49 protein-coding genes and 2 pseudogenes (2 of these 51 only partly in view) are annotated in these 57,671 nt (G+C 60.4%); 15 read left to right on the top strand and 36 right to left on the bottom strand.

Annotated features, from left to right (window positions below; genetic code table 11):
* The 9 genes from hutH to hutC all read right to left on the bottom strand — a co-directional run.
* Window positions 1-728: the 5' end (the start) of a histidine ammonia-lyase gene (hutH, locus tag LT42_RS18525; RefSeq protein ID WP_081955416.1), read on the bottom strand. 925 nt of this gene lie to the left of the window's left edge; the window shows 728 of its 1,653 coding nt (coding positions 1-728); its start codon is at window positions 726-728; its stop codon lies beyond the left edge, outside the window.
* A 13-nt stretch (window positions 729-741) separates the two neighbouring features.
* Window positions 742-1,584, bottom strand: a complete 843-nt coding sequence (locus LT42_RS18520; RefSeq protein ID WP_081955433.1) for a quaternary amine ABC transporter ATP-binding protein — start codon at window positions 1,582-1,584, stop codon at window positions 742-744.
* An 11-nt stretch (window positions 1,585-1,595) separates the two neighbouring features.
* Complete coding sequence (locus LT42_RS18515) at window positions 1,596-2,447, bottom strand: ABC transporter permease (RefSeq protein WP_037016142.1); 852 nt, start codon at window positions 2,445-2,447, stop codon at window positions 1,596-1,598.
* A 208-nt stretch (window positions 2,448-2,655) separates the two neighbouring features.
* Window positions 2,656-3,621 (bottom strand): ABC transporter substrate-binding protein, encoded by a 966-nt coding sequence (locus tag LT42_RS18510; protein WP_037016139.1) that lies wholly within the window; start codon window positions 3,619-3,621, stop codon window positions 2,656-2,658.
* A 138-nt stretch (window positions 3,622-3,759) separates the two neighbouring features.
* Window positions 3,760-5,229, bottom strand: a complete 1,470-nt coding sequence (locus tag LT42_RS18505) for a purine-cytosine permease family protein (RefSeq protein WP_037016136.1) — start codon at window positions 5,227-5,229, stop codon at window positions 3,760-3,762.
* Between the two features lie 190 nt (window positions 5,230-5,419).
* A complete protein-coding gene (gene hutU, locus LT42_RS18500) occupies window positions 5,420-7,114 on the bottom strand; it encodes a urocanate hydratase (protein WP_037016133.1) in 1,695 nt (564 codons plus the stop codon).
* Between the two features lie 640 nt (window positions 7,115-7,754).
* A complete protein-coding gene (gene nhaA, locus LT42_RS18495) occupies window positions 7,755-8,933 on the bottom strand; it encodes a Na+/H+ antiporter NhaA (protein ID WP_037016129.1) in 1,179 nt (392 codons plus the stop codon).
* Between the two features lie 66 nt (window positions 8,934-8,999).
* Entirely contained in the window at window positions 9,000-9,593 is a 594-nt protein-coding gene (locus tag LT42_RS18490) for a HutD/Ves family protein (RefSeq protein ID WP_037016126.1), read from the bottom strand.
* Window positions 9,590-10,300: a histidine utilization repressor gene (hutC, locus tag LT42_RS18485; RefSeq protein WP_191943077.1), complete on the bottom strand. Its 711-nt coding sequence runs from the start codon at window positions 10,298-10,300 to the stop codon at window positions 9,590-9,592. The genes LT42_RS18490 and hutC overlap by 4 nt, the downstream gene beginning before the upstream one ends.
* Window positions 10,301-10,501: 201 nt before the next feature.
* Between hutC and LT42_RS18480 the strand changes: the two genes are divergently transcribed.
* Window positions 10,502-11,866, top strand: a complete 1,365-nt coding sequence (locus LT42_RS18480) for a formimidoylglutamate deiminase (protein ID WP_037016120.1) — start codon at window positions 10,502-10,504, stop codon at window positions 11,864-11,866.
* Between the two features lie 160 nt (window positions 11,867-12,026).
* Here LT42_RS18480 and LT42_RS18475 read toward each other — a convergent pair whose 3' ends face one another.
* Both LT42_RS18475 and bamE read right to left on the bottom strand, forming a co-directional pair.
* Complete coding sequence (locus tag LT42_RS18475; protein WP_244653553.1) at window positions 12,027-12,521, bottom strand: lipocalin family protein; 495 nt, start codon at window positions 12,519-12,521, stop codon at window positions 12,027-12,029.
* Between the two features lie 86 nt (window positions 12,522-12,607).
* Window positions 12,608-12,862: an outer membrane protein assembly factor BamE domain-containing protein gene (gene bamE / locus LT42_RS18470; protein ID WP_037016115.1), complete on the bottom strand. Its 255-nt coding sequence runs from the start codon at window positions 12,860-12,862 to the stop codon at window positions 12,608-12,610.
* 220 nt (window positions 12,863-13,082) lie between these two features.
* Between bamE and LT42_RS18465 the strand changes: the two genes are divergently transcribed.
* Entirely contained in the window at window positions 13,083-13,355 is a 273-nt protein-coding gene (locus tag LT42_RS18465) for a type II toxin-antitoxin system Phd/YefM family antitoxin (RefSeq protein WP_037016112.1), read from the top strand.
* Window positions 13,352-13,684, top strand: a complete 333-nt coding sequence (locus tag LT42_RS18460) for a type II toxin-antitoxin system RelE/ParE family toxin (RefSeq protein WP_037016110.1) — start codon at window positions 13,352-13,354, stop codon at window positions 13,682-13,684. The genes LT42_RS18465 and LT42_RS18460 overlap by 4 nt, the downstream gene beginning before the upstream one ends.
* A gap of 111 nt (window positions 13,685-13,795) precedes the next feature.
* Here the strand turns inward: LT42_RS18460 and LT42_RS18455 are convergent, their stop codons facing one another.
* The 4 genes from LT42_RS18455 to LT42_RS18440 all read right to left on the bottom strand — a co-directional run bounded on the left by LT42_RS18455 (window position 13,796) and on the right by LT42_RS18440 (window position 22,397).
* Entirely contained in the window at window positions 13,796-14,806 is a 1,011-nt protein-coding gene (locus tag LT42_RS18455; RefSeq protein WP_037016107.1) for a class 1 fructose-bisphosphatase, read from the bottom strand.
* 236 nt (window positions 14,807-15,042) lie between these two features.
* Complete coding sequence (locus LT42_RS18450; protein WP_037017534.1) at window positions 15,043-16,389, bottom strand: DUF3999 domain-containing protein; 1,347 nt, start codon at window positions 16,387-16,389, stop codon at window positions 15,043-15,045.
* A 50-nt stretch (window positions 16,390-16,439) separates the two neighbouring features.
* Window positions 16,440-19,310 (bottom strand): DUF2339 domain-containing protein, encoded by a 2,871-nt coding sequence (locus tag LT42_RS18445; protein ID WP_037016105.1) that lies wholly within the window; start codon window positions 19,308-19,310, stop codon window positions 16,440-16,442.
* 603 nt (window positions 19,311-19,913) lie between these two features.
* Window positions 19,914-22,397 carry a glycogen/starch/alpha-glucan phosphorylase gene (locus LT42_RS18440; protein WP_037016103.1) on the bottom strand — a complete coding sequence of 828 codons (2,484 nt, stop codon included), beginning with the start codon at window positions 22,395-22,397 and terminating at the stop codon, window positions 19,914-19,916.
* A 378-nt stretch (window positions 22,398-22,775) separates the two neighbouring features.
* Between LT42_RS18440 and pip the strand changes: the two genes are divergently transcribed.
* The 4 genes from pip (at window position 22,776) to mdoH (ending at window position 29,007) form a co-directional block, all read left to right on the top strand.
* Window positions 22,776-23,747: a prolyl aminopeptidase gene (gene pip / locus LT42_RS18435; RefSeq protein ID WP_037016101.1), complete on the top strand. Its 972-nt coding sequence runs from the start codon at window positions 22,776-22,778 to the stop codon at window positions 23,745-23,747.
* Window positions 23,748-24,185, top strand: coding sequence for a D-aminoacyl-tRNA deacylase (gene dtd, locus LT42_RS18430; protein ID WP_037016098.1), 438 nt, complete (start codon window positions 23,748-23,750; stop codon window positions 24,183-24,185).
* Between the two features lie 258 nt (window positions 24,186-24,443).
* Entirely contained in the window at window positions 24,444-26,417 is a 1,974-nt protein-coding gene (locus LT42_RS18425; RefSeq protein ID WP_081955415.1) for a glucan biosynthesis protein G, read from the top strand.
* Window positions 26,410-29,007, top strand: a complete 2,598-nt coding sequence (mdoH, locus tag LT42_RS18420) for a glucans biosynthesis glucosyltransferase MdoH (RefSeq protein ID WP_037016094.1) — start codon at window positions 26,410-26,412, stop codon at window positions 29,005-29,007. Before LT42_RS18425 ends, mdoH begins: the two co-directional genes overlap by 8 nt.
* Before the next feature lie 783 nt (window positions 29,008-29,790).
* Here the strand turns inward: mdoH and LT42_RS26590 are convergent.
* The 13 genes and pseudogenes from LT42_RS26590 to ubiE all read right to left on the bottom strand — a co-directional run bounded on the left by LT42_RS26590 (window position 29,791) and on the right by ubiE (window position 40,468).
* Window positions 29,791-30,657 carry a methyl-accepting chemotaxis protein gene (locus tag LT42_RS26590; RefSeq protein ID WP_420806912.1) on the bottom strand — a complete coding sequence of 289 codons (867 nt, stop codon included), beginning with the start codon at window positions 30,655-30,657 and terminating at the stop codon, window positions 29,791-29,793.
* A pseudogene (locus LT42_RS26585) lies at window positions 30,649-31,608 on the bottom strand (methyl-accepting chemotaxis protein); the annotation flags it as partial. The gene LT42_RS26590 and the pseudogene LT42_RS26585, both read right to left, overlap by 9 nt.
* Window positions 31,609-32,072: 464 nt before the next feature.
* Window positions 32,073-32,786: a methyl-accepting chemotaxis protein gene (locus LT42_RS26650; protein WP_476705380.1), complete on the bottom strand. Its 714-nt coding sequence runs from the start codon at window positions 32,784-32,786 to the stop codon at window positions 32,073-32,075.
* A gap of 144 nt (window positions 32,787-32,930) precedes the next feature.
* Window positions 32,931-33,956, bottom strand: a pseudogene (locus LT42_RS26645) (methyl-accepting chemotaxis protein); the annotation flags it as partial.
* Window positions 33,957-34,253: 297 nt separating this feature from the next.
* Complete coding sequence (locus LT42_RS18405) at window positions 34,254-34,961, bottom strand: 16S rRNA (uracil(1498)-N(3))-methyltransferase (RefSeq protein WP_037016087.1); 708 nt, start codon at window positions 34,959-34,961, stop codon at window positions 34,254-34,256.
* Entirely contained in the window at window positions 34,958-35,752 is a 795-nt protein-coding gene (gene tatC, locus LT42_RS18400; protein WP_037016084.1) for a twin-arginine translocase subunit TatC, read from the bottom strand. Before tatC ends, LT42_RS18405 begins: the two co-directional genes overlap by 4 nt.
* Window positions 35,749-36,300, bottom strand: a complete 552-nt coding sequence (gene tatB, locus LT42_RS18395; RefSeq protein ID WP_037016081.1) for a Sec-independent protein translocase protein TatB — start codon at window positions 36,298-36,300, stop codon at window positions 35,749-35,751. Before tatB ends, tatC begins: the two co-directional genes overlap by 4 nt.
* A 10-nt stretch (window positions 36,301-36,310) precedes the next feature.
* Window positions 36,311-36,610: a twin-arginine translocase TatA/TatE family subunit gene (locus LT42_RS18390; RefSeq protein ID WP_037016078.1), complete on the bottom strand. Its 300-nt coding sequence runs from the start codon at window positions 36,608-36,610 to the stop codon at window positions 36,311-36,313.
* A 67-nt stretch (window positions 36,611-36,677) separates the two neighbouring features.
* On the bottom strand, window positions 36,678-37,007 hold the full coding sequence (locus LT42_RS18385; RefSeq protein ID WP_037016075.1) for a phosphoribosyl-ATP diphosphatase: 330 nt from the start codon (window positions 37,005-37,007) through the stop codon (window positions 36,678-36,680).
* A 2-nt stretch (window positions 37,008-37,009) separates the two neighbouring features.
* Entirely contained in the window at window positions 37,010-37,402 is a 393-nt protein-coding gene (gene hisI / locus LT42_RS18380) for a phosphoribosyl-AMP cyclohydrolase (protein WP_037016072.1), read from the bottom strand.
* 56 nt (window positions 37,403-37,458) lie between these two features.
* On the bottom strand, window positions 37,459-39,078 hold the full coding sequence (gene ubiB, locus LT42_RS18375) for a ubiquinone biosynthesis regulatory protein kinase UbiB (RefSeq protein ID WP_037016069.1): 1,620 nt from the start codon (window positions 39,076-39,078) through the stop codon (window positions 37,459-37,461).
* Window positions 39,075-39,698, bottom strand: a complete 624-nt coding sequence (locus LT42_RS18370) for a ubiquinone biosynthesis accessory factor UbiJ (RefSeq protein ID WP_037016066.1) — start codon at window positions 39,696-39,698, stop codon at window positions 39,075-39,077. The genes ubiB and LT42_RS18370 overlap by 4 nt, the downstream gene beginning before the upstream one ends.
* Window positions 39,698-40,468: a bifunctional demethylmenaquinone methyltransferase/2-methoxy-6-polyprenyl-1,4-benzoquinol methylase UbiE gene (ubiE, locus tag LT42_RS18365; RefSeq protein ID WP_037017530.1), complete on the bottom strand. Its 771-nt coding sequence runs from the start codon at window positions 40,466-40,468 to the stop codon at window positions 39,698-39,700. Before ubiE ends, LT42_RS18370 begins: the two co-directional genes overlap by 1 nt.
* Window positions 40,469-40,609: 141 nt before the next feature.
* On the opposite strand from ubiE, the gene LT42_RS18360 reads away from it, so the two are divergent.
* A complete protein-coding gene (locus LT42_RS18360) occupies window positions 40,610-40,888 on the top strand; it encodes a polyhydroxyalkanoic acid system family protein (RefSeq protein WP_037016061.1) in 279 nt (92 codons plus the stop codon).
* Window positions 40,889-40,930: 42 nt separating this feature from the next.
* Here LT42_RS18360 and LT42_RS18355 read toward each other — a convergent pair whose 3' ends face one another.
* The 7 genes from LT42_RS18355 to LT42_RS18325 all read right to left on the bottom strand — a co-directional run bounded on the left by LT42_RS18355 (window position 40,931) and on the right by LT42_RS18325 (window position 48,805).
* Window positions 40,931-41,233, bottom strand: coding sequence for a hypothetical protein (locus LT42_RS18355; protein ID WP_037016058.1), 303 nt, complete (start codon window positions 41,231-41,233; stop codon window positions 40,931-40,933).
* Window positions 41,234-41,304: 71 nt separating this feature from the next.
* Window positions 41,305-41,682 carry a gamma-butyrobetaine hydroxylase family protein gene (locus LT42_RS18350; RefSeq protein ID WP_037016055.1) on the bottom strand — a complete coding sequence of 126 codons (378 nt, stop codon included), beginning with the start codon at window positions 41,680-41,682 and terminating at the stop codon, window positions 41,305-41,307.
* 231 nt (window positions 41,683-41,913) lie between these two features.
* Window positions 41,914-43,251 (bottom strand): HslU--HslV peptidase ATPase subunit, encoded by a 1,338-nt coding sequence (gene hslU, locus LT42_RS18345; RefSeq protein ID WP_037016053.1) that lies wholly within the window; start codon window positions 43,249-43,251, stop codon window positions 41,914-41,916.
* 69 nt (window positions 43,252-43,320) lie between these two features.
* Entirely contained in the window at window positions 43,321-43,851 is a 531-nt protein-coding gene (gene hslV / locus LT42_RS18340) for an ATP-dependent protease subunit HslV (RefSeq protein WP_037016051.1), read from the bottom strand.
* Window positions 43,852-44,028: 177 nt separating this feature from the next.
* Window positions 44,029-44,718, bottom strand: a complete 690-nt coding sequence (locus LT42_RS18335; RefSeq protein WP_037016048.1) for an SPOR domain-containing protein — start codon at window positions 44,716-44,718, stop codon at window positions 44,029-44,031.
* 1 nt (window position 44,719) lies between these two features.
* Complete coding sequence (gene argS / locus LT42_RS18330) at window positions 44,720-46,465, bottom strand: arginine--tRNA ligase (RefSeq protein ID WP_037016046.1); 1,746 nt, start codon at window positions 46,463-46,465, stop codon at window positions 44,720-44,722.
* A 120-nt stretch (window positions 46,466-46,585) separates the two neighbouring features.
* Entirely contained in the window at window positions 46,586-48,805 is a 2,220-nt protein-coding gene (locus LT42_RS18325; RefSeq protein WP_037016044.1) for a primosomal protein N', read from the bottom strand.
* A gap of 168 nt (window positions 48,806-48,973) precedes the next feature.
* On the opposite strand from LT42_RS18325, the gene rpmE reads away from it, so the two are divergent.
* From rpmE to LT42_RS18310, 3 genes are all read left to right on the top strand, one after another.
* Window positions 48,974-49,207 carry a 50S ribosomal protein L31 gene (gene rpmE / locus LT42_RS18320; RefSeq protein ID WP_037016040.1) on the top strand — a complete coding sequence of 78 codons (234 nt, stop codon included), beginning with the start codon at window positions 48,974-48,976 and terminating at the stop codon, window positions 49,205-49,207.
* A gap of 23 nt (window positions 49,208-49,230) precedes the next feature.
* Window positions 49,231-50,034, top strand: a complete 804-nt coding sequence (locus LT42_RS18315; protein ID WP_037016037.1) for a thermonuclease family protein — start codon at window positions 49,231-49,233, stop codon at window positions 50,032-50,034.
* 177 nt (window positions 50,035-50,211) lie between these two features.
* Window positions 50,212-51,480, top strand: a complete 1,269-nt coding sequence (locus tag LT42_RS18310; protein ID WP_037016034.1) for a malic enzyme-like NAD(P)-binding protein — start codon at window positions 50,212-50,214, stop codon at window positions 51,478-51,480.
* A gap of 1,172 nt (window positions 51,481-52,652) precedes the next feature.
* Here LT42_RS18310 and LT42_RS18305 read toward each other — a convergent pair.
* The gene (locus LT42_RS18305; RefSeq protein WP_420806911.1) at window positions 52,653-55,127 is read right to left on the bottom strand and encodes a penicillin-binding protein 1A; all 2,475 of its coding nucleotides are present in this window, start codon (window positions 55,125-55,127) and stop codon (window positions 52,653-52,655) included.
* Window positions 55,128-55,336: 209 nt separating this feature from the next.
* Here LT42_RS18305 and LT42_RS18300 point away from each other — a divergent pair, with 209 nt between their 5' ends.
* The 4 genes in view from LT42_RS18300 to pilP are tightly spaced (each overlapping or abutting the next) and all read left to right on the top strand, a layout consistent with a single transcriptional unit that may run on beyond the window.
* A complete protein-coding gene (locus tag LT42_RS18300) occupies window positions 55,337-56,401 on the top strand; it encodes a pilus assembly protein PilM (RefSeq protein WP_037016028.1) in 1,065 nt (354 codons plus the stop codon).
* Window positions 56,401-56,967 carry a PilN domain-containing protein gene (locus LT42_RS18295; protein ID WP_037016026.1) on the top strand — a complete coding sequence of 189 codons (567 nt, stop codon included), beginning with the start codon at window positions 56,401-56,403 and terminating at the stop codon, window positions 56,965-56,967. Before LT42_RS18300 ends, LT42_RS18295 begins: the two co-directional genes overlap by 1 nt.
* The gene (gene pilO / locus LT42_RS18290) at window positions 56,964-57,611 is read left to right on the top strand and encodes a type 4a pilus biogenesis protein PilO (protein ID WP_037016024.1); all 648 of its coding nucleotides are present in this window, start codon (window positions 56,964-56,966) and stop codon (window positions 57,609-57,611) included. Before LT42_RS18295 ends, pilO begins: the two co-directional genes overlap by 4 nt.
* Window positions 57,608-57,671: the 5' end (the start) of a type 4a pilus biogenesis lipoprotein PilP gene (gene pilP / locus LT42_RS18285; protein WP_037016021.1), read on the top strand. It continues 464 nt past the right edge of the window; the window shows 64 of its 528 coding nt (coding positions 1-64); its start codon is at window positions 57,608-57,610; the stop codon falls past the right edge of the window. Before pilO ends, pilP begins: the two co-directional genes overlap by 4 nt.

The raw sequence follows: 57,671 nt of genomic DNA, 5'->3' as shown, positions 1-57,671 counted from the left end.
GCAATAATGGTTTCGTCGAAGGCATCCAGCTGACCGCGCAAGCCCTCGAAAGTCATGGCGGCGATCACATCAGCCCACTGCATCAGGCGATTGACGTCGCCGATGGCCAGGCAGCTGAGGCCGGTCATGCACGGCGTGCCGTTGACCAGGCACAAACCGTCTTTCGCGCCGAGTTCGACTGGCGACAGGCCTTCTTCGCTGAGCGCCTGCAACGCCGACATCGTCTGCCCGCGATAACTGACCTGGCCCACGCCGAGAAGCGCCACGCCGATGTGCGCCATGTGCGTCAGATACCCCACCGAGCCCTGCGAGGGCACTTGCGGCGTGATGCGTCGATTGAGCAATGCGAGCAACGCGTCGACCACCTGGCGATGAATCCCGGATTTGCCCTGGCTGTAGTTGATGATCGCGGCGCACGTGATGGCGCGAGTCTGTTCATCCGGTAACGCCGGGCCGACGCCGCAGGCATGGCTGAGCAACGTATTTCGCGACAGCCGGCTCAGCTGTTCACCGGCGAGGGACACGTTGCACAACGCGCCCAGCCCCGTGTTCACGCCGTAGGCGCGCTCGCCGTTGGCAACAATGCTTTGCACGATCGCCTGCGCATTATCGATGCGCGCCCAGGCGGTGTCCGACAACGAAAGTATGGCGCCATGGCGGGCAACGGCCACCACATCCTGCCAACTGACCGGGCCATCGCCGATGATGATCTGCTCTGCTCGCGACATCGCCACTGCGTCCTTAAAGAGTCGCCACGCGCCGCTGCACGAAACGATCAACGTAATCATCGGCAGGCGAGTAGAGGATTTCCTTTGGCGTCCCGACCTGAATCAGCCGGCCGTCCTTGAGGATGGCAATGCGGTTCCCGATGCGAACGGCTTCGTCCAGGTCATGAGTGATGAAGACGATGGTTTTCTTCAGGTTCGATTGCAGCTCCAGCAACTGGTCCTGCATCTCGGCGCGAATAAGGGGGTCGAGTGCGCTGAACGCCTCGTCCATCAGGATGATGTCGGTATCGGCTGCCAGTGCGCGCGCCAGGCCAACGCGTTGGCGCATGCCGCCGGAGAGCTGGTGCGGATACTTCTTTTCGTAGCCCTGCAAACCGACCGTGGTGATCCAGTGCTGCGCGCGCTCGGCGCACTGCGCTTTGCTTTCGCCGCGAATCGTCAGGCCGTATGCCACGTTGTCGATCACGGTCTTGTGGGGCAGCAGGCCAAAGCTCTGGAAGACCATGCTGATCTTGTGCCGCCGGAAGTTGCGTAGCGCTTCCATGTCGTAGGTCAGAATGTTCTCGCCATCGACCAGAATCTCACCGCTGGTGGGATCGATCAGGCGATTGAAGTGACGCACCAGTGTCGACTTGCCTGAGCCGGACAAGCCCATGATCACGAAGATCTCGCCGCTGGAGATCGACAGCGACAGGTCGTTTACGCCGACCACGCAGCCCGTCTGCGCCAGGACCTGATCCTTGCTCTGGTTGTTCTGGACCATCGTCAGCGCGTCTTTGGCGCGGTTGCCGAAGATTTTGTACACGTTCTTGACGACGATCTTGCCGTCCGTGGTTAGCGGATTCCCGGAATTCATGGTCTCTACGCTCATTTGTTCGCCTCATGCCGTGGGCGGCCGTAGGCCTGCGTAATGCGATCAATCACGACCGCCAGAATAACGATGGCCAGCCCCGCTTCCAGACCGCGTCCGACGTTGAGGGTCTGAATGCCGACCAGAACGTCTTCGCCCAGTCCACGGGCGCCGATCATCGAGGCGATCACCACCATCGACAGCGCCATCATGGTTGTCTGGTTAATGCCCGCCATGATGCTGGGCAGGGCCAGCGGTAGCTGCACGCCGAACAATTGCTGCCAGCGGTTGGCGCCGAACGCGTTGATCGCTTCCATGACCTCGCCGTCCACCTGACGAATGCCCAGATCGGTGAGGCGGATCAGCGGCGGTGCGGCATAAATGACGGTAGCGAAAATGGCCGGCACCTTGCCGAGGCCGAACAGCATCAGCACCGGGATCAGGTACACGAAACTGGGCATGGTCTGCATGATGTCCAGCAAGGGCATCAGCACCGAGCGCAGGCGATTGCTGCGCGCCGAGAGTATGCCCAGCGGAATGCCGATGATCACCGAGATCAGCGTGGCGACGAGCATCAACGCCAGCGTCTGCATGAGCTTGTCCCACAGCCCGACGGCACCGACCAGAAACAGCAGGCCGACGATGACCACCGTGGTGGTGATCTTGCGCGTGGCGTGCCAGGCGATCAGCCCGACGATTGCCAGCAACAGCCACCAGGGTGCGATGCGCAGCAGGCCTTCGAGCTTGACGATGGCCCACAGCAACGTGTCGGAGATGTGCCGAAACACATCGCCGTAGTTGGTGACCAGCTTGTCGACCCAGTCATTGACCCAGTCGGCGATGGAAAACGTGAAGCTTTCGGGGAACATAGGGTTATCTCATTCAAATACTGGGCGCGGGTTCGCTGCTCTGGTTGATGCCGAGGTCAGTGGCTTGCGGCAAATGTGTAGGAGCGAGCTTGCTCGCGAAATGCTTGCATCCACCCCCGTTTTCGCCGCCTGACCCTCCGCATTCGCGAGCAATCGAAGGCCCACAGGTTCGAGTGCCGTCGTGTCGCATGGCACCCGGATCAAGGTCTTACAACGAAGCATCCACCTTCTTCGCCGCATCCTCGCTCACCCACTGATGCCACACTTCCGGGTGTTCCTTGAGGAAGATCTTCGCCAGCTTCGGCGACTCGATGCGCTCCTTTGTCATGCGCGCCAGATTCTGGTTGAGCAGATCGATCGGGATATTGACCTTCTCCATCACCGATACCAGTTCAGGGGCCTGCTCGTGAAAGGCTTTGGAGAGCCCTACCTTGATCTCGATGGTTTTGTTCACGCCGGCTTTTTCTTCCAGACGCACCATGTCCACCTGGCCCATCAGCGGCGTTGGCGACCAGTAATAAGCCAGGATCGGCTCGCCACGTTTGTAGCTGGAGAGAATTGCGGCATCCAGCGCCGGACCGGTGCCAGGGCGGAAGTTGGTGTACTTGTTTTCCAGACCGTAGCTTTTCAGCATTTCGCTGTTTTCCAGCTCACAGGTCCACCCGGCGGGGCAGTTGTAAAAACGGCCCTTTTCCGGCTCTTCAGCGTCTTTGAACAGTGCAGCGTACTTGCCCAGGTCAGCGATCGATTTCAGGTCCGGCGCCTTGGCTTCCAGCTTGCGTTTGGCGTCGCCTTCAATCACATAACGCGGCACGTACCAACCTTCCACGGCGCCCTTGACCGGCGAACCGACGCCGACCACTTTGCCGGCCGCCTGCGCCTTGTTCCACACTTCGCTGCGGCCCACCCATTCTTCGGCGAACACCTGAATGTCGTTGGTGCTCAGGGCGTTTTCCATGGTGATGGAGTTGCCCGGCAGACTGTCAACTTCGCAGCCATAGCCCTTGTTCAGCACGACTTGCAGCACATCGGTCAGCAGCATCGCGCTTTCCCAGTTCAAGCCGGCGAATTTCACCGGTTTGCCGGACTCGCACCATCCCGCAGCCTGACTGGCGCCACTGGCGAGCACGCCAGCGGTGAGCAACGTGGATAGCAGGGCTTTTTTCGTGTTCATTGAGTGACGCTCCGGTCTTGTAGTGGATGGCGGCAGTAGCGAAAACAGATGGCGTCCAGCCCTGGGGAGAGGCACTTGTCGGCCTCGTCCCGCTTCTCTCTCCAACATGCCCCTTCAACAGACGTGCATGACGAACGGTCAGTTCACCGCCGTATGCTCCGGGGCACCGGTGCGGCCGGCGTGAGTCGTGTTCGGCTCCGGCGGCAAAATCAAGCGATTGGCCACGTTGCCCGGCCACCGCTTCGCCGCCACGTAGTACAGCACAGCAGGCACAACCAGGCCGATGATCCACGAGATATCCGTATCGTCGAGGCTTGCCACGAGTGGGCCGGTATAAAAATGCGTTGAGATGAACGGCATCTGGATCAGCACGCCCAGCACATAGATGCTGATGCCCATGGCGTTCCAGCGGCCATAACGACCGTTGGGGTCAGACAATGCCGGAATGTCGTAGCGTTCTTTGGTGATGCAGTAAAAATCCACCAGATTGATTGCGCTCCATGGCGTGAAAAACGCCAGCAGGAACAGGATGAAGGCCGAGAAATCCTTCAGGAACGAATCTTTGCCCAGTAACGCAAGCGCCGTTGCAATTCCGACCATCGCGAAAATGTATGTCAGGCGTAGCGCGCTGGAGATGTGCCGATTGCCCCGGAAGCCGCTCACGATGGTGGCAATGGACATGAAGCTGCCGTAGGCATTGAGCGTGGTGATGGTCACCTTGCCGAACGCGATGCTGAAGTACAACGCGGCTGCGACGGCGCCAGTCCCGCCAAGCCCGACGATGAACGAAACCTCATGATGCGCGAAGTTCTTGCCCGCCAGTGCGGCGGCAAATACTCCGAACACCATGGACGCTTGCGCGCCAATCACGGAGCCCAGGCCCACTGCCCAGAAGGTCTTGCCGGCTGGCGTGGTGCGCGGCAGATAGCGTGAGTAGTCCGCGACATATGGGCCGAAGGCGATTTGCCAGGAGGCTGACAAAGAGATGGCCAGCAGGAAACTGCTCAGGGAGAAGTGCCGGTTGTCCAGCAACGCGCCTACATCGTTGCCCGTCAACAGCGCGGCGAACAGGTAGACGAAAGCGATGACCCCGATGATGCTGGCGACCCGGCCAATCATGTGAATCACGCGGTAGCCGAACACCGTCAGCACCACGATGGCTGCGGCGAAGATCAGCACGCCTTGCCAGTCCGGTACGTTGATCAGCTGTGCCACTGCCTGGCCTGCGAGCAGCGAACCGCTGGCGGAAAAACCGATGTACATCAGGCACACCAGCACCAGCGGAATAACGGCGCCGTAGACGCCGAACTGCACTCGACTGGAAATCATCTGCGGAAGCCCCAGCTTCGGGCCTTGCGCCGCGTGCAGCGCCATGACACCGCCGCCGATGAGCTGACCGATAAGCAGGCCGATCAGCGACCAGAACACATCGCCGCCCAGCACCACGGCGAGTGCGCCCGTGACGATGGCGGTAATCTGCAGGTTGGCGCCAAGCCACAGGGTGAACTGGCTGAACAGACGCCCGTGTCGTTCGGCATCAGGGATGTAATCGATCGAGCGCCGCTCGATCACGGAAGCAGGTGCAGCGCGGTCATCTGTGACAGCCATGGCGAATATCCCCGTAGAGCGAATGTTGGCACGCGTACGTGCGCTGCCGAACCCCTGTAGGAGCGCGCTTGCCCGCGATAAGGGCCGAAGGACCTTCACGCGGTGTGTCGCCTGCCACTTTTGGGACGGCTGACGTGATTTAGCGGGCAAGGTGGAGCGCCACCCGGTCACTCCGACAGTGGCCTGCGTATCAGCGGATCATCGGCAGGTTCAAACCCTGCTCTTTGGCGCAGTCGATCGCGATCTGATAACCGGCATCGGCATGACGCATCACCCCGGTGGCCGGGTCGTTGTGCAGCACGCGGGCAATCCGTTCGGCCGCTTCATCGGTGCCGTCGCAGACGATCACCATGCCCGAATGCTGCGAGAAGCCCATGCCGACGCCACCACCGTGATGCAGCGACACCCAGGTCGCGCCGCTCGCGGTGTTGAGCAAGGCATTGAGCAGCGGCCAGTCGGACACGGCGTCAGAGCCGTCCTGCATCGATTCGGTCTCACGGTTCGGGCTGGCGACCGAGCCGGAATCCAGGTGATCGCGACCGATGACCACTGGCGCTGACAGCTCGCCGCTGCGGACCATTTCATTGAACGCCAGGCCCAACTTGGCACGCTGACCCAGGCCGACCCAGCAGATACGCGCTGGCAGGCCCTGAAAGCTGATGCGCTCACGGGCCATGTCCAGCCAGTTGTGCAGATGTGCGTCGTCCGCGATCAGCTCTTTGACTTTGGCGTCGGTCTTGTAGATGTCTTCAGGGTTGCCTGACAACGCTGCCCAGCGGAACGGGCCTACGCCACGGCAGAACAACGGACGGATGTAGGCGGGTACGAAGCCCGGGAAGTCGAAGGCATTGGTCACGCCTTCTTCCTTGGCCATTTGACGGATGTTGTTGCCGTAGTCGAATGTCGGCACGCCCATTTTCTGGAACGCGAGCATGGCTTCGACGTGCTCGGCCATCGACTGCTTCGCGGCCTTGACCACGGCGGCAGGCTCGGAGGCGGCACGCTCGCGGTACTGCTCCCAGGTCCAGCCCTTTGGCAAATAACCATTGAGCGGGTCGTGGGCGCTGGTCTGGTCGGTGACCATGTCCGGACGCACGCCCCGACGGACCATTTCCGGGAGGATTTCGGCAGCGTTTCCGCACAAGGCGATGGAGATCGCCTTGCCTTCGGCGGTGTATTTGGCAATGCGGGCAAGCGCGTCGTCGAGGTCGGTGGCTTGCTCGTCGACGTAGCGGGTTTTGAGGCGGAAATCGATGCGGCTCTGCTGGCATTCAATGTTCAGCGAGCAGGCGCCGGCCATCCCGGCAGCCAGCGGCTGCGCGCCACCCATGCCGCCCAGGCCTGCGGTCAGCACCCAACGGCCGTTGAGGTTACCGTCGTAGTGCTGGCGACCGGCTTCGACGAAGGTTTCGTAAGTGCCCTGAACAATGCCCTGGCTACCGATGTAGATCCAGCTGCCGGCGGTCATCTGGCCATACATCGCAAGGCCCTTGGCGTCCAGTTCGTTGAAGTGTTCCCAGCTCGCCCAATGCGGCACCAGATTGGAGTTGGCGATCAGCACGCGGGGCGCATTGCTGTGAGTTTTGAACACACCAACCGGTTTGCCGGACTGCACCAGCAAGGTTTCGTCATCGTTCAGGTGGGTCAGGCTTTCGACGATTTTGTCGTAGCACTCCCAATTACGCGCCGCGCGACCGATCCCGCCGTAGACCACCAGTTCGTTCGGGTTCTCGGCGACTTCCGGGTCGAGGTTGTTCATCAACATGCGCAGCGGCGCCTCGGTCAACCAGCTTTTGGCGGTCAGCTGAGTGCCACGGGCAGCGCGGATTTCCACATCGCGGCGTTTGGTCCATTGCTGAGCAGGGGTCTTGTTGTCAGTAGTCACTTAACGATCCTCGATGGTCAATCCGCCCCGGACGCAAGGGCCGTGACGAAAGCGGTAACAGGGTTCTGCAATGAGCCTTTCCGAGCGGAGCGGTAGGGCAGGGATGATCGCCCCAAGAGAACTCATGCTTACTTGTACATACAAGCATATGCAACCAAGGGGCCAATGTTGATCGAGCGCGCGTAGAAAACCCGTCGGCCTGCTCTGCGGCGGGCCTGACGAAGTTTGAAGGGGCACGAGGTAGAGCCTGCGATAGAGGCGACAGGAAGGAAATTGTTACTTTTCGGTGCGCATGCCCCAGCGCAGTGCGTGGCTGGGGTAACAAAAAAGTTGCGAACGCCTCAGTCCTCTGTAGGAGCCGGCTTGCTGGCGAACGCAGTGGATCTGGCATGAAGATGTTGAATGACACATCGCTTTCGCCAGCAAGCCGGCTCCTACAGACCGCCTAAGGCTTCGATCCATCATTTATCGCGAAACCGGTGTAGGAGCGCGCTTGCCCGCGATTTGGTGTGTCAGCCGACGCAGCAGTCGCTGACCTGGCGCGTTCGCGTGCAAGGCGTCGCCACCCGGTCGCTCCTACAGACCGAGGTGACTTTGCTCCCATCATCCGCCGCGGGGCGTTGGTGATCGACGAATGGGTTCAGTGCTTGGCCAGTTTGCTGCGCAGCAACAGTACGCCGGCAATGGCCGAGGCGATTGAGCCCAGCAAAACGCCCACTTTCACCTCGTCAATCAGATGCGCGGCGCCCGGGAAGGCGAGGTTGCCGATGAACAGGCTCATCGTGAAACCAATCCCGCAGAGCAGGGCGACGCCATAAAGCTGCGTCCAGTTACTGCCTTCCGGCAACGTCGCAAGCCCTGCTCGAATCGCCAGCAGCGCAGCGAGAAATACCCCGACCTGCTTGCCGATAAACAGACCCAGCGCCACACCCAGCGGGACCGGGTCGAGCAGATTGCCGAGGCTGATGCCTGACAGCGACACGCCCGCGTTGGCGAAGCCGAAAATCGGCACCACCGCGAACGCCACCCAGTAGTGCATCTTTTCTTCCAGAAACAGCAGCGGCGAGCGCGCCTCTTCCTTGCGTGTGCCCAGCGGAATGCACAGCGCCAGCGCGACGCCCGCCAATGTTGCGTGGACCCCGGATTGCAGAACGAAAAACCACAGCAGCAGACCGAGTAGCAGATACGGCAGCAAGCGCTGCACCCCCGTGCGGTTCATGATCACCAGCACGGCCAGCGTCGCAAAGGAGGCGCCAAGCATCGTCATGTTCAGGCCGCTGCTGTAGAACAGCGCGATGATGGTCACCGCGCCCAGGTCATCCAGAATCGCCAGCGCGGCGAGAAACACCTTCAACGACGTCGGTACCCGCTTGCCCAGCAGCGAGAGCACGCCCAGCGCGAAGGCGATGTCTGTGGCCGCCGGAATGGCCCAACCGCTTAGCGTTTCGGCATTACCCATGTTGACGCCGATGTAGATCAGCGCTGGCACCAGCATGCCACCCACTGCTGCAAAACCAGGCAGAGCGCGCTGGCCCCACGTGGCGAGACCACCGGCGAGCACTTCGCGTTTGATTTCCAGACCGACCATCAGGAAGAAGATCGCCATCAACCCGTCGTTGATCCACAACTCGACGGACAGCCCGCCCCACACGCTGTGCAGTGCGGCGAAGTACGTGGAGGCAAGAGGGGAGTTTGCGACGATGATCGCAGCGAGGGCGGCGCCCATCAGAATCAGGCCGCCGGCCGACTCCGATGCGAGAAAGCTGGCAAGAATGGCGAGGGCTCGTGGGCTTTCTTTATCGGTGTTGAGCGTCGTCATGGTCGTCCCTGTGCTGGCGAAAAAAACGCAACTTAACACAGGGCATGGCGTATCAGGCGGCGAGGCTCAGCGGCGGGTCAATTCGATCACGCACACCCGGCTTGCGCGTGGCGCGTAAAGCACCACTTCAAGGAGTTCACCTTCGGCGTTGTCCAGCTGCAGACAATCATGTTTACCCAGTAATTGCGGGGGATGCTCGCCGATATTGGCAGCCATTTGCTCAGCAGTGCTGAACACCAGAAACGCGTCTGCCGAGCTGAAAAACCGCTGCGGCTGAAGTACGTCAATCCATTGCAAACGGGCACGATAGCGCGCGGGCGAATAGATCAGGTTGAAGTCGCGTATCGGACCGTCAAGCAGCGTGCACGCCACTTTGCTGTCGCCGCTGAATGCAAAAGGGTCGGACGGCAACAGTGGTTCGCTGTCCAGGCCGTCGATGTTCAGCGTCATGCCCGCCCCTTGGAGCACCGTGATGATGCGCTGGTACCCCGCGAACACTGAAAACCCACCCGACTCGGCAATGTCGGCGATCGACAGCCGCCAGCCGAAGCCGTCGAGACCCTCGCCCGCATCCCGCGTGATTTCCTCAGTGCTGCCGCCCCCGTTCTTCCAGGGCATACGGGGATAGTCGGCGGCGCGCAGAACAGTCAGTCGGGTCATTTGCTGAAGCGTCCTTCCAGGCGGTGGCGTGAGCCGGGATGAATCAGGCGGGCGGCGGTCACCGGCTGGCGCCCCGACCACGTGCGGCGCCGAACCAGCAGGCACGGCTCGCCCTTTTCGATCTGCAGCAATTTGCATTCATCAGGCTCGGCGAGAATGGCCTCGACCACGTGCTCGCCCTCGGTCAGCGGCGCGACCTGGGAAAGGTAGGCGTACGGTGTCTGCTGAGTGAAATCTTGTTGCAGGTAGTCCGGAGCGACCAGAGCATTGACGAACCGGTCTTCGATTTGCACGGGAATGTCGTTTTCGAAATGCACGATCAGCGAGTGAAACACGCGCTGGCCTTCACGCATGTCCAGCGCCAGCGCACGCTCGGAACCTGCGGCTTCTTCGGTCAGGATAATCACCTGACAGGTGTGGATGTGACCGCGGGCGGCGATTTCATCGGCGATGTTATGCACTTCAAACAGCGCGGATTGAGTCTTGGGCTCGGCAACAAACGTACCGACGCCCTGCATGCGCACCAGCAGGCCTTCGGCAGTCATCTCACGCAGTGCGCGGTTGATGGTCATGCGGCTGAAGCCCAGTTGCGTGACCAACTCGCTCTCGGAGGGCACGCGATGATGGGGCGGCCAGGTGCCGTTCTGGATCTGCTGGGTGATCATGTGCTTCACCCTGGCGTACAGCGGCGCCGGACTGTCACCCATGTGGGAAGCCAGCGGCAAGTTGGCAGGCGGAGTCGGCACAGAGAAATCCTTGTTATGGCGTTATTCAGGCGAGCAAGCATACATACCGCTCACGGTCTCCACGCTAACCATTAACGCGTGTGCCGACAAGCGCGGCGCGGTTTACCGTCTCTCCAAACGTCTGTATATGTATAGACAAATTTTTGTCAGGGGTGCAGAGCCATGTCCGTTTTCTTTGCCGAACGCGCGTTGTTGCCCAACGGTTGGGCCACGAATGTGCGCTTTGAGGTCAGCGTTGATGGCCTGTTGAGCCGCGTCCAGGCCGGCGCTGAATCCCATGGCGCCGAGCGGCTTAATGGCCCAGTCGTGCCGGGCATGCCCAATCTGCACTCCCATGCCTTTCAAAGGGCCATGGCAGGACTCGCGGAAGTGGCGGGCAATCCCAATGACAGTTTCTGGACATGGCGCGATCTGATGTATCGCCTTGTGGGGCAGATCAGCCCGCAACAGCTCGGTGTCATCGCGCGACAGCTCTACATCGAGATGCTCAAGGGCGGCTTTACCTCGGTCGCGGAATTCCACTACGTCCACCAGGACATCGACGGCAAGCCCTACGCTGATCCTGCGGAGCTGGCGCTGCAGGTCAGTCAGGCGGCGGCTTCCGTAGGCATTGGCATGACCTTGTTGCCCGTCCTCTACAGCCACTCAGGCTTCGGCGGTCTGGTGCCCAACGAAGGCCAGCGCCGGTTCATCAACAGCACCGACAGTTATCTGGAGCTGCAGTCCCGGCTCATGCCGATCATCGCGGCGCAACCCGCCCAGTCGCTGGGCCTGTGTTTTCATTCACTGCGCGCCGTGACACCACAGCAGATCAGTGACGTGACGGCTGCCAGTGATCCCCATTGCCCCATCCATATCCACATCGCCGAGCAGCAGAAAGAAGTGGACGATTGCCTGAGCTGGAGCGGTCGCCGGCCGTTGCAGTGGCTGTATGAACACGTCGATGTCGATGCACGCTGGTGCCTGGTTCATGCAACGCATGCCGAGCCGGACGAAGTGGCACTGATGGCGCAGAGCCGTGCAATTGCCGGGCTGTGCCTGACCACCGAAGCCAACCTGGGCGACGGGATTTTCCCGGCGGTGGACTACATCGCCCAGGGCGGACGCTGGGGCATTGGTTCTGACAGCCACGTGTCGCTGAGCGTGGTCGAGGAATTGCGCTGGCTTGAATACGGACAGCGTCTGCGAGACCAGCGTCGCAATCGCTTGTATCGGGCCGATCAACCCATGGTCGGGCGGACGTTGTACGACGCCGCGCTGGCAGGCGGTGCCCAGGCGATGGGGCAACCGGTTGGTGCGCTGGAAGCGGGAAAGCGTGCCGATTGGCTGGTGCTCGACGGCAACGACCCGTACCTGGCGACTGCGTCGGGTGATGCCATCCTCAATCGCTGGCTCTTTGCGGGAAGCGATCGTCAGATCAAGGATGTGATGGTCAATGGTCGCTGGGTCATCCGCGACGGCCATCATGACGATGAGGCGCAAAGCAGCCGCGCCTTTGCTCAGGTTTTGCGGGAGCTGCTGGGCTGATGCTTCTTCGCTGAAATGAGCCAACAACTTCGCGAGCGAGCTCGCTCCCACAGGATCGATGTACTGACTGTGAGAGCAGGCTCAGCCCTTAGGGCCGCGGCGCAATTGCAACGCATATATCGTGGGGCGAGCCTGGTCTGGGCCGCATTCGGACGAAGGGTCAGTCCGCCTTGCCGACCTTGGAATCCGCCACGCGCCAGATCAGCTTGGTGGTGTCGTAGCCCTGTTGCTGGGCTTTCATCAGCAGATCATTGCGCACGGACTGCGGCACATGGGCTGTCCGCGACAGCAGCCACAAGAACTTGCGGTTCGGGCTGCCGACCAGTGCCACTTTGTAGTCGGGGCTCACGTACAGGACCCAGTATTCGCCTTTTGTCAGACCGGGGAAGAGGTTCGAAAACCAGTTGTCGAACACCACCCACAGCTTGTCGGTCTTGCCCTGAACCTGCGGCGAGGCTGTTCCGGTTGCCTCGTTCCATTTGCCTTCGATCGTGCGGCAGCGGTTGGTGACAGCGATGTTGCCGTCGTCCTTCAACGTGTAGTGCGCTTCGGATTGCGCGCAATTGCGCTGGAAGAACATCGGCAGCCGCGCCAGTTCATACCATGTGCCCTGATAGCGCTTGAGGTCGACATGATCCACCGTCTTCGGCGCCATCGAGTCCTCTTGCGGGGTGACGGCGCAAGCGGTCAGCCACAATGCAGCCAGCGCCACAGCGCCATATTTCATTGCCCGACGAATAGTCATTCAAGACCCTGCCCGGAAAACAAAACAACCTTATCAGCGGCGTACTGAACGCTGATAAACGTCTTGGCATCGCCCCACGTGCAGCTCGACATCCCCAGCGCGCCGGAGCATTGCGTCGGGCTGCCGAGCAGTTGTTCGACCTGCGCCTTGGGCATGCCGGCAGACAGTTTCGAGTAATTTTCCTGAGTGATCTTGCTGCAGGCCGCCAGCAATAAGCAGAACGACAACACCGCGAGAGTGCGCAAAGACATGAGATGAAGCTCCTGAATCGAAGAAAAGCAGCGTCATAGCGCCCGGCGATAGCCGCACAGCACCGACATGATGCAGCGAGTTTAGAGGAGAGAACGCGAGGACGGGTTCCCGGAGGAATATCTTTGTCCATCGGATGCGCTGCGACACCAGACGAACAGTCTCGCTGACTGGACCAAATTCAGACTAAAATCAGTCTTTTTGGCGCGGGGAGTCGGACAGATGAAATTCTCATCGCAAATCAAACCGATCAGTTATCTGAAAAGTCACACCGCAGAAATCGTAAAGCACCTCTCAGAAAGCAGGGAGCCTCTGCTGATCACCCAAAACGGCGAGGCAAAGCTTGTGGTCATGGACGTCAAGTCCTACGAAGAGCAAATGGAGACTTTTGCACTCCTGAAGATATTGGCGTTAGGAAGCAGGGAAATCGAGAAGGGCGAATTTGAAAGCGTTGAAGATGTGTTTGATGAGCTAGACAGGATTGGCAAGGAATGAGTTTGAAGGTCGTGATCCTCAACTCCGCAAAGCAGGATTTGAAGGAGCTACGCAGCTATGTGTTGGCCAGATTCTCCGACTCGGTCTGGTCAGATACCTCGATGCAGCTAAAGAAAGCGATGCAGCTGCTCTCCGTCACTCCTTACGCGGGGGCCGTTCCTGAAGAAATAGAGATGCTGAACCTGAGTGAGTATCGCCAGATCGTGTCGGGTAAAAACCGCATCATTTATGAGATCAGGCAGGAATTCGTTTTTATTCACGCAGTAATTGATGTGCGCCGAGATATGGTCTCGCTGCTGACGAAGCGTCTGCTACGCATCAGTCATTGATTTTTATCGCGCTTCTTTGGCCGCCGCTATTGTGAGGCGGGCATCAAGACTGCGACATGACAAACGTCGGTCAACAAGGGGAATGGCCGCCAAAGGCGGCCATTCAGGACGTTATTCCTTGTGATACGCCGTTGCGCGTTCCACTTCTTCCTTCGAACCCAGGAACACGGCGACGCGCTGATGCAAGCCCTCCGGCTGGATGTCGAGGATGCGCTGATGACCATCGGTGGAGGCGCCGCCGGCCTGCTCAACCAGGAACGACATCGGGTTGGCTTCGTACATCAGGCGCAGCTTGCCGGGCTTTGAAGGCTCGCGGGAGTCGCGCGGGTACATGAACAGACCGCCGCGGGTCAGGATGCGGTGCACGTCGGCAACCATCGCCGCGACCCAGCGCATGTTGTAGTTCTTTTTCAGAGGGCCGTCTTCACCCGCCAGCAGCTCTTCCACGTAGCGCTTGACCGGGGCTTCCCAGTGGCGCTGATTGGACATGTTGACGGCGAATTCCTGAGTAGACTCCGGGATCTGGATGTCTTCGTGGCTGAGCACGAAGCTGCCCATTTCACGGTCCAGCGTGAAGCCTTTGACGCCGTCGCCAAGCGTCAGCACCAGCATGGTCTGCGGGCCGTAGATGGCATAACCGGCGGCGACTTGCTGGGTGCCTGGCTGCAGAAATGCTTTTTCGTTCAGCGCTTCGTTCTGGCTCAAGTACTCGTTCGGGCAACGCAGCACCGAGAAGATCGTACCGACGGGGGCGTTGATGTCGATGTTGGACGAACCGTCCAATGGGTCAAATACCAGCAGGTAGGCACCTTTGGGGTATTTGCCAGGGATCTGGTAGGCGTTGTCCATTTCTTCGGACGCCATACCGGCCAGGTGGCCGCCCCATTCGTTGGCTTCGAGCAGGATCTCGTTGGACATTACGTCCAGCTTCTTCTGCACTTCACCCTGGACGTTTTCCGTACCCATGCTGCCGAGTACGCCGCCCAGCGCGCCTTTGGAAACAGCGTGGCTGATTTCCTTGCATGCACGCGCCACCACTTCAATCAGAAAGCGCAGATCGGCAGGGGTGTTGTTGGTGCGGGTCTGCTCGATCAGATAACGACTCAAGGTAACGCGGGACATGGATAGCTCCGAAATGGGGGATAAAAACGCGCACAGTCTAGCGCGAGCGGGAATTTAATACTGCCAGTCAGACCGGTCAGGTAGTGATTGAGTTCACGGGCTACATAAGCCTAACGCGATCAGGGCAGAGAATTGGCAAACAGCGTCCGTAATTTTTTCGATGCAGGGGCGACGCAGCGCCATCACCCCGGCAGTTATTATTTGGCGCGCGTTTATTCAGCGGGTCATCCAGTCAGTCACTTGGCGCGGGAGCTGCGCAGAGTGCCCAGCGCCATCCAGGCCAGCAACATCACGCCGATTACCAGTACCGCCCACAAGCCGATGCGCTTCATGTCCAGTCCACTCGCTTCTGCGGGTGTAACGGGTGCAGCGGGCGCCACGGGCGTTGAGGCCATGCTGGCGCGGCTCAGTGTGGCCAGTTTTTCCAGGCTGACACCGGGTATCAGCGTGGTCAGCGGCAATGCGGCACTTTTGACCGTGGGATTGCCGACGGCCAGGCTGTAAGGCGGCGCACTGCGGCCCAGAAATACCAGCTGCGTAGCGCGCACGGCAAAGCTTAACGCTGGTGCGTCCTTGCCCAAGCCACCGCCTCGGTCATCGACCTCCAGCTTCAACTGCTGGACGAGGTTCCCGGACAGCTCCATTTCGTCCTGCACGACGTCCTGACCGTTTTGGCTTAGTCGATAAAGCAGCCCGTTGTCGATCAGCTGCCACGGTGCATTGCTGTCGCGACGTCCATACAGCGTGGCCGGCGCAAGGCTGTTGGGCTGGGTGATGTCGACCTTCATCCGCTCCAGCGGCAAGGCCACAGGCAGTTGCCAGACATAAACCCCGGACTTCTCGGTACGGCCGCTAATGGGTGGCGACCAACTCAGCGGCAGTACGCCGGGTTGCGTGCTGATCAATTGCACCGCGTTGAGGGTCGGTGCCGACAACGGTGATTTCCATAGCAGCCGCAGGTAGCGGGCGCTGCGTCCCGGCAGACTGACGACGCGTTGCTCAACCAATTCCTCGGCAAATGACAGCCTCCCCACCTGACCGTCGCCCCAGCGCTGCCAATGTTGCAGGTCGTCGCTGGCCTCGATGCTGAATCGCTGAAAACCGTCGCGCTCGCTGCTCCAGTCCAGAATCAGCTGGTCCAGCGGGGCGTTGATCGCGCTGGTGTCGAGCAACCAGCCACGCAGGATTTCTTCTCCCGCTTCGATTTCGCCCTGAGGCTGGACCTCGACCAGCGTGCCGTTGGGTGTACGTTCAACGCGGATTTTCGGCTCGGCTTCCCTGGCGCCCTCGCTGTTGTACAGCGGGAACCATTTCACCGCGACGGGGGTTTGATCAATTGCGCGTTGCGGCGGGCTTTGGGTAATCGCATAGGGCTGGGCCTGGCCGTCGGCATTGAACACGCGCACGTCATTGAGCGTGCTTTGACGCGCGTTCAGCTGGACGCCCAGCGGCAAGTCCAGTCGATACCACGGCCCCTCGCCACTGAGTGTAAGGGGGGCGTGGACAGTGAAATCATCCGGCAGGTCTTCCGCCTGACTGAGCGACGCCGCGCACAGCAATGCACCCAGCAGCGGCATGAACAGAATGGCCTTGATGACGAACTGACGACTCAACTCAACACTCCTCACGCGCTTCATTTCAGTACAGGGTCCGCGGAATCAGCATCTGCCAGCCCCTCGTTTCGGGCCGTCTGCCGCGGCGGCAAGGGGGCGAAATATCCCACCACCAACAACAGAACGCCAACGCCGATGAAAGAGATAATCCGCTCCAGACCGCCGCGATTGCTCAGTTCGACGAAAAACAGTTTGGCCACGACGATGCCGATCAGCGCTGCGCCCACAATCCACACGTCGCGGCGCGCCCGCAGGTGACCGCCGATCATCAGCGCCAGCGCCATGAGCGTCCAGACGATGGAGAGCCCGGCCTGCACGCGCATTGATTCAAACAGCGCGTCCGGATACCAGGCGACGTCGGCCCAATGGTGAGCGGTGCGCAGGACCATGGCTGTGATCAGCGCGAATAACGACGCGCCGGCGATGGCTAACGCAGTTTTCTCGGCGCGCTCATGGCTCACGCCCAGTTGCGGCAGCTGTTGGCGGGTCCAGGCAAAGAGGGCGCCAAGGGTGATCAGCAAGCCCAGTTCAAGCGGGTTCAGCAATGGCAGGTAGGGCAACGGGTCGGCAGCGCCCTCGCTCAGCCCGTTGGCCAGCCAGAACCAGGCGAGCATCATTGCACCCAGTGGCGCAGCGGCGAGGACACGGTATTCGCGTGGGTACGCCGCGAGCGGCCAAGGCCAACTGCGTGAAGAGGTTATTGCCAGCAGATACAGGCTTGGCAGCAGCGCCCAGCCCAACCAGCGCCATGCGTTATACGCCTCGGACAGCACCAGCAATCCGTAACGAAGCTGCAGCGATAGAACGCCGATGATCAACCAGCAGCCGATTACGTGGGCGACGCTGCGCAAGCAGGGATGCAAGCTGCTGTCGAGTCGTTTGAGCGACCACAGGTGAGCCGCGAAAACCGCGACCCAGCCCAGCCACCCCCAGTTGGCTGCGGGGTTGTAATAGCTGCTGAAGCTCATCAACGCGAGCAAGACCGCGCTGGCCGGCGTCAGCAGCGTGCACAGTTGAGCAATGCCGGTCCAGTTCAGTTTCAGGGCGGTGACGGTCCACAGCCCGACGCTGATGGCGCCGAGAAGCAGCAGCGTCGAAAACTCGACCTCTCCCGGTACGTAATGGGTGCTGACGCACAATGCCGCCGACCACCACAGCGCGCCCCAGATCAGCAGCATGGGTTGTAACAGCCGCTCGCTCAGGGAGAACCGCAGTGTGCCGACGCGCTCGACGGTGAATGCACTGACCAGGCCAGCCAATGCGATGATCAACGGCGTCCAGAAGTCGCCGTGGTTGAAGTTCGGAACGTACCAGCGCCCGATCACGCCGCAGAAGGCGACACCGGCGCCCAGCTGCAGCAACAGCCCGAAGCCGCGCGCCAATAGACGGTTCTGACGCATCCCGAGCCAGAACACTGCTGCGCCTTCGACCGCCCAGGCAACGGTAGTCCATTGCGCGCTGAGGCCAAGCGGAATCGCCAGTGTGCCGAATACCACACCCAGGGAGAGGCAGGTTTCCACCAGCAGCAATGCCCGGCCCGGTGCGCGTCCGGCCAGAAACCGGGCAATGCCCATGTACAGCAAACCGAGCACCAGCGCGCTCAGCGCAGGGCCGAATTCGAGGTGTTGAACGAGCGCGTATTGCAGGCCGAAACCGACAATGGGCGCTCCGAACAACAGGCTGCCATCGACGTAGTGGGTATGGCGCGCCGACCAGCGCAGCGTAGCGTCGCGGCTGTCATCATCAGGCCCGGCGGCATGCGCCTGCAGCGTGCGTCGGGCGAACAGCAGACCGATGGCCAGGTACATCAGGAAGAACAGAATCAGGAAAGGTTCGGTGCTCCAGAACAGCTCGGGCGTGTACGCGTCCATGCCCCAGGCGAAGCCGATGCCGAAGGTTCCGATGAAGCCGATCAGATTGAGTGGCCGCCAGGCTTTGAACCACGCGATGGCCAGAATGCCTGCATTGAGCAAGGCGAAATAGCTGAACAGTGCGACGTGGCTGCCTTCCCCGGAGGACGTCAGCAGTGGCGCGGCAAAGCCGCCCAGAGCGGCGACACAGGCAAGGGCCAGAGAGTTTTGCGTGACGGCGAGGATCGCGGAAAACGTCGTGACCGCCACCAGAAAAGTGAACGCCATTCCCGGCGCCAGCAGGGTGTGGACCTTCATCGCGGCGAACACCGTCAGGTACAGCACCGCGACGCCCGTGCCTTGCATCATCAGCGCGAACGATTCATTGCGTTGACGCAGCCACCAACCCAACGCCAACAACGCCAGCGCTGCCGCCGCTACCCCGGCATAGCGGGCCTCGATTGGAATGACCATGCCTTCGGTTGCGTAGCGCAGAAGGAACGCCAGGCCGAGGAACAGCAGTACCACGCCGACCCGCAGCACAGTGTTGCCGCCCAGTAACCAGTTTTTGGCACGCAGGATCGCGCTGTCGAACAAATTGGGTTGCGCTGAACCCTGCCAGGAATCAGGCGCGTCAGCAGGTCGAGGCGGCGGAGAAGTCTGCTCGGGGCGACGCCACTCAACGTCATGGGCGGACGCGGCTATCGGTTCAGGATCGGGGAGATCCCAAAGCAGCTCCGGCCCATCGTCGGCAAGCGGCTGAACATCCAGTGGCACGACCTCCAGCGGTGCCGGAGCCGGGGACTCCGATAATTGCACGGCGGGGGAACTCAGTTGGCTGAGGCGCTGCTGCACCGCGTCGAGGTCCCGACGAGTTCTGGCGAGTTCAGTTTGGTGGGCGGCGCTTTCGCGCGCCAGTGCGCTCAGCCGAAGGCTCAGGCCAGCGGCGAGGCCGATGACCGCACCCACGGCACCGCCGAGTAGCGACTCGTCAAGAAGCGCACCGATAAACAGACCGACCAGCAGAAGAATCCATTGCACGCGACGACATTCCATTTTCGGCCGATTAACGGCGATGGCGGAAGTATATCGGGCATCGAGAAAGGGGAAACATTTTGTGTCGGGGAGGGAGAACTGGTCGCTGTTGCATCTGGGTCCACAAGATCCAGCGATTCCGGATTCAACGGTTAAAACGTGAGCTGTAGGAGTCGATTTGCTGGCGAACACATCCGGCCAGTTACCTACCATGCAGCTGACCCAGCGCGTTCGCCAGCAAGCCGGCTCCTACAGAGGATTTCGGTGCCGCGTACAACCGCCTGCGCCCATACGACCCGCGCCGACACAATCGTCGGCGCCTAACCGGCCGTCTGCGCATGCGCTGTGTAGGAGCGCGCTTGCCCGCGAAGGCGTCAGCACAGCCAACCACGTGCCTGGCTGAAAACCGCGTTCGCCAGCAAGCCGGCTCCTACAGGAGGTTTCAGTGTCGCCCACAACCGGCTGCGCCCATCCGACCCCCCGCCACCGCATTCGCGGGCAAGCCGGCGCCTACAGAGGATTTCGGTACCGCACGCAATCGTCTGCGCCGACACCACTGTAGGAGCCGGCTTGCTGGCGAACGCGTCCGGCTAATCACCTCGCGCGTCCTTAATCCAGCGCGTTCCAGATTTCAGTGGCGTATTCGCGGATGGTCCGGTCCGAAGAGAACCAGCCCATGCGCGCGGTGTTGAGCACTGCCGAGCGCCACCATTCTTTCGAATCGTGCCAGCGCGCTTCCACTCTCGCTTGCGCGTGCCAGTAAGACTCGAAGTCAGCGCAGACAAAGAAGCGGTCGTAGCTGATCAACTGGTCGATCAACCCTGCGTAACGATACGGATCATCCGGCGAGAACACCCCGCCCCGGATCGCCTGCAGGACGTCATTCAATCGGCCCGATGCCGCGATGTCCTGATGGGCATTGAACTCACCGGCGTGCTTGCGCGCTTCGACTTCCTGCGCGGTCATGCCAAAGATGAACATGTGCTCAAGCCCGACCTGCTCGCTCATTTCGACGTTGGCGCCGTCGAGCGTACCGATGGTCAGCGCGCCGTTGAGGCCGAACTTCATGTTGCTGGTGCCGGATGCTTCAAGGCCCGCTGTGGAAATCTGCTCCGACAAGTCCGCCGCCGGAATGATGCTTTCCGCCAGGCTGACGTTGTAGTTGGGCATGAACACCACTTTCAAGCGGCCACGCAGCGTCGGGTCGTTATTGACCGTACGTGCGATGTCGTTTGCCAGCTTGATGATCAGCTTGGCCGAGTGATAACTGGCCGCTGCCTTGCCCGCGAAGATCTTCACGCGCGGTACCCAGTCGGTGCTTGGATCAGCGCGCATGGCCTGATACAGCGCCACTGTGTGGAACAGGTTCAGCAGCTGGCGCTTGTACTCATGGATGCGCTTGACCTGCACATCGAACATCGCCTCCGGGTTGACCACGATGCCCAGGCGCTCCTGAATAATCGTGGCCAGGGCTTGCTTGCTTTGCAGACGCTGCGCGGCAAACTCCTGCTGAAACCTCGGCTCGTCCGCCAGTGGCGCCAACTTGAGGAGCGCGGTCTCGTGGTTGTCGAGCACTTGTTCGCCCAGCTCGTTGACCAGCATCGAAGTCAGTTGCGGGTTGGACTGGAACAGCCAGCGGCGGAAGGTGATGCCGTTGGTTTTGTTATTGATGCGGTCCGGGTGCAGCTTGTGCAAATGGGCGAAGACGGTCTTGCGCATCAGCTGTGTGTGCAGCGCAGAAACGCCGTTCACGCTGTGCGAGCCCAGGAATGCCAGGTTGCCCATACGCACGCGACGGCCGTTGTCTTCTTCAATCAGCGACACGGCGCGCAGCAGGTCGAACAGGGCAGGGTCGTCCTTGAAGTCGAGACGGACCTTGTCGATGTGCTGAGCGTTGATCATGTAAATGATCTGCATGTGGCGCGGCAACATCCGCTCCATCAGCCCTACAGACCAGGTTTCCAGTGCTTCGGGCAACAGCGTGTGGTTGGTGTACGCCAAGGTACCGACGGTGATGCGCCAGGCCTCGTCCCACTCCACGTCATGCAGGTCGATCAGCACGCGCATCAGCTCCGCTACGGCGATCGACGGATGGGTGTCGTTCATCTGGATCGCAGCGTGTTCCGGCAGACTGTTGACGCTGTAGCCCATGTTCTTGTGACGGCGCAGCAAATCCTGCAGCGACGCCGAAACGAAGAAGTACTCCTGACGCAGACGCAGTTCCTGGCCCGCTTCTGTGCTGTCGTTTGGATACAGCACACGAGAAATACTTTCCGCCCGCACGACCTCAGCAACAGCACCGACGTGGTCGCCGGCATTGAAACGCTCAAGGTGCAGATCTTCAACGGCACGCGCACGCCACAGGCGCAGAGTGTTCACCGCCTTGCCGCGCCAACCCACAACTGGCGTGTCATAAGCGATGGCCCGGACGGTTTCGCCCGCGGTCCAGACCTGACGTGTTTCGCCCGAAGCATCAAGCACAGGCGCACCAGCAGCATCCAGCTGCGGCTGCACACTGCCACCGAAGCCGATCTGGTAAATCACTTCAGGGCGCTCGAATTCCCACGGGTTGCCGAAGTCCAGCCAGTTTTCGGTCTGCTCCTGCTGCCAGCCGTCAACGATGGCCTGGCGGAAAAGCCCATGCTCGTAACGAATACCGTAGCCGTGACCCGCGACGCCCAAGGTCGACATGCTTTCCATGAAGCAGGCGGCCAGACGGCCCAGGCCGCCGTTACCCAGCGCAGCGTCGGGCTCAAGGGAGCGAATTTGCTCTAGGTCGACGTTCAAACCCTTCAACGCTTCACGTGCCGTTTCGAGGATGCCCAGGTTGCTCAGGCTGTCGAACATCAGGCGCCCGATCAGGAATTCAAGTGACAGGTAGTAAACCCGCTTTTTCTCCTGCCGGTAGACGTAGCGCGTGTGGTTCATCCACCGCTCAGCCATTTTGTCGCGAGTCGCCAGGGCGATTGCCATAAACCAGTCATGGTCGAAGGCATGGTCGGGATCTTTCCCGACGGCAAACTCGAGTTTGTTCAGCACAGCTTCTCGGAAGGCTGCCACTTCAGCGTCACGAACGTTGGGTTCCGGAGACATCGGGTACGACCTCAAGTTGGTTTGACGATTAAATGGGTGGGTAGACTGTAGGGCGTGTCATTGGTTATTTCCTCCCACTCGGATGAAAATACGCGGCTGCACGACCCCCGGTTCGACTCAAACAAGCTACCTCGGTTCGCCGACATTACCTACCGGCGGCAAAACTCTGGCGCTTTCCCCTGTCTTCAGCGATGGCTTGCATTGATCGTTCCACTCTTGGCGTCGGGCCGGCGGACGCTCTGCGATGGCCACTCAGGGAGACGAAATTGCAGGTGACAACATGCCAGGATCAGGCAAGCATGTTCATTCGCCGATTCGGGTTTATGATGCCCCTCGGCAGATAGACCGCAGCCCCTGAATTGGACTTTTGGAGCACCTATGCAGACTTTGTACCCGCAGATCAAACCTTATGCCCGGCACGATCTGGCCGTGGAAGAGCCGCATGTGCTGTATGTCGATGAAAGCGGCTCGCCGGACGGCCTGCCGGTCATCTTCATTCACGGCGGACCGGGTTCGGGATGCGACGCGCAAAGCCGGCGTTATTTCGATCCGAACCTCTATCGCATCATCACGTTCGATCAGCGTGGCTGCGGCCGTTCCACGCCCCATGCCAGCCTGGAGAACAACACCACCTGGCATCTTGTCGAGGATCTCGAACGCATCCGGACCCATCTGGGCATCGAACAATGGGTCGTGTTTGGGGGCTCATGGGGTTCCACTCTGTCTCTGGCGTATGCGCAGACTCATCCCGACCGCGTGCATGCACTGATTTTGCGCGGCATCTTTCTGAGCCGCCCTCAAGACATCAAGTGGTTCTATCAGGAAGGTGCCAGCCGTCTGTTCCCCGATTATTGGCAGGACTACATGGCGCCGATTCCGCCGGACGAACGCGGCGATGTGCTCGGCGCCTTTCACAAACGCCTGACCGGCAGCGACCAGATCGCACAGATGCATGCCGCCAAAGCCTGGTCGACGTGGGAAGGTCGTACCGCCACGCTGCGTCCGAATCCGCAGGTGGTGGATCGCTTCACCGAGCCGCATCGTGCGCTGTCCATCGCGCGAATCGAATGCCACTACTTCATTAACAACGCCTTCCTTGAAGAAAACCAGTTGCTGCGCGACATGCCGAAAATCGCGCATCTGCCGGGCATCATCGTGCATGGGCGCTACGATGTGATCTGTACGCTGGACAATGCCTGGGAGCTGCATCAGGCATGGCCCAACAGCGAGCTTCAAGTGATCCGTGATGCCGGCCACTCGGCATCCGAACCGGGCATTACTGACGCACTGGTACGCGCGGCTTCACAAGTGGCCCGCCGCTTGCTGGATCTGCCACCGGAAGAGGCTTGAATGAAAGCCTTGTTGCAGCGAGTGACCCAGGCGCGGGTCGATGTGGCCGGCGAGACAATTGGCGCGATTGATCAGGGTTTGATGGTCTTGATCGGCATTGAACCTCAAGACACACAGGCCGCCGCCGACAAGATGTTGCACAAGCTGCTTAACTATCGGGTGTTCAGCGACGCCGACGGGAAAATCAACCTGTCGTTAGTGGACGTGGATGGCGGGCTGTTGCTCGTCTCGCAATTCACGTTGGCGGCCGATACCAAAAGCGGGATGCGGCCAAGTTTCTCGAAAGCAGCACCTCCAGCCTTGGGCGCCGAGTTGTTTGAATACCTGGTCAGCAGGGCGAAAGCTTCACATTCGGCGGTTGAAACGGGCCGGTTTGGTGCGGATATGCAAGTTCATCTTGTGAACGACGGCCCTGTGACATTTTTGCTCGAAACCTGAATCTTGCCGTGCTTCTGATGACGCCGGATTTGCTTGCTGGAAAAGCTGTAAATAGTTTGTTTCCCCTGATGCGTTGTAACGCGCGCTACTAGATAATCGCGCGCTACAAGGACGGGCCAAAGCCCGTCAAATCGGTAAAACGCAGACTGGTCCGACGCCGCTTGGGGAATCATTGGCCCCTTTTGGAGTCGGAACAATGCTCGCCAACCCGGCATTTGATAGCTGGCCGTTGGTTTCTTCATCTGTTTTCGGCGAGGGTTGCTCGTGATTGTTAGTCCATGTAATGCACCAAAGAACCCGGGCAGGCGCTTACGCAGCGCACTGTTGGCAGGGTCGGCTTTGTTTTGTCTGTTCGGCGCCGGTCAGCTGTGGGCGTTCGATCTCGACGACGTGGCGACAAAGGCCAAAGATCTGGCCGGACAGAAATTCACAGCGCCGAAGAGCAATCTTCCGGCCGAATTCCGCGACATGAAGTTCGCGGATTATCAAAAGATCCGCTTCCTGCAAGACAAGGCCGAATGGGCCAATGACAAGACCCCGTTCAAGGTGTCGTTCTACCACCAGGGTATGCACTTCGACACCCCGGTCAAAATCAACGAAGTCACCGCCAATTCCGTCAACGAGATCAAGTACGACCCGACTCGTTTCGACTTTGGCGATGTGAAATTCGACCCCAAGTCGACCGAAAACCTGGGCTACGCCGGTTTCCGTGTCACCTACCCGATCAACAAAGACGACAAGCAAGACGAAATCATGACCATGCTGGGCGCGAGCTACTTCCGCGTCATCGGCAAAGGTCAGGTGTATGGTTTGTCTGCGCGCGGCATGGCCATCGACACGGCAATGCCGTCGGGCGAAGAATTCCCCCGTTTCACTGAGTTCTGGATCGAAAAGCCGAGCGCGGATGACAACCACTTGGTCATCTTTGCCTTGCTCGACTCCCCACGTGCCACCGGCGCCTACAAGCTGACACTGCGTCCGGGCACCAATACGCTGGTGGACGTCCAGTCGCGCATGTACCTGCGTGACAAGGTCGGCAAACTGGGCGTAGCACCACTGACCAGCATGTACCTGTTCGGCGCCAACCAGCCGTCGAAGGTTCTCAACTACCGTCGTGAACTGCACGACTCCAGCGGTCTGTCCATTCAGGCAGCCAATGGCGAGTGGATCTGGCGTCCGTTGAACAACCCTAAGCACCTTTCTGTCAGCAGCTTCTCGGTCGAGAATCCGCGCGGTTTCGGTCTGCTTCAGCGCGGCCGTAACTTCAGCCACTACGAAGACCTCGACGACCGTTACGACAAACGTCCGAGCGCCTGGATCGAGCCGAAGGGCGATTGGGGCAAAGGTACGGTTGATCTGGTAGAGATCCCGACTGCCGACGAAACCAACGACAACATCGTTGCGTTCTGGAAGCCCGAGACTCAACCGGAGCCGGGCCAGCCGATCGACTTCAACTATCGCCTGCACTGGACCATGGATGAGGACGCCATTCACTCGCCTGATCTGGGCTGGGTCAAGCAGACCCTGCGCTCTACCGGTGACGTGAAGCAGTCCAACCTGATCCGTCAGCCGGACGGCAGCGTGGCTTATCTGGTGGACTTTGTTGGCCCGACACTGGCCAAGCTGGGTGAAGACCCGTCGATCCGCAGTCAGGTCATCACTGATGACAACACTGACCTGGTCGAGAACAACCTGCGCTACAACCCGGTGACCAAAGGCTGGCGTCTGACGCTGCGCCTGAAGGTCAAGGATCCGGGCAAGGCCGTCGAAATGCGTGCTTACTTGCTTCGCGAGACCCCTGCCGAGCCTGGCAAGGAACCTGCGGTGATCACTGCCGACAAGTCTGACAAGAAGCCGGCTGCCAAGGCTGAAGCCAAGGCCGTTGCCGCTGCGCCTGTCGTGACAGCGCCGAAGGACGAGAAAGCCGAGATCGTCAAGACTGACGCGTTGAAAGCGGGCGATCAGAAGGACGCCAAGGCGCCGAAAGCTGACGGTAAGGATGTTGCCAAAGCTGACGCGGCCAAACCGGCGGACGCCAAGGTTGCCGAAGTGAAGTCCGACGAGGCCTCCAAGCCGGAAGCCGCCCTGGGCGATGCCGCGAAGGCGAACAAAGGCAGCAAGGAAACCCCGCAGCCAGCGGTAGAGGCTGCATCCACCACCCAACAGGGGCCGGCCATGATTCAACAAGTCCTGACCGAAACCTGGAGCTATCAGTTGCCAGCCGATGAGTAATTCAAATGCGGTGCCAGAGCCTCTGAATGAGTCTCTCAGCGAGTACCTGGCGCATTTGCCGATGACCGATGTGCAGCGGGCAGAACTTGCCAGCTGCACCTCGTTCGCCGAGCTGCACGAGCGCCTCTCCGCGCAGACTGTCGCTGACCCTGCCGAGGCCGCTCAGGCTTCGGTAGAGCGTCGTCTGACGCTGACGACCGCTAATGAGCTGCACGAAGCCGAGATGCTGAGTGTCGACGCCAGCGGCCGTGTTCGCCTGAAAGCCACGCCACCGATCCGTCGTACCAAAGTGGTGCCGGAACCGTGGCGCACCAATATCCTGCACCGCGGATGGCGCCGTCTGACCGGCAAAACCAATCCGCCGCCGCCCAAGGATGACTTGCCGCGTGATCTGCCCAAGGCGCGCTGGCGCACCGTGGGTTCGATCCGTCGTTACATCCTGCTGATCCTCATGCTGGGCCAGACCATCGTCGCCGGCTTCTACATGAAAGGCATCCTGCCGTATCAAGGCTGGTCGCTGGTTTCGTTCGACGAAATCAGTCATCAAACCCTGTGGCAGACGGCTGTTCAGGTCATGCCGTACGCACTTCAGACCAGCATCCTGTTGTTGTTCGGGATTTTGTTCTGCTGGGTCTCGGCAGGTTTCTGGACCGCGCTGATGGGCTTCCTCGAACTGCTGACTGGCCGCGACAAGTACCGTATTTCCGGTGCAAGTGCGGGCAATGAACCGATCGAAGCGGGTGCCCGTACAGCGTTGGTGATGCCGATCTGCAACGAAGATGTGCCGCGTGTGTTCGCAGGTCTGCGGGCCACGTTCGAGTCGGTCAAGGCCACGGGTGACCTGGACCGTTTCGACTTCTTCATCCTGAGCGACTCCAACGAGACCGACATTTGTGTGGCCGAGCAACAAGCCTGGCTGGACGTGTGTCGTGAAACCGGCGGGTTCGGCAAGATCTTCTATCGTCGTCGCCGCCGTCGCGTTAAGCGCAAAAGCGGCAACCTGGATGACTTCTGCCGTCGCTGGGGCGGTGAGTACCGCTACATGGTCGTCCTCGACGCTGACTCGGTCATGAGCGGTGAGTGTCTGACCAGTCTGGTGCGCTTGATGGAAGCCACGCCGGATGCCGGGATTATCCAGACCGCGCCGCGTGCGTCGGGCATGGACACCTTGTATGCGCGCATGCAGCAGTTCGCTACCCGTGTGTACGGCCCGCTGTTCACGGCCGGCTTGCACTTTTGGCAGTTGGGCGAATCGCACTATTGGGGTCACAACGCGATCATCCGTATGAAACCCTTTATCGAGCACTGCGCCCTGGCGCCATTGCCCGGCAAAGGCGCGTTCGCCGGTGCCATTCTGTCCCACGACTTCGTTGAAGCAGCGCTGATGCGACGTGCTGGCTGGGGCGTGTGGATCGCCTACGACCTGCCTGGCAGTTACGAAGAGCTGCCGCCGAACTTGCTGGATGAGCTCAAGCGTGACCGTCGCTGGTGCCACGGTAACCTGATGAACTTCCGCCTGTTCCTGGTCAAGGGCATGCACCCGGTTCACCGTGCGGTGTTCCTGACGGGCGTGATGTCGTATCTGTCAGCGCCGTTGTGGTTCTTCTTCCTGGTGCTGTCCACTGCGTTGCTGGCGGTGAACACACTGATGGAGCCGACCTACTTCATGGAGCCGCGTCAGCTGTATCCGTTGTGGCCGCAGTGGCACCCGGAAAAAGCCGTCGCATTGTTCTCGACGACTGTCGTGCTGTTGTTCCTGCCTAAACTGCTCAGCGTCATTTTGATCTGGGCGAAGGGCGCTACCGGCTACGGCGGGCGGATCAAGGTCACGATGTCGATGCTGCTGGAGATGCTGTTCTCCATGCTGTTGGCACCCGTGCGCATGATCTTCCACACCCGCTTCGTGCTGGCTGCTTTCCTGGGCTGGGCCGCCACCTGGAACTCTCCGCAGCGTGACGATGACTCGACGCCGTGGAGTGAAGCGGTTAAACGTCACGGGCCGCAGACGTTGCTCGGTTTTTGCTGGGCGCTGTTGGTGGCCTGGCTTAACCCAAGCTTCCTGTGGTGGCTGGTGCCGATTGTGGGTTCGTTGATGTTGTCGATCCCGGTGTCGGTGATTTCCAGCCGCACTAACCTGGGCCTGAAGGCACGTGACACCAAGCTGTTCCTGATCCCGGAAGAGCACACGCCTCCGCAGGAACTGGTGTCTACCGACAAGTACACGCACGAGAACCGCTGGCACGCGCTGAACGATGGATTCGTCCGTGCGGTGGTTGATCCACAGCAGAACGCCTTGGCGTGTGCGCTGGCGACTTCACGCCATCGTCACGCCGAGCCGATCGAATGGATGCGCGTTGAGCGTGTACGTCATGCCATCAAGGGTGGCCCTGAGCTGCTGAACAACCATGAGCGCCTGCAATTGCTGAGCGATCCGGTTGCGCTGGCTCGCTTGCATGAGCTGGTCTGGAGCGAAGGCAACTCCGCCTGGCTGAATGCATGGCGGGCGTCAGTGGATGCAGACCCACATGCGCCTTTGCTGCCGCTGCAGCCAGCGACGCATGTGAACGAGTCCACCCTCGTAAACGCCTGATTCAAGCGCCAAACAAAACGCCGCCGAAGAGCAATCTTCGGCGGCGTTTTTGTTTGGGCATGGAAGCTCGTTTGTGCAGGGCTGATTACCGCGCGTAAATCAACTGTAAGAGCGCGCTCGCCCGCGATGCGGTGTGTCAGTCACCCGCCATTTCGCAGACAGATCATTTCGCGGGCAAGCGCTCTCCTACAGGGGTACGACGTTGTTTAACTCACTCGAAACCTGCCCACCATCTCCGCAGCTATACACCTGGCGATCTGGGCGTTCTGCACGTTCGATGGCATACCTGAATCGACTGTAGGAGCGCGCTTGCCCGCGATGCGGTGAGTCAGTCATCCGCCATTTCGCAGACAGATCATTTCGCGGGCAAGCGCGCTCCTACAAGGGTAAGACGGTGTTTAATTCACCCGAAATCTGCCCACCATCTCCGCAGCTATACACCTGGCGATCTGGGCGTTGTGCACGTTCGATGGCATACGTAAATCAACTGTAAGAGCGCGCTTGCCCGCGATGCGGTGTGTCAGTCACCCGCCATGTGGCAGGCAGATCATCTTCGCGGGCAAGCGCGCTCCTACAGGGGTACGACGTTGTTTAACTCACTCGAAACCTGCCCACCATCTCCGCAGCTATACACCTGGCGATCTGGGCGTTCTGCACGTTCGATGGCATACGTGAATCGACTGTAGGAGCGCGCTTGCCCGCGATGCGGTGTGTCAGTCATCCGCCATTTCGCAGACAGATCATTTCGCGGGCAAGCGCGCTCCTGCAGGGGTACAACGTTGTTTAATTCACCCGAAATCTGCCCACCATCTCTTGCAGGTGCACGCCCAGCCGCGCCAGCTCGATGCTCGACGCTGCTGTTTCTTCACTGGAGGCGGCGGTCTGTTCGGAGACGTCTCGCACGCTCATCACACTGCGATTGATCTGTTCTGCCACGCTGCTTTGTTCTTCCCCGGCCGCAGCGATCTGCTGATTCATGGTCTGAATCGTCGACACGGTGCGTGCGATGTGCCCAAGCGCTTGACCCGCTTGGCGACTCAGCTCGACGCTGCTGTCAGTCAACGTCCGGCTCGCATCGAGCGTGGTCACCACCTGTTGAGTGCCGCTCTGAAGCGCGGCGATCAGTACTTCGATTTCTTCGGTGGATTCCTGAGTGCGCTGCGCCAGGCCACGAACTTCGTCCGCCACAACAGCAAACCCACGTCCTGCCTCGCCGGCACGGGCCGCTTCGATCGCCGCATTGAGGGCCAGCAGATTGGTCTGTTGCGAGACCGACTTGATCACGTCGAGCACGCCGCCGATCTTGTCGCTCTCCAGCTTGAGCTTGCCCATGGCCTCGGTCGAATTGTTGACCTCCAGTGCGAGGCGTTCGATCTGCGCGATAGCGTCGTTGACCACTTTGTCACCGTCCCGCGCCTGTTGATCGGCATGCCGCGCTGCCTCGCTGGCTTCCTCAGCGTTGCGCGCCACCTCCATGACCGTCGAGGTCATCTGGTTCATTGCGGTCGCCACGCAGTCGGTTTCGTCTTTCTGGCTGTTCACGCCCACGCTGGTCTGCTCTGTCACCGCCGACAGTTGCTCCGCCGCGCTGGCTATCTGCGTAACGCCATCACTGATGCCGGTGATGAGTTGGCGCAGGCTCACGGTCATTTCCTGCATGCTCCGTTGCAGCATGCCCATTTCGTCGCGTCGGCCGACTTCCAGGTCCTGACTCAAATCACCGTTGGCGATGCGCGCTGCTGCACTCAGCGTGAGCCGCAGCGGCGCAATGATCTGCTGAGTAATCAACCAGGCCGCCAGCAGTCCCAAGAGTATTGCCAGCCCGGCCACGGCGCTCAGCGTCTGGCGCGATTGAGTGGCCTCGGCATCGCGCCGCTGGCCTTGCAGCGCAATGATCTCCCCGGTGGACGTCAGCAGGCTCTCGCTCAGCGTCTCCATGACTTCCTGGGCCGCCTCCACCTTGACTTGCAGATCTTTGAACAAACCCATGTGCTCACGGTACTTGAGCAGCGTCTTGCGCGCTTTGAGCAGCCCGCTGACATTGCTGTCAGCCTGATCACTGGCGATTTGTTCTACCTCCTTCAATGCTTCATCGATGGCGGTCACGGCGGCGATTTCGTAGGACTCTTTGCCGCTGAACACGTACGCCTGAACCTCATAGCGAGCGTTCTGCACCTGCCCCCGCAACTGTTGCAGGTTAGTGAACTCGTCCAGACGCTCACTGCTGTCCTGCTCCTGGCTGACTGCCTTCAAGACTTCGCTTTCAACCTCGCCGATGGAGGTGATTGCCTCTTCGGAGAGCTTTCCCAGCTGCGTCCGAGCGTCCGCTCGCGCAGTTAACAGCCTGGCCAGATCAGCGAAAGTGGTCTCCAGCGCCCTTACCGTGTCACTCTGCCCGTTGAGCAATTTGAGAATGTCGGGTGGCGGCGCGTCCTCCCGCAGCACTACCAGATGCGCTTCAATTTCGTTGATACGGGTGACAACGCGCGAGGCGCTTTCAGGGGTGTTCTCCCCGCGGAAAACGATGCGCTCGGCGCGCAGGTCTTTGGTCATCGCGTTGAGCTGAGCGATGGAGGTCAGTGACTCCGAGCGCTCGATCATGGTGTCGAGCCCATGCCACCCCGTCAGGGTAATGGCCAGCGTCAGAAGCAAAACCAGGCCGAAGCCCAGCGAGAGTTTGAGTTTCACGCTGGTGTTGGCCAGCGCTCTGTTGATTCCATGAAACATGAGGCATCTCCTGCCAATGAGCGATAAACGCGCATCGGCAGGGGACGCTGAGGCGTGACCTGATCAGGCCGTAGGACATTTCTGAGCGGGTAGAAGGGGTGACGTGTGTCACAGATTCTCAGCCGAACCTGTAGGAGCCGGCTTGCTGGCGAACGCGTAGGGTCAGTCAATATCTGCGCAACTGATCCACCGCCTTCGCCAGCAAGCCGGCTCCTACGGACGGCTTGGGGTCAGTCAATATCTTTGCAAGTGATCACCGGGGTCGCCAGTTCAAGCCGGCTCCGACAGGCGAATTGCGTACCTCCAGAAAGCGTGCGCGAATCGCTCCCGGTGTTTGATCAGACCCTGAACCGGCCAACCAGTGCCTGCAGGTGGCTGCCCAAACGGGCCAGCTCCACGCTGGATGCGGCCGTTTCTTCACTGGCGGCGGAGGTCTGTTCCGAAACGTCTCGCACGTTCAGCACGCTGCGGTTGATTTCTTCAGCGGTGGCGCTTTGTTGCTCGGCTGCGGCAGCGATTTGCTGGTTCATGGACTGAATTGCCGAGACGGTGCGGGTAATGCTTTCCAGCGAACTGCCGGCACGGCGGGTCAACTCGACGCTGCTGACTGTCAGCTCTCGGCTGTTGTCCATGATCGTCGCGACCTGCCGAGTCCCGTTCTGCAAACCGGAAATAAGCTCTTCGATTTCCTCGGTCGATTTCTGCGTGCGTTGCGCCAGGCTACGGACCTCGTCCGCCACCACGGCGAAACCACGCCCGGCTTCGCCTGCCCGAGCGGCCTCAATGGCGGCATTCAGTGCCAGCAGGTTGGTTTGCTGTGCGACCGACTTGATCACATCCAGGACGCTGCCGATCTTGTCGCTCTCGCGTTTGAGTTCGGCCATGGCTTCGGTGGAATGCCCTACCTCACTGGCCAGCCGCTCGATCTGCACAATGGCTTCATTGACCACTTTGTCGCCCTCGCGGGCTTGAAGGTCGGCGGCTACCGCCGCTTCGGAGGCTTCTTCCGCATTGCGCGCAACTTCCTGCACAGTGGCGGTCATCTCATGCATCGCCGTCGCGACCTGGTCGGTCTCGATTTTCTGACTGTTCACGCCGGCGCTGGTTTGTTCGGTGACCGCGGACAGCTCTTCGGCAGCGCTGGCGATCTGGGTAACACCTTCGCCGATGCCGCTGATCAGCTCCCGCAGTCCCACCGTCATGCGCTGGATGCTGCTTTGTAACTGGCCGAGCTCGTCACGCCGGTCGACACTGAGGTTATGGGTGAGGTCGCCGGAGGCAACGCGCTCGACGGCAATTAGTGTCTGGCTCAGCGGCACGGTAATTTGCCGTGTGATGATCCATGCGGCGAGCGCGCCAAGAATCAGCGCCAGCACCGTTGCGATACCAAGCGTTGACTGGGCCTGGCTGCTGTCGGCATCACGTTTGGCATTTTGCGAGACGTTCAGTTGGTCGCTGACATCGAGCAGTTGCTGGCCCAGGCCGGTCATCTTTTCCAACGCCTGACGGCTGTTCTGTTGTGCGTCCCGGTACTGGCCCACTGCGGCGCGATAGCCCTTGAGTGCCAAGTTGGCCTTTTGCAATTGCGGGATGTACTGGGAGGAAACGTCGCCTGCGAGCGTGTTGACCCCGACGATGGCTTCGTCGATGGCGGCCGTGGCGTTCTTCTCGAAATCCGGGTTACCGCTGAAGGTGTAGCCACGCACCTGGAAGCGGGCCTGCTGGATCTGCTTGCTCACGTCGACAGCGCCGTTGAACTGCAGAATGTTGTCGTGCTGGATCAACGCTTCTTCGATTTTCTTGACGCTATCCACTGCAGCGTCGGCCGAAGCGCCCAGGTTGGTACGGCTGGCCTCACGGGCCTGGATGGCCTTGGTCATCTCGCCAAAGGCATTGCGGTAGTCGGCAGCGGCTTGGATCTGGATGCTTAGCAACTTAAGGTCGTCAGCGCCCTTGATCATGGTGCCAGCGGTTTTCAGGTCGGCGTCGAGCTTGTCCAGTGCGGTCATGACCGCCGTCGCAGCCTCGGCGCTGTACTGGGTCTCATAGGCCATGCGCGCGGCGCGCAGGTCCATCGTGCGCTCACTGGTTTGCGAGATCATGCCCAGCTTGTCGCCGCGCTCGATCAGCGCATTTACGCTCCACCATCCCGTGGCGGTGATGAGTAGCGTCAGCAACAGCACCAGCCCGAAGCCGATACCCAGTTTGAGACTGACGCTCATATTTCCGAGGCGATGGGCAAACCAGCGAGACATGATGATTCCTTGGGCGTTTGTTGTTATGGACGCCTGTACATCGGCTGATGCGCGTCGAACTGAAGCGAGGAGAGATGAAGTGTCTGGGGGACGACTGCTGCGCAGCCCATCGCGGGCAAGCGCGCTCCTACGCCTTAGGCAGAAGCACAAGCGCGAGCGAAAGTTTGTAGGAGCGCGCTTGCCCGCGAACTGGCGCAAAGCGGCAGCAAACTGGCCGCCTCGCAGCGTCAGATAAAACGTATTACCGGGCGCCGACTGCGGACCTTAGAACAGCCGGGCCAGCAGCGCAGTCACGGCGGTCTCAACGCGCAGGATCCGTGTACCCAGCTGCACCGGATTCAGCCCCGACGCTCGCAGCAGATCCACCTCGTAAGGAATCCAGCCGCCCTCAGGGCCGATGGCCAGCGTGACGGGCTGCTCGACGGCACGGGGACAGGCCGGGAACTCTCCCGGATGGCCAACCAGGCCCAACGTTCCGTCTGCGATGGCAGGCAGGCGGTCCTCAACGAAGGGTTTGAAGCGCTTTTCGATAACGATCTCCGGCAGCACACTGTCCCGGGCCTGTTCCAGGCCAAGAATCAACTGCTCGCGAATCGCAGCGGGCTCCAGAAAAGGCGTCTGCCAAAAGCTTTTTTCAACGCGGTAGCTGTTGATCAGGATGACCTTCGGGACACCCATGGTGGCCACGGTCTGGAACACCCTGCGCAGCATCTTCGGGCGCGGCAGGGCAAGGATCAGCGTCAGTGGCAATTTGGCGGGAGGAGCATGCTCGAAGCTCACCGACAGCTCGGCTTCTCGAGCCTCCAGACGCAGCAATTGTGCGCTGCCCAGCAACCCGTCCACGCGCCCAACCCTCAGGCTGTCGCCCACCTCGCTGCGATGGACTTCCTGCATATGCGTGAGGCGGCGATCGCGCAACACAACCCGGTCAGCCGCAATGAAGTCAGCTTCCTCCAACAACAGCAGATTCACGGTTGGGTCGCTGGCGGCTGGCTTTGTTCGTCTTCGGCTTTTTCGTCGTCTTCGTGGTCGCCGCGCTTGGTAATCATTGAGCTGCACAGCACACCGATCTCAAACAGCAGCCACATCGGCACGGCAAGCAAGGTCTGCGAAAAGATGTCCGGCGGGGTGAGAATCATGCCGACCACGAAGCAGCCGATCACCACGTAAGGGCGAATCTTCTTCAGGTATTTGACGTCGACGATGCCGATCCACACCAGCAGCACCACCGCAACCGGGATCTCGAACGCAACACCAAACGCCAGGAACAGCGTCATCACGAAGTCGAGATAGCTGGCGATGTCCGTCATCATCGACACCCCTTCCGGCGTAACGCTGGCGAAGAAGTGAAAAATCAGCGGGAAGACCAGGAAGTAGGCAAACGCCATACCGGCGTAGAACAGAATGATGCTGGAAATCAGCAGCGGGACCGCCACGCGCTTTTCATGCTTGTAGAGCCCTGGCGCGATGAAACCCCAGATCTGATACAGAATCACCGGCATCGCCAGAAACAGCGCCACCATCATCGTCAGCTTGAACGGCGTGATGAACGGCGACGCCACATCGGTCGCGATCATCGTCGCGCCTTCAGGCAAAAACTTGCGCAGCGGGGCGGAGACGAAGGTGTAGATCTTCTGCGTGAAGTAAAACAGCGCGCCGAAGATTACGAAGATCGCGAGTACGCAGCGCAGCAGTCGTGAGCGCAGTTCTGTCAGGTGCGAGACCAGCGGCATTTGCTGGTCGTTTTCCGGAATTTCGCTCATGGGGCTCTTGGTGGCAGTGACGAATCGTTGGCAGAAGGCGCGCTGTGCACCGCCGTGGCTGCAGTGATCTCAGGTGCAGGTGCAGGTGCAGGCGCAGAAGCGGGAGTGGACGGTGTAGCTGGCGCCGCGTCTGCGGGCGTCGGCGTGACCGATGCAGTCTCGGCCGGAGCGGCAGGGCCGAGGTCCGCGCTCTGTAGCGGCGAGGAGGCGCCCATGACCGGTGCGGCCGGCGTGTGTGGCTGCGAAGCAGGCGAGGCGACAGGAGCGGCCGATGGCGGCGTGGCAGGCGTTCCCGGGGGCTGCTGCGGCTGCATGATCTTGCGTGCTTCCTCTTCGAGCGAAAGAATGTGCTCGTTGTGCAGCTGACGCCGAATTTCATCGGCGCCGATCTCGCGTTCAACTTCCTGTTTGATCGCATTGAAGCTGCGTTTCAGACGGCCGATCCAGAGCCCGGCCGTCCGTGCTGCGCCTGGGAGGCGTTCCGGGCCGAGCACGAGCAGGGCAACCAGACCGACCAGCAGCAGTTCAGAAAAGCTGATACCAAACATGCGTCACGACCTAGTCTTTGCGGATGGGGTCTTCGACTCGTTGCGCCTGAGCGTCGATGGTGTGCGGTTGATGCGGCGCCTGAGCAGGGGGAACAGGCTGCTGCGGCTGAACCGTAGGCTGAACCGTCGGTTGCGCCGTTGGCTGTACTGGCGGCTGTTCTGGATGCTTCTCGTCGTCGTTCATGGCCTTGCGGAAGCCCTTGATCGATTCACCGACGTCAGTGCCCAGGTTCTTGAGTTTCTTGGTGCCGAATACCAGCACGACGACCACAAGAATGACGATCCAGTGTTTCCAGTCAAAAATGCCCATGACGCTTTCCTCACAAAAGATTTGGGCCGCAGCCCCTGTGTTTATTTCGCCGAGCTGTTTCGCCGAGTCATTCCGAGCGAGACGCTTTCTCGGCGTGGCCGGACAAGCCGAAACGGCGGTCCAGCTCATCCAGCACGGCTTGCGGGTGTTGGCCAAGCTGGGCAAGCATCACCATGCTGTGGAACCACAAGTCAGCGGTTTCATAGATGACGTCGCTGCAGTCACCGCTGACGGCAGCGTCCTTGGCAGCGATTATGGTTTCGACCGACTCTTCGCCGACTTTCTCCAGAATCTTGTTCAGTCCCTTGTGGTAGAGGCTGGCGACGTAAGAAGAGTCGGCAGCCGCACCCTTGCGTGATTCAAGCACCTCGGCAAGGCGTGACAAGGTATCAGTCATGGTCAGTGTCCTGCTTGATAAATGGCGTCCGGGTCTTTGAGCACCGGGTCCACGGTCTTCCAGCCGGCGTCGTCGTAAACGCGATAGAAACAGCTTTCGCGGCCGGTGTGGCAGGCGATGCCACCGATTTGCTCGACCATCATGATGATGACGTCGGCATCACAGTCCAGGCGCAGCTCGTGAAGTTTCTGCACATGGCCCGACTCTTCACCCTTGCGCCATAACTTGCCACGCGAACGTGACCAATAGATAGCGCGCTGTTCACGGGCGGTCAGGGCCAGGGCTTCGCGATTCATCCAGGCCATCATCAGCACGCGACCGGTTTTGTGGTCCTGTGCGATGGCGGGAACGAGACCGTCGTTGTCCCATTTGATTTCGTCCAGCCAGTCTTTCATCGTCGGCTCCGGCCGCTCCAGGGGAGGGTTAGTGTGCCAGCGGCTCGCGCTGATGGCTATCGGCGAACGACCAGATAGACCCCCGCCGCCAGCATCAGCAGCGCCGGCCAGGCATTCAGGCTGGCCAACGCTTCGCCCGTCTGGGTATGCGTTAACGCCAGCAACACGCCACCGGCCAGCAGGCCGGCCCCGAGCAGCCGCAGGGCCCAATGGTCACCGTCGCGGCGGTAAGGCGGTGGCGGATCATGGCGGTGAGGCTGCGACAGGCGTTCGAGCAGGTCACGGGTCATGTTGGCCAGGTGCGGGATCTGCTCGACCTGCGATTGCAGGTTGCCAAGCAGGGTTTTGGGGCTGACCCGCTCACGCATCCACCGCTCCAGGAAGGGTTGGGCGGTGGCCCAGAGATCGAGCTCGGGATACAGCTGACGACCCAGGCCTTCAATGTTGAGCAGCGTCTTCTGCAGCAGCACCAGTTGCGGCTGCACTTCCATATTGAAGCGGCGAGCGGTCTGGAACAGACGCATCAAGACCTGCCCGAAGGAGATGTCCTTCAGCGGCTTCTCGAAGATCGGCTCGCACACCGTACGGATGGCGGCCTCGAATTCATTGAGCTTGGTCTCGGCCGGCACCCAGCCTGAGTCGATGTGCAGCTGTGCCACACGGCGATAGTCGCGCTTGAAAAAAGCAAACAGATTGCGCGCCAGATAGTCCTGATCCTCAGGGGTCAGGCTGCCGACGATGCCGCAGTCGATCGCGATGTATTGAGGGTCCCACGGCGCGACGGTGCTGACGAAGATGTTGCCCGGGTGCATGTCTGCGTGAAAGAAGCTGTCCCGGAAGACCTGAGTGAAGAACAGTTCGACGCCGCGCTCGGCGAGCTTTTTCATGTCCGTGCGTTGATCGGCGAGGGTCGCCAGGTCCGTCACTTGCACGCCATAAATGCGCTCCATGACCAAGACCTTCGGCCGGCACCAGTCCCAATAGACCTGCGGCACGTAAAGCATGTTGGAGCCTTCGAAATTGCGGCGCAGCTGGCTGGAGTTGGCCGCTTCGCGCAACAGATCGAGCTCGTCGTAGATGGTTTTTTCGTAATCGGCAACGACATCGACCGGGTGCAGCAGGCGCGCATCAGCGGAAACCCGTTCGGCAATTTTCGCCAGAATGAACAGCCATGCGAGGTCCGAGCCGATGATTGGCTTCAAGCCGGGGCGGACGACTTTCACCACCACTTCTTCACCGGTTTTCAGACGCGCAGCATGCACCTGAGCCACCGACGCCGATGCAAGCGGTGCGATGTCGAAGCGGCTGAAAACCTCGCTGATCTTCGCGCCCAGCTGCGATTCGATGAGCGCGACCGCCTTGGCAGAATCGAACGGGGGCACGCGGTCCTGAAGCATCATCAGCTCGTCGGCGACGTCTTCAGGGAGCAGATCGCGACGGGTGGACAGCAGTTGCCCGAACTTGATGAAAATCGGGCCCAGGTCCTGCAGCGCCAACCGCAAACGCGCACCCCGGGTCAGTTCGTTCTTGCGACGAGGGAGCCAGCGCCAGGGCAGTACGAAGCGCACCGCCAGAAGCCACCACGGCAAGGGGAGGGCGAATATCAGGTCATCGAGGCGGTAACGGATTACGACACGCTGGATGCGAAACAGGCGGCGGACGGCAAGCAGGCTCATGCGTTATCGCTGGATTTGAGAGAGTGGGCCAGACGCTCGAAGCGGGCTTCGAGGCGTTCCAGGTCTTGTTGGGTCTGATCCAGTTCGGCGAAGCGGGCTTCGGCCTCGCGTTTACCGACCAGCGTGCGTGACTCCTCGGCAAGGTATTCAGCCAGGTTGTTGCTGAGACTGGCCACGCTTTCATGGGTCCAGCGGGCGCTGTTGCGCACATGGCCACCAATCAGCGGTGCCGCGACCGGGCCCAGCCAGCGCTGCAGCTCATATTCCCAGTCAAGGTCCAGGTCCTGCAATACACCCACCAGCTCAAGCAGTACGCTGCTTTCGCCGTCCAGGTCGACTTCCGGGCTATGCAACACAGCGTTCTTGTCTTTACTCAGCGCCAGTCGCATCAGGCTCGCAGCGGGTGCCCGCAGCGTCACATCAGCGCCGCCTTCCCAGTGGGCGGCGAGCATCAGGCCATCATCGCCGGGCAGCACGTGCAGACGAAACGCCGGGCGGGTGCACTCGATGGCGATGACCTTGCCGCTCAGCCTGTCCAGGCGCGGCAAGGCCGTGCTGTCCAGGCGCAGCACGCGATTGATGCCGTGTTCGGCACTGGCGAGCAAGCCGTTGATCAGCATCAGGGCTTGATGCCCCGGTGCAGAGCAACGATGCCAGAGGTCATGTTGTGGTAGGTCACGCGGTCAAAGCCCGCCTGAACCATCATCGACTTCAGTGTTTCCTGATCAGGGTGCATACGGATGGACTCCGCCAGATAGCGGTAGCTTTCCGAGTCGTTGGTGATCAGTTTGCCGGCCAGCGGCATGAACGCGAACGAATAGGCATCGTAGATCTTGGACATCACCTTGCTGGTCGGTTTGGAGAATTCCAGCACCAGCAAACGGCCGCCCGGCTTGAGCACACGCAACATCGAGCGGATGGCGTCTTCTTTGTGCGTCACATTGCGCAGGCCGAAGGCGATGGTTACGCAATCGAAATGATTGTCGGGGAATGGCAGCTTTTCAGCGTCGGCCTGGACGAACTTGATGTTGCCGGCCACACCGCGATCCAGCAGGCGATCACGACCGACCTTGAGCATCGAAGCATTGATGTCAGCCAGTACGACTTCGCCAGTCGGCCCCACCAGGTGCGAAAACTTCTTCGCCAGATCCCCGGTGCCGCCTGCGATGTCGAGCACGCGGTTGCCGCTGCGAACACCGGACAGCTCGATGGTGAAGCGCTTCCAGAGGCGATGCATGCCGCCGGACAGCACGTCGTTCATCAGGTCATATTTGGCCGCGACGGAGTGGAACACCTCGGCGACTTTCTCGGCCTTCTGGCTTTCCGGTACGTTTTTGTATCCGAAGTGGGTGGTGGGTTCGGCATCGCTGCCTTTGCGCGGATCATTCATATCGCTGTCACCGGAATAAAGTGGCGCCATTCTAATCGTCAGGGCTGGCTTTGTCTTGACAAGGCTCACGGCGAACAGTTTCTTCACAAGAGGCCGCTGGTATAGTGCGCCGACGATTCAAGCCGAAACAGGAGCCTTTAAGTGGCCAGAATTACCGTGGAACGCCCGCACACGCTGGGAAAGGAAAAGGCCCGCGAGAAGGCTGAGATCATGCTGCAGAAGCTGTCTGACAAATACGGCATTGAGCACGAATGGACAGGCGACACCGTTGCGCTGGAAGGCAAGGGCGCCAAGGGCACCGTCGACGTCGAAGACACGCTGGTGCGGGTGACGATCGAACTCAACTTCTTCCTCTCTGCCATGAGCGGTTCGATTCAAACGGAAGTTGAGCGGCAACTGGACAAGGTGCTGACCGCCTGAGGGGCCGCAAGCATGGATCCCTCGCCTGAATCACTGCCGACGTCACGCGGCGTCTGCCGCCGCAACGACGTCTTTCGCCTCAATAACGTCTGGCGGTGCAACGACGTCTGTCGCCGCAATAACGTCTGCCGCCCCAACGACGTCTGTCGTCGCAATAACGTCTGCCGCCCCAACGACGTCTGACGCCTCAATAACGTCTGCCGCCCCAACGACGTCTGCCGCCGCAATAACGTCTGCCGCCGCAATAACGTCTGCCGCCGCAATAACATCTGGTCGTGCGCAAATCTGTAGGAGCCGGCTTGCTGGCGAATGCGTTTTGTCAGTCAGCATCGCTTCGTCAGACATACCGGTTCGCCAGCAAGCCGGCTCCTACAGTCGCGGGTTGTCGCGGATTACAGGGAATTAAACACGGTCAGTCAGAGCATCAGCTTGATGACTTGCTCGGAGGGATCGCGGGATTTGCCGGCGGCTTTGAGGTCGGCAAGGTATTCGTCCCACAGTTGCGTCTGACGTTGCGCCAGTTGCTCCAGGTATTCCCAGGTGAACAAGCCGCTGTCATGACCGTCATCAAAAGTCAGCTTCAGCGCGTACTGGCCGGCGGGTTCGACTTTGAGAAGCCCGACGCCCAACTTGCCGAATTGCAGAATCGGATTGCCATGGCCCTGAACCTCCGCCGATGGGGAGTGCACCCGCAGGAATTCGGCTGGCAAGCGGTACTCCTCGTCCGTCCCGTATTTCAGACTGAGGACCTTCGAGGCTTTATGCAGCTGGATAGCGGTGGGAATTCTCGACATGGGGCTAGGCCTTGGACCGTTGGTGAAACGCTGCTGTGTCCGCCGCGACCATGCGGCGAGGCGCCAGACCCTGACCGTCTAGCGGATATAACGCTGCGAACTGCCGGACATTATGCTGCAAAACCTGTAGGAGCCGGCTTGCTGGCGAAAGCGGCCTGCCAGACGCAGATGATCGCCTGAGAGACTGCGTTCGCCAGCAAGCCGGCTCCTACAAAGTCGGGTTGCAGCGCGTTAGAGGATATAACGCGACAGATCTTCGTCTTCCGCCAGCTCACCCAGGTGGCTGTTGACGTACTCGGCATCGATCTGGATCGTCCCGCCATCCTGTGCGCCTGCCAAGTCACCGGCACTGAACGAAACCTCTTCCAGCAACCGCTCCAGCAGCGTGTGCAAGCGACGAGCACCGATGTTCTCGGTCTTCTCGTTGACCTGCCAGGCAATTTCGGCCAGACGCTTGATGCCATCCGGCAAGAACGCAATGTTCAGGCCCTCGGTCTTCAGCAGCTCGCGGTACTGCTCGGTCAGAGACGCGTGCGGCTCGCTGAGAATACGTTCGAAATCCTGCGGGGTCAGCGCTTTGAGCTCGACGCGGATCGGCAGACGACCCTGCAACTCAGGCACCAGATCGCTTGGCTTGCTCAGATGGAACGCACCGGATGCGATGAACAGGATATGGTCGGTCTTGACCATGCCCAGCTTGGTGTTGACGGTGCAGCCTTCGATCAACGGCAGCAAGTCACGCTGCACACCTTCGCGGGACACATCAGCGCCGCCGACATTGCCGCGCTTGGCCACTTTGTCGATCTCGTCGATGAACACGATGCCGTGCTGCTCGACCGCTTCCAGTGCCTTGCCTTTGAGCTCCTCGTCATTGACCAGGCGGCTCGCTTCTTCATCGCGAACCATTTTCAGGGCATCTTTGACCTTGAGCTTGCGGCTCTTTTTCTTGCCCTTGCCCATGTTGGCAAACAGGCTCTGCAACTGGTTGGTCATTTCCTCCATGCCCGGCGGCGCAGAGATGTCGACGCCGCCCATTTCAGCGACTTCGATTTCGATTTCCTTGTCGTCCAGCTGACCCTCACGCAGACGCTTGCGGAACAGCTGTCGGGTGTTGGAATCGCTGCCCGATGTTGACTCCTCGCTGAAGCCCGCGCGTGCAGGCGGCAGGAGTGCATCGAGGATGCGGTCTTCGGCAGCGTCTTCGGCGCGATGACGCACCTTGGTGATTTCCTGTTCGCGCAGCAACTTCATTGCAGCGTCGGCCAGATCGCGGATGATCGACTCGACGTCACGGCCTACATAACCGACCTCAGTGAACTTGGTCGCTTCAACCTTGATGAACGGGGCGTTGGCGAGCTTGGCCAAACGACGGGCGATCTCGGTTTTACCAACGCCTGTCGGGCCGATCATCAGAATGTTTTTGGGCGTTACTTCGACGCGCAGCTCTTCGGGCAGCTGCATGCGGCGCCAGCGGTTACGCAGGGCGATGGCGACGGCGCGCTTGGCATCGTCCTGGCCGATGATATGGCGGTTAAGTTCGTGGACGATTTCGCGGGGAGTCATGGACATGGTTTTCAACGGTCCTCGGCGCTAGGCAAGGCGGGCAGGCTGCAGTGAATGGCGGCTATGCCCAGCGGCTTACTCGGCGAGGTCCTGCTCCTCAATGGTGATGTTGTGATTGGTAAAGACGCAGATGTCGCCGGCGATATGCAGGGCGGTTTCGGCGATTTCCCGGGCAGACAGTTCGGTCTTCAGCAGCAGCGCACGGGCAGCCGCCTGGGCAAAGGCGCCACCGGAGCCCATGGCGATCAGGCCGTCCTCGGGCTCAACGACGTCGCCGTTACCGGTAATGATCAACGACGCATCCTTGTTGGCAACGGCCAGCATGGCTTCGAGGCGGCTGAGCGAACGGTCGGTCCGCCAGTCTTTCGCCAGTTCGACGGCGGCGCGCACAAGGTGACCCTGGTGTTTTTCAAGCTGGGCTTCGAAACGCTCGAACAAGGTGAATGCGTCAGCGGTGGCGCCTGCGAATCCGGCGATGACCTGGCCGTGGTAAAGGCGCCGGACTTTCTTGGCGTTGCCTTTCATGACGGTATTGCCCAGGGAAACCTGGCCGTCACCGGCCATGACGACTTTGCCTTGGCGGCGCACTGAAACGATGGTGGTCAAGGGGAGAGTCTCCACGCTGCGGGGCGAAAATGCCCTGATGGAAACTCATATGGGGGTGGGGGCGGGTATTTCAACCGTTGAGTGGGTTGAGGGATGAATGGCGTTGCGTATCACTTCGTGATCGTTACCACGCAGTGCGCGGAACGATCACTCAATGATTAGCGCGAGTATCAGGCGTTAACGAGCCTGGCGCTGTTGCAGCAACAGGTTGCTGAATCCGCCGCCCGCCAGTTGCTTTTGCGCCGTGGTCAGCTGTTCACGATTGCTGAACGGGCCGACCAGCACGCGGTACCAGGTCTCATCCTTGACCGTGCCCGACTCTACCGTCGCGGCCTGGCCCAGCAGGATGATCTGCGCACGCACCTTTTCGGCGTCGGCCTGTTTGCGGAACGAACCCGCTTGCAGGAAGAACGTCGTCACCGCCGCAGGCTTGGCCACCGGAGGTGCAGGCGGAGGCGTCAAGCCGCTAAGCGCAGCCTGAGCGCGAGCAGTATCAATCTTGGCGGCCTGTTCAGGCGAAACCGGAGTGCTCGGCGCAACCACCGGTGGCGTCTTCTCCGGCACCGCTTCGTTCGGCACGATGACTTCCGACTCAGGCAGCAGCGTGTAGAAGTCGTACTTGGGCTTCACCGGAGCGGTCGGGCTCGGCGGCGTCTTGTTCGCTTCGGCGATTTTCGCGGCCTTGGCTTCAGCCTTGACGCGCTTGATGTCGTCGCCACTGCCGGGTTCGAGTTTCATCAGGAAAACGACGAAAGCGCCGACGGTCAAGCCGATCGCCATCCACACCCAGCCTGGAATCGGCGTCTTCGCGGGAGCCTGATACCGGCTGGCGCCGCGCTTGGGAGCAGGTTTCTTTTTAACGGCCAACTTACATACGCTCCAGAGTGTCCAGACCCAGCAACTGCAGGCCTTGCTTGAGGGTGCGACCGGTCAGGGCGGCGAGGCGCAAACGACTTTGCTGCTGCTCAGGGTTCTCTGCCGCCAGAATCGGGCAATTCTCGTAAAAGCTGGAAAACAGACCGGCGAGGTCATACAGGTACGCGCAGAGCACATGAGGCGTGCCCTTGTCGGCGACAGTGTTGAGGGTTTCGCCAAACTGCGCCAGACGTGCGGCGAGGTCTTGCTCTTGCGGCGCATCGAGAATGATCCGTCCCTGGCTCGCGTCGAAGCTTTCGCCTTTTTCTTCCAGCTTGCGGAATACGCCGGCCACGCGGGTATAGGCATACAGCAGATACGGCGCAGTGTTGCCTTCGAAGCTCAGCATCTGGTCGAAGTTGAAGCTGTAGTCGCTGGCACGATGCTTGGACAAGTCCGCATATTTCACGGCGCTGATGCCCACGGCTTTGGCGATTACGCGCAACTCTTCCTCGGCGACGTCCGGGTTCTTCTCTTTGACCAGTGCGTGGGCGCGCTCTTCGGCTTCGTCGAGCAGGTCGACGAGCTTGACCGTGCCGCCATCGCGGGTCTTGAACGGCCGGCCATCGGCGCCGTTCATGGTGCCGAAGCCCATGTGCTCCATTTGCATGCCATTGGTGACAAAACCGGCACGGCGGGCGACCTCAAACACCTGCTGGAAATGCAGCGCCTGGCGCTGGTCGACGAAATACAGCACTCGATCGGCTTTCAACACATTGCTGCGGTAGCGGATGGCTGCCAGGTCCGTGGTGGCATAGAGATAACCGCCGCCGGCCTTTTGCACGATCACCGGAAGCGGTGTGCCCTCGGCGGTTTTGAATTCTTCAAGGAACACGCACTGCGCACCGTTGCTCTCGACCAGAAGCCCGGTCTTCTTCAAATCGGCCACGACATTGGCGAGGTCGTCGTTGTAGGCACTTTCGCCCATGACGTCCTTCGGCGTGAGTTTGACGTTGAGGCGCTCGTACACTTCCTGGCAATGCGAGAGGGAAATGTCCTTGAAGCGGGTCCACAGGCTCAGGCACTCGGCGTCGCCCGCTTGCAACTTGACCACCAGGCCACGCGCACGCTCTGCAAATTCCTCGGAGGCGTCGAAGCGACCTTTGGCGGCGCGGTAGAAGTCTTCGAGGTCGGACAGCTCATCGCTGGTCGCGGGCGTTTCCTGCAGGTAGGCGAGCAGCATGCCGAACTGAGTACCCCAGTCACCCACATGGTTCTGCCGGATCACGGTGTCGCCCAGAAACTCGAGGACACTGGCAACGCCGTCGCCGATGATGGTCGAACGCAAGTGGCCCACGTGCATCTCTTTGGCCAGGTTCGGCGCGGACAGATCGACGACGACCCGCTGGGGAGCACCAGCCTTGCGCACGGACAGCGTTTCGTCCGCCAAGGCCTGATCAAGGCGTGTGGCCAACGCCTGCGTGTTCTGGAAGAAATTAAGGAAACCGGGGCCGGCGATATCAACCCGTGTGACCTGCTCGTCGGCAGGCAGCGCGGCAACGATCTTTTCAGCCAGATCGCGCGGTTTAAGGCCGGCGGGTTTGGCCAGCATCATTGCAATGTTACTGGCGAAGTCGCCGTTCTTTTTGTCCTTGGCGTTCTCCACCTGAATCGCCGGCGTCAGCCCTTCCGGCAAGACGCCATCGGTGACGAGTTGGCTCAGAGCTTGTTGAATCAGCTGGCGAATGGTGTCTTTCATGGTGCTCTCTTTCGACCGCAAGCGCGGCAGCGCCTGGATGCGCGGGTGGAAAAACTGGGCATTATCCGTGGCCGGGGCCCCCTTGCCAACCGCGTTGGATGTGCGGTCTGGCGATCCGGGTCAATAAAGATCGACCGGGTCGACATCCAGTGACCATCTCACCTGTCGCCCGCTTGGCATGTTTTCCAGTGCCAGCAGCCAGGTCGCGAGCAGCTTGTGCAGTGGTGCGCGGGCGTTGGCTTGAACCAGCAACTGGGCGCGATAGCGCCCGGCGCGTCGCTCCATGGGGGCTGGAACCGGCCCCAGTAATTCGATGCCACCCAGTGCCATGTCCTTGAGCAAGCGCTCTGCTTCGCTGCAGGCTTCGTCCAGAAAACCCTCGGCCTGGCCTGGCTTGTGCGCCTCTGCGCGCAGCAATGCCAAGTGCGAAAAGGGCGGCAGCCCTGCGGCGCGACGTTCGCTGAGGGCCTGCTCGGCAAAGGCGAAATAGCCCTGCTCGGTGAGCTGGATCAGCAGCGGGTGGTCAGCCAAATGGGTCTGGATGATGACTTTACCCGGCTCTTCTGCGCGACCAGCCCGGCCTGCAACCTGCACAATCAGCTGGGCCATGCGCTCGCTGGCGCGAAAGTCGCCCGAAAACAGTCCGCCGTCGGCGTCCAGAATCGACACCAGGGTTACGCGGGGGAAATGATGCCCTTTTGCGAGCATTTGGGTGCCCACCAAAATGCATGGCTGACCCTTCTGGATGGTGGCAAACAGTTGATTCATCGCGTCCTTGCGAGAGGTGCTGTCCCGGTCCACGCGCAGCACGGGGAAGTCCGGAAACAGTATCGCCAGTCGCTCTTCGGCGCGCTCGGTACCCGCACCCACAGGGCGCAGATCGACCTTGCCACACGCCGGGCAGTTGCGCGGCACGCGTTCGACATGCCCGCAGTGGTGGCAACGCAGCTCGCCCGAGCGTTGATGCACCGTCATGCGCGCGTCGCAGCGCGTGCATTCCGATAGCCAGCCACAGTCATGGCACAGCAGCGTCGGCGCAAAGCCGCGACGGTTGAGGAACACCAGCACCTGCTGGCCTGCTGCCAGGGTCTGGCCGATGGCTTGCTGCATGGGGCCCGATATGCCGCTGTCCAGAGGACGGCTTTTTACATCCAGGCGCAGGAAGCGTGGCTGCTGAGCCCCGCCTGCACGCTCGTTCAAACGCAGGAGCGCGTACCGCCCGGTGTAAGCGTTGTGCAGGCTCTCCAGCGACGGTGTGGCCGAGCCGAGGACAATGGGAATGTCTTCCTGACGCGCCCTTACCAGCGCCAGATCACGGGCGTGATAGCGCAGGCCTTCCTGCTGTTTATACGAGCCGTCGTGTTCCTCATCGATGATGATCAGCCCCGGGTTTTTCATCGGGGTGAACAGCGCCGAGCGGGTGCCGATGATGATGTCGGCTTCGCCATCGCGGGCCGCCAGCCAGGCATCCAGTCGATCGCGATCATTGACGGCCGAGTGCAGCAGCGCGATGCGTGCGTTGAATCGTTGCTCGAAACGCGCAAGGGTCTGCGGGCCCAGGTTGATTTCAGGAATCAGCACCAACGCCTGTTTGCCTGCTTCCAGCGTCTCGCGGATCAGTTGCAGGTAAACCTCGGTCTTGCCGCTGCCCGTCACGCCTGCCAGCAAAGACGCATGAAAACTGCCGAATCCTGAGCGAATCGCCTCATAAGCGGCGCGCTGTTCGGTATTGAGCGGAAGCTCCGGCTGCGCCAGCCAATGTTCGTGCCGCTCCACCGGAGCATGACCGCGCACCTCGACGGTCACCAGGGCCTTGGCGAGCAGTAGATTGAGGCTCTCGCGGTTGAGCATCAGTTTGCTCAACAGCTGGTGGGCCACCCCATGCGGGTGCTGGGCCAGCGTGCGCAGCGCCTCTTTTTGCTTCGGTGCGCGGGCGATGCGCGGATCATCGATGCTGGCGTCTGGCGCGACCTGCCAGAAGCGGTCCTGCCGTGCTTCCGCAGGCTCGCCCTGACGCAGCAGCACGGGCAGGGCCCAGCTTAGTGTGTCGCCGAGGCTGTGCTGGTAGTACTGCGCCGTCCACAGACAGAGCTTGAAGAGCGCAGGCGGCAGCGGCGGTTCGCTGTCGAGCACGGCGATGGCGGGCTTGAGTTTGTCGGCCGGCACATCGCTTTTATCGACGACTTCCACCAGCACACCGATCATCTCCCGGCGGCCGAAGGGCACACGCAGGCGCATTCCCGGCTGCAGTTCACTGCGCGCAACACCTGCGGGAGCGAGGTAGTCGAACAGGCGACGCAGCGGCGAGGGCAGGGCGAGGCGCAAGATGGCGTCGGGCACGCGGGGGATATCCTGTTACGGGGTATGACGAAGGGCGCGATCTTAGCAGACGGCCGGCCTCAACGTTCCCTTGCGTGATTGGCAATGTCTGTTAATATGCGCGGCCTAATTCCGTGCGGTATTCAACAATAGTGTTGGGTGGCGGCACGATAGCCCGAGGAAATACCCATGAAATCCGATATCCATCCAGTTTACGAAGCCATTGACGCAACCTGCAGCTGCGGCAATGTCATCAAAACCCGTTCCACACTGGCCAAGCCTCTGAGCCTGGACGTGTGCAACGAGTGCCACCCGTTCTACACCGGCAAGCAAAAAACTCTGGACGTCGGCGGTCGTGTCGACAAGTTCAAGTCGCGTTTCGGTGCGTTCGGTCCAACCAAAGCTCCTGCTGCTGCAGAGTAAGGTTGGCCGTTCTGGAGTTACCAGTGCGTTTCTCCAGGCTGCTTGAAAAGGCGTCCCTCGCGGGCGCCTTTTTTATGTCTGCGTTTTGGCTTTCCACAGCCCAGGCGCTGTGTCCGGCGCCACCTTCGTTGCCTTTGGTCAGCGTGCAGCGAGTGGTTGATGGCGACACGTTGCGCCTCGGTGATGGCCGCAGCGTTCGCATGATTGGCCTGAACACACCCGAAACCGGCAAGAAAGGTCAGGCCGCCGAACCTTTCGCCGAAGCCGCCAAGCGTCGCTTGCAGGCGCTGGTAGACGCTAGCGACGGAGAGGTCAGGCTGCGTGTGGGTGAGCAGCCGGCCGATCACTACGGCCGCACGCTGGCCAACGTGTATGGGCACGATAACGCCAATTTCGAAGCGCAACTTCTCTCGGAAGGGCTGGGCTACCTCGTCGCGGTGTTTCCGAACGTCGCCCTGGTGAATTGCCAGAAGGCTGCAGAGCAGTCAGCCCGTCAGGCACGCCTTGGTCTTTGGCGCAACTCGCCGGTCGTGCCGGTCGAGCGCGTCAACAGCGGCGGCTTTGCAGTGCTCAGCGGCCGCGTGACAGAGGTGCAGCGCAATGGCGGCGGCGTATGGATCGAGTTCGGCAACTCTGTGGTGCTTCGCATCGCCCCCAAGCTGGTCGGCCAGTTTGATGTCCCTGCCATCCAGCGCCTTAAAGGGCAACAGGTCGAAGCGCGGGGCTGGGTCGTTGATCGATCCCGTCGCGGCGGTCTGAAGTCAGGCCAGCCACGCTGGATGATGCCAATCACTCATCCGGTCATGCTGGATACAATCAATAAATAAATTGTAGACACTTACAAGCCTGATTGTGGACTCGCTAAGCCGCGTATTCTGCGGTTCTACGCTGAAAGTCGTAGATGCGGCCTCTTGACACAGGTGACCCGCCAGTCTTGTTAGGACTTTATGACTTGCGTATGCTCGGCGGTCCGTCTGTCCAACACCAAAAAGCGGAATGCCCCCATGTCAGATTTGAAAACTGCCGCTCTCGAATATCACGCCCATCCGCGTCCCGGGAAACTCAGCGTCGAGCTCACCAAAGCCACCGCCACTGCTCGCGATCTGTCGCTGGCCTACAGCCCGGGTGTGGCTGAGCCGGTCCGCGAAATCGGTCGCGATCCGGAGCTTGCCTACAAGTACACCGGCAAAGGCAATCTGGTAGCGGTCATCTCTGATGGCACTGCAATTCTGGGGCTGGGTAACCTTGGTCCGCTCGCGTCCAAGCCAGTTATGGAAGGCAAGGGGGTGCTGTTCAAGCGCTTTGCCGGTATCGACGTGTTCGACATCGAAGTCGACTCTGAAAGCCCGCAGGCCTTCATCGACACCGTGCGCCGCATTTCCATCACCTTTGGTGGCATCAATCTGGAAGACATCAAGGCACCTGAGTGCTTTGAGATCGAAAAAGCGCTGATCGAACAGTGCGACATTCCGGTGTTCCACGACGACCAGCACGGTACCGCGATCGTGACTGCGGCCGGCATGATCAACGCCCTGGAAATCGCTGGCAAAACCTTGGAAGCGGCAAAGATCGTCTGCCTGGGCGCTGGTGCGGCGGCCATTTCCTGCATGAAGCTGCTGGTGAGCATGGGCGCGAAGATCGAAAATATCTTCATGATCGATCGCAGCGGCGTCGTTCACGACGGCCGGACCGACCTGAACCAGTACAAGGCTCAGTTCGCCCACTCCACCGACAAGCGCACCCTGGCCGATGCACTGGAAGGCGCTGACGTATTCGTCGGCCTGTCCGGTCCGAACCTGCTGAGCGCTGAAGGCCTGAAGTCGATGGCAGCCAACCCGATCGTGTTCGCCTGCTCGAACCCGGATCCGGAAATTTCGCCAGAGCTGGCCCACGCCACGCGCGATGACGTCATCATGGCGACCGGTCGTTCGGACTACCCCAATCAGGTCAACAACGTGTTGGGCTTCCCTTTCATCTTCCGTGGCGCACTGGACGTTCGTGCCAAACGCATCAACGAAGAGATGAAAATCGCCGCGGCCAACGCCCTGCGCGAGCTGGCCAAGCTGCCGGTTCCTCAGGAAGTATGCGATGCCTACGGCGGCATCGCCCTGGAATTCGGCCGTGAGTACATCATTCCAAAACCGCTGGATGTGCGCCTGCTGACCGTTGTTTCCGATGCCGTTGCAAAAGCTGCCATCGAAAGCGGCGTCGCAACCCTGCCGTATCCAAAGCACTACCCGCTGAAGAGCGTGGATGACGTGTTCAACGGCTGATAGCCAAGCGGCGTAAAAAAAAGCCCTGCGCAGATGCAGGGTTTTTTTGTGGTCGCTGGTTTTGCGTCGTGCCGGGGTGCTCGGACCTTGCCCCGGCAATCGTAGGAGCCGGCTTGCTGGCGAACCAGTCGTGTCAGTCGACACTTTTATCGCTGATTAATCGGGTTCGCCAGCAAGCCGGCACTACAGATCGGTGTATATCCTGCTGACGGGAGCGTAGAGGCCGACGCAAAACTGTAGGAGCGCGCTTGCCCGCGATGGTGGTGGGTCAGCCAAGTTACTTTCAACTGACCCGACGCCTTCGCCAGCAAGCCGGCTCCTACAGAGGGTCGAGATCGTCGGCGTGCCAGGTTCAACGGCTATTGTCTGAGCGGCATAAAAAAGCCCTGCGCAGATGCAGGGCTTTTTTGTGGTCGCTGGTTTTGCGTCGTGCCGGGGTGCTCGGACCTTCCCCCGGTAATCGTAGGAGCCGGCTTGCTGGCGAACCAGTCGTGTCAGCCTACGCGTTTATCGCTGACCCACCGCCTTCGCCAGCAAGCCGGCTCCTACAGGTTGGTGTATATACTTCTGACGGGAGCGTAGAGGCCGACGCAAAACTGTAGGAGCGCGCTTGCCCGCGATGGCGGTGGGTCGGCGAAGTTGCTATCGACTGCCCCGACGCCTTCGCCGGCAAGCCGGCTCCTGCGGAGGATGCGTCGCCCCGAGATCGTCGGCGTGCCAGGTTCAACGGCTATTGGCTGAGCGGCATAAAAAAGCCCTGCACAGCTGCAGGGCTTTTTTGTGGTCGCTGGTTTTGCGTCGTGCCGGGGTGCTCGGACCTTGCCCCGGTAATCGTAGGAGCCGGCTTGCTGGCGAACCAGTCGTGTCAGCCTACGCGTTTATCGCTGACCCACCGCCTTCGCCAGCAAGCCGGCTCCTACAGGTTGGTGTATATCCTGCTGACGGGAGCGTAGAGGCCGACGCAAAACTGTAGGAGCGCGCTTGCCCGCGATGGCGGTGGGTCTTCGAAGTTGCTATCGACTGCCCCGACGCCTTCGCCGGCAAGCCGGCTCCTGCGGAGGGTGCGTCGCGCCGAGATCGTCGGCGTGCCAGTTCAACGGCTATTGGCTGAGCGGCATAAAAAAGCCCTGCACGGCTGCAGGGCTTTTTTGTCACAACGCTCTATTCCATGATTAGAACAGATCGATCGGGGCCGATTCGTCCGCTGGCAGTGGGCTGCCTGGAGGAGGGCTGCCACCGAGTTCGTTGACGCTGGGCGGGGTGTCCTCGCTCTTGAACAGCTCGAAGAACGCACCAGGCGTGCTTGGCGTTGCGGAGCGGCCGCTGATTGGGTCGATACGCAGGCTGAGGATACCGTCCGGCTCGGCCTGGACATGAGGCGGTTTGTCTTTCAGTGCAGCGCTCATGTACTTCATCCAGATCGGCAGCGCGACGGTGCCACCGAACTCATGGCGCCCCAGACTTTCCGGCTGATCGAAGCCGGTCCACACCGTGGTCACGTAATCAGCGTTGTAGCCGGTGAACCACGCATCCTTCGAGTCGTTGGTTGTACCCGTTTTACCGGCAATATCCGGACGATTCATTGCCAGTGCGCGGCGACCGGTACCCCGCTTGATCACGTCCTGCAGCATGCTGTTGAGGATGTACGTTGTGCGACCGTCAACAATCCGTTCCGCCACCACAGGTGCAGGTGCGCCGCCCGGGGCATCCAGGGCGTTCGGTACGACGTTGGCGGTCAATGGCGGTGTTTCCGGGGCTGCGTACGTCGACGCGCTGCTGATTGCAGCTTCGCTGACGGCTTTGGGGTTCGGGTCGTTGGCCGGGACGGTCGGCGGATTGGCGACGAACAGCGTTTTGCCCTCTCGGTCTTCGATCTTCTGGATAAGGTACGGGCTGATCTTGTAACCGCCATTGGCGAACGCGCTCCAGCCGCTGACGATTTCCATTGGCGTCAGGGTTGCGGTGCCCAGTGCGAGGGACAGGTTGGGCGGCAGGTCCTGCTTGTTGAAGCCAAACCGGGTGATGTAATTGATCGCAGTGTTGACGCCCAGGCTTTGCAGCAGGCGGATCGACACCAGGTTGCGCGACTTGTACAGCGCTTCGCGCAGGCGGATCGGGCCCAGGAAGGTGCCGGTGTCATTCTTGGGGCGCCACACTTTGTCGATGGCTTCGTCGACAAATACGATCGGTGCATCATTCACCAGGCTCGCGGCGGTGTAGCCGTTGTCCAGCGCCGCCGAATAAAGGAACGGCTTGAAGCTGGAACCGGGTTGGCGCTTGGCCTGCATGGCGCGGTTGTAGTTGCTCTGCTCGAACGCAAAGCCGCCAACCAGGGCCCGTATCGCGCCGTTTTGCGGATCCAGCGAAACCAGCGCGCTCTGCGCCACGGGAAGCTGGCTGAATTTGAGCGAGTTATCGGGCTGACGCTGCAAGCGCACCAGATCGCCCACGTGTGCCACGTCTGCGGGCTGCTTGGGATTGGCGCCGACACTGTTGGTGTTCAAAAACGCCTTGGCCCATTTCATGCTGTCCCAGGCCACGCTTTCTTCATTTTCGCCACTGCGCGTCAGCACGCGGATACCGGTTTTGTCGACCTGCGTAACGATGGCCGGCTCCAGGCCGCTGATTGGACGCTGTTTGCTCAATTCCTGCACCCAGCCGTCGCGCGTCAAACCGGGAAAACGGCTCTCCGGCCCACGGTAGCCATGGCGCTGGTCATACTCGATCAGCCCGTCCTGGACGGCCTTGTTGGCGTCTTCCTGAAGGTTGCTGGGCACGGTAGTCGTGACCCGAAAACCTTCTGTATAGGCTTCGCTGCCATAACGGCCGACCATTTCGGCTCGGGCCATTTCGGCGATGTACGGCGCGTTCACTTCCGGGCTCTGGACGTGATAGCTGGCGTTGATCGGCTCGACGAGTGCGGTCTGGTAGGTGTTCTGGTCGATTTTCCCGAGTTTGAACATGCGCCCCAGGATCCAGTCGCGGCGCTCTTTGGCACGCACCGGGTTCGCCAGTGGGTTGAATCGTGACGGCGCCTTTGGCAGGCCCGCGATCATCGCCATTTGTGCGACGCTCAGGTCACGGATGGATTTGCCGTAGTAAACCTGTGCCGCGGCCTCGATGCCGTAAGCACGGTTGCCCAGGTAGATCTTGTTGACGTACAGCTCGAGAATCTCGTCTTTCGTAAGTTGGCGCTCGATTTGCAAGGCCAAGAGAATCTCGGTGGTTTTGCGCGAAAAACTGCGCTCGCTGGTCAGGAAATAGTTTTTCGCAACCTGCATGGTGATGGTCGAGCCGCCGGACTGGATGTGACCGCTCTTGACCAACTGACTCGCCGCGCGCATCAGGCTGCTTGGGTCTACGCCATAGTGGTTTTCAAAGTTGTCGTCTTCGGCCGACAACAGGGCGTGTATGAAATTGGGCGGAATATCGGCGAAACGGATCGGAGAACGGCGCATTTCGCCAAACTCTGCGATGAGCTTGCCGTCGCTGCTGAACACCCGCAGCGGGATCTGCAGCTGAATATTGCGCAGGGCATCGACCGAAGGCAGATTGGGCGCCAGATAGAGAAAGGCGCCGCTCAGGCCGAGCAGCAGCCCACAGACGACCGCGACGATGGACCACCAGAAAAACTTCAGCAGGCGTATCAAGGCTTTTGGATTTCCAGAAAAAAGAATGGGTTAAGCGCAGGCATTTACAAATGAACACGCCTTGAAGCTTTGCTACACGAAAAAAACGCTGGGCATTATAAGCATTTTTCGTCGACGAGCGTTATTTGCGCTACTGTCAAGTCAGCCGACAATGACGTGGCACCAGAAATCATCCGTAAGTGACGGAAACGCATAGGGAATCGGTTGTGTTCGAACTCTTCAGTAAGAAGGCCAACACCCTTCTAGGGATCGATATTAGCTCCACCTCGGTAAAGCTCCTTGAATTGAGTCGTTCCGGCACCCGTTACAAGGTCGAGTCTTATGCGGTCGAGCCGCTGCCTGCCAATGCGGTCGTCGAAAAGAACATCGCGGAGCTTGAAGGGGTCGGCAGTGCTTTGACGCGTTTGCTGGTAAAAGCGAAGAGTAACGTCAAAATCGCGGCGGTTGCGGTCGCCGGATCGGCTGTTATTACCAAGACGATCGAGATGGATGCGGGCCTTTCCGACGACGAGATGGAAAACCAGCTCAAGATCGAAGCCGATCAGTACATTCCCTATCCCCTTGAAGAAGTCGCTATCGATTTCGAAGTCCAGGGCTATTCGGCGCGCAATCCCGAGCGCGTTGAGGTGCTTCTGGCAGCATGTCGCAAGGAAAACGTCGAGGTCCGCGAAGCGGCGTTGGCATTGGCGGGTCTCACTGCACGCGTGGTGGATGTCGAGGCCTATGCACTGGAACGCTCGTTTGGCCTGTTGTCCGCACAGCTGGGTCAGGATCACGAGCAATTGACGGTCGCCGTCATCGACATTGGCGCGACGATGACCACGCTCAGCGTGCTGCACAACGGCCGCATCATCTATACCCGTGAACAGTTATTTGGCGGTCGTCAGCTCACTGAAGAAATTCAGCGCCGCTATGGTTTATCGGTGAGTGAAGCCGGTCTTGCCAAAAAGCAGGGCGGACTGCCGGACGACTATGTCTCCGAAGTGCTGCAGCCCTTCAAGGATGCGGTGGTTCAACAAGTATCCCGCTCGCTGCAGTTTTTCTTCGCGGCCGGCCAGTACAACCGCGTCGACTACATCATGCTCGCGGGAGGCACTGCCTCTATATCGGGTCTTGATCGGCTGATTCAGGAGCGTCTTGGCACACCGACGCTGGTTGCAAACCCTTTCGCTGATATGGCGCTGAGCGCCAAAGTAAACGCCGGCGCCCTCGCCAGCGACGCTCCCGCACTGATGATCGCATGCGGTCTTGCATTGAGGAGCTTCGACTAATGGCACGGATCAACTTACTACCCTGGCGCGAGCAGCAACGTGAGGCGCGCAAGAAGCGCTTTATCCTTGCGCTGGCCGGCGTATTGGTCGTCGGCGTAGGTGCCGTTCTTCTGGCTGATCAATATTTGAGCAGTGCTATCGCTCACCAGAATGCGCGCAACGAGTTTGTCAGAACCGAAATCGTTCAGCTGGACGCCCGTATTAAGGAAATCAGCGAGCTGAAGGCGCGCCGCAAGCAATTGCTGGAACGCATGAAGATCATCCAGGACCTGCAGGGCAATCGACCCATCATCGGCCGCGTATTTGACCAGCTGGCTCGCACACTGCCAGACGGCGTGTTCTTCAACGACGTAAAAATGACGGGGCAGATGATCAGCATCTCCGGTGCAGCCGAGTCCAACAACCGGGTCTCGGATCTGCTGCGTAACCTGGACGCGTCCGACTGGCTGGAGTCTCCGAGCCTGACGGAGGTCAAGGCCAATACCGCGGGCGGCGTGGATCAAACCAACACCTTCCAGTTAACGGTACGTCAGACGCAGCCGGCGGTTGAGGGGGTCAAGCCATGAACATGAATGAATGGCTGGACAGCCTGCGCAAGATCGACATCAACGATCTGGACGTCAACAACCTGGGGTCCTGGCCTGCGGCCGTAAAAACCATCGCCGGCGCTCTGCTGTTGGCGCTGGTGCTGGCAGGTGGCTATTTCTTTTACATCCAGGACATGCAGGCTCAGCTGGATCAGGCGCGCAGTGAAGAAGTAGCGCTTAAAGAGCAGTTTGCGACCAAGGCCTATCAAGCTGCCAACCTTGCGGCTTACAAGAGCCAAATGGTGGAGATGGAAAATACGTTCGGTGCGCTGCTACGTCAGTTGCCGAGCGATACCGAAGTCCCGGGCTTGCTGGAAGACATCACCCGCACCGGCCTGGGCAGCGGTCTTGAGTTCGAGGAAATCAAGCTGCTCCCCGAAGAAGCGCAGCAGTTTTATATTGAATTGCCTATCCAGATCACTGTGACCGGCAGCTATCACGACCTGGCAACCTTCGCCAGTGGCGTGGCCAGCCTGCCGCGAATCGTGACGCTGCATGACTTCGAGATCAAGCCGCTGGATGCCAAGTCCCCGGCGAAACTGCGCATGAGCATTCTGGCCAAGACCTACCGTTATAACGATAAAGGCGTTCAGAACATCGACACGAAAGGGCCTGCGAAATGAGGGCGATGCGTTGGTTGTACCTCGGCGTCACGCTGATGGGGCTCGCAGGCTGTGGCAGTT

Source organism: Pseudomonas lutea (assembly GCF_000759445.1).
Classification (GTDB): domain Bacteria; phylum Pseudomonadota; class Gammaproteobacteria; order Pseudomonadales; family Pseudomonadaceae; genus Aquipseudomonas; species Aquipseudomonas lutea.
Note: the sequence above shows the minus strand (reverse complement) of the source record. Positions and strands in the feature narration are given on the sequence as shown.

Excerpts from the sequence above, each read along its gene's own strand:
- LT42_RS18440 (WP_037016103.1), bottom strand. The coding sequence starts at position 22,397 with ATGTCTCCGGAACCCAACGTTCGTGACGCTGAAGTGGCAGCCTTCCGA.
- mdoH (WP_037016094.1), top strand. The coding sequence starts at position 26,410 with ATGAGTAATTCAAATGCGGTGCCAGAGCCTCTGAATGAGTCTCTCAGC.
- LT42_RS18515 (WP_037016142.1), bottom strand. The coding sequence starts at position 2,447 with ATGTTCCCCGAAAGCTTCACGTTTTCCATCGCCGACTGGGTCAATGAC.
- hslU (WP_037016053.1), bottom strand. The coding sequence starts at position 43,251 with ATGTCCATGACTCCCCGCGAAATCGTCCACGAACTTAACCGCCATATC.
- argS (WP_037016046.1), bottom strand. The coding sequence starts at position 46,465 with ATGAAAGACACCATTCGCCAGCTGATTCAACAAGCTCTGAGCCAACTC.
- LT42_RS18475 (WP_244653553.1), bottom strand. The coding sequence starts at position 12,521 with ATGGCGCCGAAGACGGTGGATCATGTCGACCTCAAGCGCTATCAGGGC.
- rpmE (WP_037016040.1), top strand. The coding sequence starts at position 48,974 with ATGAAATCCGATATCCATCCAGTTTACGAAGCCATTGACGCAACCTGC.
- ubiB (WP_037016069.1), bottom strand. The coding sequence starts at position 39,078 with ATGAGCCTGCTTGCCGTCCGCCGCCTGTTTCGCATCCAGCGTGTCGTA.
- LT42_RS18465 (WP_037016112.1), top strand. The coding sequence starts at position 13,083 with ATGAAATTCTCATCGCAAATCAAACCGATCAGTTATCTGAAAAGTCAC.
- LT42_RS26590 (WP_420806912.1), bottom strand. The coding sequence starts at position 30,657 with ATGACCGTGAGCCTGCGCCAACTCATCACCGGCATCAGTGATGGCGTT.
- LT42_RS18390 (WP_037016078.1), bottom strand. The coding sequence starts at position 36,610 with ATGGGCATTTTTGACTGGAAACACTGGATCGTCATTCTTGTGGTCGTC.
- LT42_RS18370 (WP_037016066.1), bottom strand. The coding sequence starts at position 39,698 with ATGCTGATCAACGGCTTGCTCGCCAGTGCCGAACACGGCATCAATCGC.
- pip (WP_037016101.1), top strand. The coding sequence starts at position 22,776 with ATGCAGACTTTGTACCCGCAGATCAAACCTTATGCCCGGCACGATCTG.
- LT42_RS18510 (WP_037016139.1), bottom strand. The coding sequence starts at position 3,621 with ATGAACACGAAAAAAGCCCTGCTATCCACGTTGCTCACCGCTGGCGTG.
- LT42_RS18295 (WP_037016026.1), top strand. The coding sequence starts at position 56,401 with ATGGCACGGATCAACTTACTACCCTGGCGCGAGCAGCAACGTGAGGCG.
- LT42_RS18385 (WP_037016075.1), bottom strand. The coding sequence starts at position 37,007 with ATGACTGATACCTTGTCACGCCTTGCCGAGGTGCTTGAATCACGCAAG.
- LT42_RS18490 (WP_037016126.1), bottom strand. The coding sequence starts at position 9,593 with ATGACCCGACTGACTGTTCTGCGCGCCGCCGACTATCCCCGTATGCCC.
- LT42_RS26650 (WP_476705380.1), bottom strand. The coding sequence starts at position 32,786 with ATGCATGAGATGACCGCCACTGTGCAGGAAGTTGCGCGCAATGCGGAA.
- LT42_RS18350 (WP_037016055.1), bottom strand. The coding sequence starts at position 41,682 with ATGTCGAGAATTCCCACCGCTATCCAGCTGCATAAAGCCTCGAAGGTC.
- LT42_RS18505 (WP_037016136.1), bottom strand. The coding sequence starts at position 5,229 with ATGGCTGTCACAGATGACCGCGCTGCACCTGCTTCCGTGATCGAGCGG.
- LT42_RS18480 (WP_037016120.1), top strand. The coding sequence starts at position 10,502 with ATGTCCGTTTTCTTTGCCGAACGCGCGTTGTTGCCCAACGGTTGGGCC.
- LT42_RS18310 (WP_037016034.1), top strand. The coding sequence starts at position 50,212 with ATGTCAGATTTGAAAACTGCCGCTCTCGAATATCACGCCCATCCGCGT.
- nhaA (WP_037016129.1), bottom strand. The coding sequence starts at position 8,933 with ATGACGACGCTCAACACCGATAAAGAAAGCCCACGAGCCCTCGCCATT.
- LT42_RS18355 (WP_037016058.1), bottom strand. The coding sequence starts at position 41,233 with ATGTCTGACGAAGCGATGCTGACTGACAAAACGCATTCGCCAGCAAGC.
- tatC (WP_037016084.1), bottom strand. The coding sequence starts at position 35,752 with ATGAGCGAAATTCCGGAAAACGACCAGCAAATGCCGCTGGTCTCGCAC.
- LT42_RS18460 (WP_037016110.1), top strand. The coding sequence starts at position 13,352 with ATGAGTTTGAAGGTCGTGATCCTCAACTCCGCAAAGCAGGATTTGAAG.
- bamE (WP_037016115.1), bottom strand. The coding sequence starts at position 12,862 with ATGTCTTTGCGCACTCTCGCGGTGTTGTCGTTCTGCTTATTGCTGGCG.
- LT42_RS18455 (WP_037016107.1), bottom strand. The coding sequence starts at position 14,806 with ATGTCCCGCGTTACCTTGAGTCGTTATCTGATCGAGCAGACCCGCACC.
- pilO (WP_037016024.1), top strand. The coding sequence starts at position 56,964 with ATGAACATGAATGAATGGCTGGACAGCCTGCGCAAGATCGACATCAAC.
- dtd (WP_037016098.1), top strand. The coding sequence starts at position 23,748 with ATGAAAGCCTTGTTGCAGCGAGTGACCCAGGCGCGGGTCGATGTGGCC.
- tatB (WP_037016081.1), bottom strand. The coding sequence starts at position 36,300 with ATGTTTGGTATCAGCTTTTCTGAACTGCTGCTGGTCGGTCTGGTTGCC.
- ubiE (WP_037017530.1), bottom strand. The coding sequence starts at position 40,468 with ATGAATGATCCGCGCAAAGGCAGCGATGCCGAACCCACCACCCACTTC.
- hutC (WP_191943077.1), bottom strand. The coding sequence starts at position 10,300 with ATGGGTGACAGTCCGGCGCCGCTGTACGCCAGGGTGAAGCACATGATC.
- hisI (WP_037016072.1), bottom strand. The coding sequence starts at position 37,402 with ATGAAAGACTGGCTGGACGAAATCAAATGGGACAACGACGGTCTCGTT.
- LT42_RS18520 (WP_081955433.1), bottom strand. The coding sequence starts at position 1,584 with ATGAATTCCGGGAATCCGCTAACCACGGACGGCAAGATCGTCGTCAAG.